The sequence below is a fragment of the Sphingobacterium siyangense genome (assembly GCF_023277505.1).
Lineage (GTDB): Bacteria > Bacteroidota > Bacteroidia > Sphingobacteriales > Sphingobacteriaceae > Sphingobacterium > Sphingobacterium siyangense.
In genome coordinates, this window is record NZ_CP080574.1 from 980,233 (window position 1) to 1,037,903 (window position 57,671).

Consider the following 57,671-nt stretch of genomic DNA (forward strand, 5'->3'; position numbering starts at 1 on the left):
TTGTTAGAATTGCTCAGGCTTGTTGTATTTTTAGTGGAATGACGAAGTTCTTAATCGGAGGAGATCACGTGCCTGCTGGAAAATTTGTGGATTGCTCTAGAATGAATGCAATTTTCCCGAGCTTATTTGAGATCTCTTGGGATGAAATATTGGTCAATTATGGAAAGAAAGAAGAGGAATTGGTAACTTTGAGCGATTAATGATATTTTAACTATGGAAATGAAAGAACCTTTTGATATAGAATTGGGGGATGTAGTTTATTCTGTTTTCCCTGAGGAAGAAGATACGTATGTTATTTTTAAGGATGGTGTGGAATACGTAAAGATTATTAAAGATAATGATACAAACTGGTTGAAACTTAATCCAGAAACGGACCTTCCTATGTTCGGTATGGATGAAGAAATCAATCTAATTGGCGTAGAAATTAAAAAGGAATTGGGTCTTTAGTCTCTTAATTTAAAGATAGTTAAATACTTTTTAATTTTATTTATAGTTGGTTATTTTGGTTTGTCAATTATAAATATGGTACGTATCGGATTTCTATCTTTATTGTTTTTCTGTGTCTACTTTTCATTTTATCGGCCGGGAGTTTTTGCTCATCCAGCGGAATTTTATTGTCAGGATACCATTGGAAAAAAAGGAAGTCAAAAAGATACTTTGCGTTTGGATACTGTTTCGATCAAACGTAAATCAGCAGCGGATAAATGGGAAGAAAAAAAGGAGGAGTATAAGTCGATCTTTTTCTGGGGTGATACGAAAAATATGGTGACCTTGCCTCATCAGGGCGGAATTGCTGTCAATCTGAACAAGCTTTACAATAAATTCAGTCGAAAGGGACGAAATTCGAGAAAACTTCAACGTCAGTTTGAAAAAGAATACCAACAGGATCTGATTCGCGAGGAATGGTATCCGCTGACACAGGAATACAGCAAGTTGTCGGGAGATTCGTTGCGCAAATTTAGGATATACTATGAGCCTTCGTTAAAATGGCTTCGTGAGAATGATCGCTATGAGAAGATCGCTTATATCCATAAGTGTTTAACGAACTACCTCGATTCTGTAGACATTATCCATAGGCGACTTCAGTTTCCTATGGGTAATGCCAAACTTTAACTACATAGGTACGTATACCAGATATTTTGTATCAAAGAAATCTTCTTTAAAGTAATCTGAAAGTGGGTGTAATTCTGCTTTGAGTTTAGATTCTTTGATCTCTTCGGTGAGATCTCCGCCTTTTAAGTAAAGAATTCCATTAGGGATCCCATTTTTATCTTTTTTTGCGAATTTATTCTGTATCCAAGGCGTAAATTCTCCAAGTCTTGTCACCGCACGTGATATGACAAAATCATATTTGTCGTCGAGTTGTTCTGCGCGAATATGATCTGCTTCAACATTCTGGAGACCGAGTCCAGCTGCAACTTCACGTACGACCTTAATTTTTTTGCCGATAGAATCGACCAAATGGAATTTGACTTCAGGAAACATAATGGCCATTGGGATACCTGGAAAGCCTCCTCCGGTTCCCACATCCAAAATTTGTGTTCCTGGCGTGAGCTCTTGGACAAATTTAGCGATACCTAGCGAGTGTAACACATGGTGAAGGTAGAGGCTATCAATGTCTTTACGCGAAATAACATTGATTTGGCTATTCCAAAATGTATAGAGGTCGGCAAGTTTTGCAAACTGTTCTTTTTGAATATCCGTTAATTTTGGAAAATAGTTATAGATGATATCAACTGTTGGATTCAAAGCTTCGTGTTTTAAAAGTGAATTATTTCCAGCTTATTTTTTTCTTTTTTCTGCTGAAGATGCCATTGATGCAAATATAGAAATAGTAGATGAAGTCTACCAAAGGCAGCCACCAAATGAGTTCCTTTACTTCTAGTTTTTTATAGATGTTGGCAAATATTATCCATTGTGCGATCAGCCTTAGGAGGTAGGCTGTAACAGGAACATACCAGTACATTGGAAAGGCGATCGCTGTTGCGATAAGTGCTATGTAAAAGAAGACTGCCGATACCAGCTGGGTGCCCAGCATGCGCTGATGTCGCTTTTTGTAAATGGTAGAGGCGCCTGAGTGTCTTGCTTTTTGCTTGTAATAGCTCCTCCAGGTCGCTTTGGGTTCCGAATAGACAATGGCTTCGGCTGCCAGTGCAATGTTAACGTTGGTCGGATTTGCATTTTGGTTGACAAAAAGATCATCATCGCCGGATTTAATATGCATATGTGCTGCAAATCCTTTGTTACGAAAGAAAAGGTCTTTTTTGTAAGCCATGTTACGCCCTACTCCCATATAGGCATCGCCCTTTAGTGCATAGGAGAAGTAACTCATGGCAGTATGGCTGGTTTCAAATCGAATCAATAGATTTAGCAAGCTTTTTTTCTTGAAATAAGGAGAATAGCCTAGTACAATTTCTGTTTCCGGTCTGAAAGCTGCGGCAATTTCTTTGAGCCATTGATCGGATTGTGGCGCACAATCCGCATCGGTAAACACCAGTGTCTGGTGCTTTGATGCTTTGATCCCCATACTAACGGCAAACTTTTTACCATGTTTCAAGCGAATATGCTCTTTGATATCCACAATTTTTAAATTGGGATATTTTGCTTCGAAATCATGCAATATCCAAGGCGTATTGTCTGTTGAGAAGTCATTGACAACAATTACTTCAAAATTGGGATAGTCTTGATTCAGTACACTCGGAAGGAATTCAGGAATATTATCCTGCTCATTGTGCGCACAAATAATAACGGATAGCGGTGGGAATTCAGTTCCTTCTTGTACAGGTTCAATTTGATAACTACTCAATTTACTATATACAAATAAGATGTAGTACAATTGTATCAATAGGAAAAGACCCAATACTCCGAAAGCAATATATGGAAGATTGGCCAAAAATACGTGAAGGTCAAGCATAGCTCACAAAGATAAGTGCTTTCCGCAACTTTTTTATAGGGGAAAAATGATAATTTATTTTTGAAACATCCTGTTTGCAAATCTTTTTATAGTATTTTTGCAACGTATTCTAGGGATGAATCCGAGCTTGGGTGGAAATTAGGGAAGCTATAACGACTTTTTAAGTTGCAACTAGTTGAAAATGAGTTTTTAATTTTTCACTCCAAATGCCGATATCGCCATTTCCATGGCAAATCATTCTTTAAAATAGAAATAGTCTCAGAGGAAAAATATTAATGAAATTTACGCTACAAGCACAAGATAAGTTGTCAAAAGCACGTGCAGGTGTTGTCGAAACTGCACACGGTCCCATTCAAACACCTATTTTTATGCCTGTTGGTACGGCAGGTACAGTGAAAGCAATTCATCAACATGAATTGAAGAACGATATTGAAGCGCAGATTATTCTGGGTAATACGTACCACCTCTATTTACGTCCAGGGTTGAATGTGTTGAATAAAGCCGGCGGATTGCATAAATTCAATGGTTGGGATCGACCTATTTTAACAGATTCTGGTGGTTATCAAGTGTATTCGTTGACAGAAGTACGTAAGATCAAAGAAGAAGGGGTTACCTTTCGTTCCCATATCGATGGATCAAAACATCTATTTACACCAGAAAATGTAATGGATACACAGCGTATTATCGGTGCAGACATCATTATGGCATTTGATGAGTGTACGCCTTATCCATGTGATTATGGGTATGCACGTCGTTCTTTGGATATGACCCATCGTTGGTTGAAACGCTGTGTGGATCGTTTTGATAGCACAGATCCGCTATATGGATATGATCAGACTTTGTTTCCGATTGTTCAAGGATCTGTTTACAAAGATTTAAGAATAAAATCTGCGGAGACTATCGCTTCGTTTAACCGCGAAGGAAATGCGATCGGTGGATTATCGGTAGGCGAACCTGCGGAAGAAATGTATGCTATGACCGAAGTTGTCTGTGATATCTTACCGCATGACAAACCACGTTATCTTATGGGAGTAGGAACACCGGTAAATATTCTTGAAAATATTGCCTTAGGGGTGGATATGTTCGATTGCGTTATGCCAACCCGTAATGCTAGAAATGGCATGCTTTTCACACAAAATGGTATTATCAATATCAAAAATGAAAAGTGGAAAGACGATTTTTCACCAATAGAAGCGGAGAGTGATTTGCATGCAGATCAATTTTATTCGAAAGCCTATCTAAGGCATTTGATTAAATCACAAGAAATTCTTGGGGCACAAATTGCTTCTTTACATAATTTACATTTTTACCTTTGGTTGGTTAATCAGGCTAGGGAGCGAATCATTGATGGAACTTTCTACGATTGGAAAAACAAAATGGTGAAAATATTGGATCAACGTTTGTAGAACTAAATAGCTCAAGTAAAAAAATGCTGTCGTTAATCGATCGTTACATTATCAAAAAGTATCTAAGTACTTTTTTATTCACTATGGCGATATTTACTGTTGTCATGGTGGTTTTTGACGTGTCCGAACGATTGGATGATTTTTTAAAATATCATGCACCCCTCGATAAGATTATTTTTGAGTATTATGCGGGGTTTATTCCCTTTTACTTAAATTTTCTTTGTCCGCTGATCAACTTTATTGCGGTTATTTTCTTTACCTCCAAGATGGCGGACCAAACTGAAATTGTCCCAATTCTAAGTGCCGGGTATAGCTTTAACCGTTTGCTTCGTCCTTACATGATCGCTGCAACCCTGATATTTGCCATTTCTTTGGTATTCAACATTTTTATTATTCCGAATACGAATAAAATGAAGGTTGATTTTGAAAATATCTACGTAAAGCCACCCAAGGATAACTCGAGGGTTTCTACTCACATGCAATTGGACAAAAATAGCTATGTTTATATAGACAATTTTGATAATACAACCAAAACAGGATACGGCTTTGTACTTGAAATTTTCAAAGGGGATACCCTCAAGGAAAAAATGATGGCTGACCGTATTACTTGGGACTCGGTGGCAACAAAATGGAAGATCGAAGGATATACCAATCGTATTATCAATGGACTGCATGAACGCATGGACAAAGGAGCCGTTAAAGACACGACTTTGGATATGAAACCTTCGGATTTTGAGGTACGTGATAACATGTTTACCGCCATGGATACACGCGAATTAAATATCCGTATCCGTAAGGAGGAGATCAGGGGAACCGGAGTCATGAACGATTTATTACTTGAGAAATACAAGCGTTATGTGTATCCATTTTCAGCTTTTGTACTGACCTTGATGGGCGTGGCACTGTCCTCCAAGAAAGTGCGTGGGGGGATAGGATTGAGTCTTGGTATTGGTATCGCGCTAAGTTTTACGTATATCGTCTTTATACAATTTGCAACGATGTTTTCTTTGAAAGGGGGACTGCCACCGTTGATAGCCGTATTAATTCCGAATGTTACCTTCTTTTTGGTAGCATTATACCTGGCGATAAAAGCGCCAAAATAATTTTTTGTTCAGTTTTCAATAACTTCAGTGAGCTTGCCTTATAAAGGGAAATAATAGGTATTGCTCATCATTTCTATACAAATGTATTCTAGAGAATATGACTAAAATTCAATTAAATCGGAATATTCTAATTCTGCATTTAACAATACTTATTTGGGGGTTTACCGGAATTTTGGGTAGTCTGATTTCCGTATCTGCCCTTCATTTAGTGTGGTATCGTGTTGCAATAGCGTCTATCGCGCTGTTGATCTATTTCTTGGTAACCAAACAATCGATTGTAGTTTCGCGGAAACAGTTTCTCCAATTTTTTATGGTGGGGGCCGTTGTTGGACTGCATTGGGTATTATTTTTTTATTCGATCAAAGTATCTACCGTATCAGTAACATTGGTTACGCTATCCTCTGTAACTTTATTTACGGCAATATTGGAGCCTATTGTGAATAAAAAGCGCATTGCGCTATTGGATATTGTAGTTGGTTTGGTAATTATCATCGGTATTTATACGATCTTTTCTTTTGAAACACATTACCTCGTTGGTCTATTGGCGGGGCTTGGTTGTGCGTTTTGCGCGAGTATATTTTCTATCGCCAATGCGCGCATGGTTAAAAAATCGAGCCCAACCCTGATTACGTTCTATGAGATGATGGGGGCATGCTTCTGGATCAGCATATTGATGTTGTTTACAGGAGATTTCAATGCTGAAATGAATTTGGGGCAGCAAGATTTAATTTATCTGCTGTTGTTAGGTGTGGTTTGTACGGCGGTGGCTTATGTTATGGGCGTTGCTGTTATGAAGGAATTATCTGCTTTTACTGTTGCGCTAACAACCAACCTGGAGCCTGTTTATGGTATTCTGTTAGCGATGTTGATATTTGGGCAAAAGGAGACCATGAGCGGCGGATTTTATCTTGGAGCCTGTATTGTTCTGGGGGCTGTATTCACTTACCCTTATGTAAAGACCAAATTGGAAAATAGACAAAAAGATCTTATCGTCCGGAAATTACATTAAACAAAATAGGCAAGTCAAATGACTGGCTTGCCTATTTTGTTGACTATAGGTTATTGAAATGAAAACTCGCCAATCCCTACACTGCGTTCTTTATTGCGGTCCAGATAGATCGTAACAATTTTTCGTTCCTGCTTTCCACTGCTATAGTAGGTATAGATTTCAGCCATGACCGCTGCTGGACCTGCTAGGGTCAGGGAACCATCGTTAAAGAAATCAACTTCAATTTTATATTTTCCTTTTAGTGCTTTTTTCAATAAAAATTGTTCAGGGCCATAGCCGCCAGTAAAGTCATTGCTGAGTCGACCCCCAATCGCTGTGGCTGGATTACTATAAAAGCATTTTTCTTGATTTGGATCAGTTACCCAAAGGTCTATATCGGTATTTTGTGAATTCCAATTGATAACAACACGAATGTCAACCGGTAGGTCCGCAATCAATTTTTTGTTCACGGTAACTGTGGAGCTTGCAGCTTTGTTTGCTTTAATGAGATTATTGATTTCCATAACCAATGTTTCTTCAATACCGTCATCGCGGTCGGCGGCTTCCGGGGAGTAGCTCTGGGTCAAAATCCCATATAATTGTTCTAGTGCTTCCTTGAACATACCTTTGTCTTGTAAGACAAGGGCATAATCGCGGTGGCTTTGTGGATCCATTGGCCGCCATTTTAATACCTTAGCTGTAATGAATAGTGCATTGTCGTAATCGCCCCATTCCCGTAACTTATAAGAGATGGTTTTGTAGAGATCTGCATTTTCAATTTGTAAGTCTGCGAGTGCACTTAAAATGAGTAAGGCTTTGTCTCGATCTCCTCTATTGAAAAAGAAGTTTGCGACATCAAAATAAAAAGTTGGCGTTCCCATATACTGATTCCGAAGTTGGAGATAGCTTTTGTAAGGATCTTTGGATTGAATAAGGTCCTGTAAATAGGCTTGGTCTTCTTTGATTTCGGGGATGCTGATTTTTCCACGTATGTTGTTCATGGTGCTTGGCATTTGTAGGCCAGCTACACGTCCTTCTAAGGATTGAACAACAGCGAATTCCTGAAGAACGTCCTCAGATGCGGCCGCCCTCGCCAGTTCGCTGGTTGTTGCATGGGCAGTGCTTGCATTGCCAGTTGCCGAGATGCTTTTCGCTGAGGTTCCGTCAGATGAACGCGATTCTAAGGCTAGTGTAGGAGCTGCAGGACTAGCTGCGGGACGCGACGGAATGGGTGTAACAGGAGCAGCACCGGTAGCCATCTCTTCAGCAACGGCAGGTTCTGGAATGCGAATTAATCTTTTACGCTCTGGATATTTCTTTTTTTGCTGAAAATCGGTGTTCCACCAGGACTGAAGCTGTTTGGTAATGTCTTGAGCCTGATCCAACAAGTCTGCTACACGTTCTTCCTTTGCTATACGTTCTTCTTTTATGAGCCGATTAAATTCGGAAAGCAATTCGGCAGGTGGAGTTATTGCATAACGTATGTAATCTTCTGCAGTTTCCAGCACAATTAAGCTGGTATTTCGGGTAACAATACCGAACTGTTTACCAAGGGTTTCAATTTCTTCACGATTGTCTTCGTACTGAAGATCCAGCGCTTCAATTTTCTTTTGTGCCCAGATTTGCTGTAGATCAATTTCACCATGGTCAGGTTGCAGCGCTATACTAATCTCTTGTGGTGCTTGCTGCCCATCTCCTACAAGTACTGTGAGCTGCTTCAGTCCTGGAAGTTTCCCTATGCCTGCGATAGAAAAATTGGTTTGTATCGGGGCGCCTTTTTGAGGATAAACTTCCTCAAAATCATTTTTTTCTTTTATCCCAAGGTAAATAAGGTCTATTGTATTTAGATTATGATACGCTTCAGTTATTGAGGTATTGACTAAATTGATCATCTTTCCAATATGTTTCTGGGCGATTTGTTTTAGGACACCATAGTCCGACCCACTGGATGAAGTAATGCAATAGACTGGATTGTCAAGGCTCATTTTACTTTGACCAAATGTAGAAAGGCCGTCGCTAAACAGCAGGTAATTGCTGGCCTGTATTACACCGGCCTTTATTTGGCTATAATCTGTACCGCCATCGTAATCAATTCCTTTGATGTAGTTTTTGAGATCATTCCAATTACCTTGACATACCTGAAACGTATGCCCTTTTATAAAGCGGATGTCCAATAAGCCCAGATCAACAGTCATATTGGGGTTTTCTTTAAAAAAGAGATCTAATAGCGCGAGTTCCTTTTCTATATCTCTATTTTTACTGCTGAGCGAACGGTCCCATATAATTCCAATGCTGTGTCCCCATTTTTTCTGAGCAGGTTTTACGGAGTTGACGCTTGCATTGGCAAGAAAATAAAAGGTATTGTCATTATTTGCCTGAAATAGACCTGATGTTTCCCTGTTGTCTGTCGGCAGTTGAATGACTAAATTTCGCTGGGATTTAAACTGTTGTTTATGTAAAGAAGCTGTGTAATTGCTGTTATGTTGTGAGAATGCCAACGAACCATCTGGTTTCTCTGTGAAATCTGGCTTATGTGTGTCTTGAAAGACATGAATATCCAAGGCGAAATTTTCAATGGGGGACGTATAGTTTAAGGGTAGATGGTAGTAACGAGCCTGATCGGATGCTGTTGTCAGATTTTCCGAATAGCTGATCTGAACGGTGCGCCTCCCATTCGCTGGTAATGGGTAAATCCGAGTTCGAAAATTATTTCCTTCGACTTTTTCCAATAGGCCCGGGTCGACCCTACGTGTTTCTATACTTTCAAATACTTCGATACCTTTATTTTTATCGACTGGAACTGCCTGGCGTAATTTACCGTTGATATCTAGGGCGTAGCCGCTCACGGAGACACCTTCCGGCATAGGGAATGTCAGTTCGCCCTCGAGATCGCGATTGGTCTTATTGTCGAAAATCATTGTCATCGTCGTTTTGGCAATATTTCCAAAGATGACGACATCTACTTTGAGGTCTGCCAACATCACCTTGTTTTGCTGGCCATTGTCATTTTTAATTTTTAAGCTGGGTATTTCGCGTGTAGTTCTGATCTGAGATTTCGTATCCACATGGGAAAATACCAAAATTATGAAAAGGGCAATTATGATCTTTTTCATCTTTCTATGTTTAGTAGGTGAGGTCCGTGAATACATCAATGGTTCGCGGCACAATTAGCTTTTATTTTTCTAGTGATGCAGGAAAATTCAAAATTCCATAACCGCGGGTATTTAATTTTTATAGGGTGCTTTTTGCGATAGATGTAGTTTATTTAAACTTATGTTAATGATTGGCTAATATCTGGCAATTATGTTTGCATCAGTATTCGGACAGCCGGCCAAGCATAGATCGTTTAGATTAACCGTACTGTTTTATTAGGCATGCAAGGTGAGAGGAATAAAATTTGGTTATTCGAATAAACCTGAACAGCAGTAAGCATTATTTAAAAATTTGAACAGATGAAAAAAATATACAGTGTACTGGGGATGGCCCTATTGTGTGCTTCATGTAGTAAAGATGATGTGTCGCAGATTATTGACCCGATTGTGGAATTGATCTATCCCCAAAAGGCAATAGCAACAGATCCAAAAGTATTAAGTGATATTAATGGTGTAAAAGTGTATAATGGAGGCTATGGGTCATCGATGGTTCAAGATCCTACTGATAAATCCATATTTTATCTTTTAACTGATCGGGGACCGAATATTGATGGAACTGAAAGTGATAGCAAAGTATTTGCTACTCCAGCATTTGCACCACAGATCGGTAAATTTAGGTTAAAGGATAATACGCTAACATTAGAGTCTGTTATCGAATTAAAAAATAAAGATGGCGTGAAATTGAATGGTCTGCCAAATCCTGAAGGAAAGGGTGGTTCTGGGGAAAAAGCATTGGGGGTTGATGGTAAAGATCTAGGGAAAAGTGAGGATGGAATCGATTCCGAGGGACTAGCAAGGGCGGCGGATGGTTCTTGGTGGGTCAGTGACGAATACGGACCACATATCGTTCATTTTGACGCTTCGGGAAAAGAAATCGAACGGATTAATCCTTGGTCTACGGGTAAAAAGTTACCGTTAGTATTTGCCAAACGTCGCCCTAATCGCGGAATGGAAGGATTGACGCTTACACCAGACGGTAAAACACTGGTCGGAATCATGCAATTTCCACTGTATAATCCCTCTAAAGATGCGATTAAAAATTCGTTGGCAATCCGTATTGTTACGCTGGATATTGCGAGCGGCGCCACGAAACAATATGTCTATATGATGGAGCGTACCGATTTGCAGGCTGTGAGTGAAATCGCTGCCGTGAGCAATTCAACATTTATTGTCTTGGAACGTGATGGGGAATACGCGACAGAAGCAACTCGTTCTACTGTATTTAAGAGAATTTATAAAATAGATCTTTCTGGCGCAACAGATATCTCGGATGCGAATAATACCGCAACTGGGAAATTATTTGACGGTAAAACTGTCGAGGAACTCAAAGACGCGGCTACATTGGCTAAATATAATATTAAACCAGTCAATAAAACGTTGGTTGCCGATTTAATGACTGACATCAAGGAATTGTATCCGCATGATAAAGCAGAAGGCTTGGCTGTTATTAATCCATCCCTGATTGCGGTATGTAATGATGATGATTTTGGGGTAACCGGAAAAGGTTTCTATGAGTCGAAAATATTACCTTACATAAAGACTGTAGATAAAAACAGCATTTATTTCGTTAACCTTAAGGACCCACTGAAATAGGGACTAATGACTGATTATAAAAAGGTCCGTTGAATTCTCAACGGACCTTTTTATAATTTTATACTGTTCACGCTTTTGCTCTTATCGCTAAAGATTATACGATGGCTTGGTGTACCACTTGTATGAACTCTCTGTTGAGCGCGGCCTACTTTTAAGCATTTATTGTGGTCAGGAAGTCTTTGCTTTCAAGCTCTGAATAACCCATTAGGTATTCATCGACTTTTCGAGCACATTCGCGTCCTTCGGAGATGGCCCAAACAACAAGTGATTGGCCTTTACGGCAGTCTCCGGCTGTAAAGATATTATCAATTGTCGTTTGGTAGTCTTTGTCATTTGCAAGGATATTTCCTTTTTCATCTACACGAACACCTAACTGTTCTAAGAGCGTATGTTCAGTATGTTGATAACCAATAGCCAGTAATACGAGGTCTGCCGGTATTTCACGGATCTCGGATTCTCCTAAGCGGGTTCTTTTTCCAAATTCATCAACTTCGTATTGAACTTCCTTGATTTTTACTCCCTTAATATGACCATTTTCGTCTTGGACAAATTCCTGGGTTTCTGTAGCCCAAAGTCTTTCACAGCCTTCTTCTTGGGAAGAGGAGGTTCCGAATGTGAGCTTGTCCATCGGCCAAGGATTGTTCTTTAGGCGATGTTTAGATGGTGTAGGTTTGCGGGCAATCTGTGTAATACTTTTTGCACGATGACGATTGGATGTACCAATACAGTCTGATCCGGTATCACCGTCACCGATGACAACAACATGTTTGTCTGTTGCCAAGATGCGGTCTTGTTCGATAGCTATTCCGCTTACTTCTTTATTCTGTTGGGTCAAAAAGTCCATAGCGAAATGTATGCCTTTAGCTTCATGTCCCGGCAATTGCATATGCCAAGGAACGGTTGAGCCGGTGGCCAATATAACTGCATCATAAGCTTTTAATTCATAAAAGCTGATATCTTTGCCAACTTCTGTGTTAACCTTGAATTCTATTCCCGATTCTTTCATGAGATTGACACGGCGATCGATCACCGATTTTTCTAATTTAAAATCCGGAATACCGTAACGGAGTAAACCTCCAACCTGGTCATCACGTTCGAAGACGATAACATCGTGCCCAGCCTTATTGAGCTGAGCGGCAGCCGCTAGTCCTGCTGGACCAGAGCCCACGACAGCGACGCGTTTGCCTGTTTTTAAATAGCTTTTATGTGCTTTGACATAACCCTTTTTAAAAGCAATCTCAATAATATGTTTTTCGATTTCCTCAATAGTGATCGGAGTACTATGTATGCCCAGTACACAGGCTGATTCGCATGGTGCCGGACATATTCTACCTGTAAATTCAGGAAAGTTATTGGTGGAGGACAAAATCTGATAGGCCTCTTCCCATTTTCCATCGTATACGGCATCGTTAAATTCAGGGATGACATTGCCCAGTGGGCAACCTGAATGGCAAAATGGAATGCCGCAATCCATACAGCGTGCAGCTTGCTTATTGAGCTCATTCTCTGAATATCCTTTATTGAATTCCTTAAAGTGCTTTATGCGACCTTCCACAGCTTCTTTTGTCGGAAGCACGCGCTCAAATTCTTTAAAACCTGTAATTTTTCCCATGATCTGTGCTTCCTATATTATGCTTCCACTAATTTTTGACGAATGACATTTTTGTATTCTCTAGGGAATACCTTAATGAATTTATTTTTTTCTCTTGACCAGTTTTGCAGGATGAAATCTGCTCTACGGCTATTGGTAAGCAAAATATGACGTTTCAGCAAAGCGATAATTGCGGTTTCGTCTTCACTTTCCAATGGATCCAGATCAACCATTTCCTGATTACAGTTTTCGCGGAAATCTTCGTTAATGTCGTAGATCCATGCGATACCACCGCTCATTCCGGCAGCAAAGTTACGACCCGTTGCCCCTAAGATCAGTGCACGACCTCCAGTCATGTACTCACAGCCATGGTCACCAACACCCTCAACGACAGCTGTTGCACCTGAGTTACGTACAGCGAAGCGTTCGCCGGCCTGTCCGTTGACGAATAGATGTCCGGATGTTGCTCCAAATAGTGCAACGTTGCCGATAATGATATTATCTTCCGGTACGAGAGCACTTTCTGCAACTGGATAGATTGCTAGCTGAGCTCCTGATAGCCCTTTTCCAACATAATCATTGGCTTCACCTTGTAATTCAAATGAAAGACCCTTTGTTGAAAATGCACCGAAACTTTGTCCGGCCGAACCTTCAAATTTGAAATTGATGGTATTATCAGGCAGGCCTTCAGAACCGTAGAGTTTTGAAATTTCATTGGATAACATTGTTCCGATCGTACGGTCTGTATTTTTGACCTTAAAGGTGCCAAACACAGGAGTTTTGCTCTCAAGAGCTAATTTAGACTGTTTTAATAAGCCCCAATCCAAGATCATGGCCATACCGTGATCCTGCTCTTCGGTATTGTATAACGATTGTCCAGGCTCGTTACGTTCCACGTGCAAGATGTCGGTAAAGTCAATTTTCTTTGCTTTCCAATGATCGATATTTTCACGTTTTTTTAAGAACTGGGCTCTTCCCACCATTTCGTTGATGGTACGGAAGCCTAGATAAGCCATTGTTTCACGGACCTCCTCTGCAAGGAAGGTAAATAAGTTGACAATATCTTCTGGTTTTCCAGAGAATAATTTACGCAGTTCTGGATCTTGGGTTGCAACACCTACAGGACATGTATTAAGATGGCATTTACGCATCATGATACAGCCGCCGGCAACCAATGCTGCTGTCGATACGCCCCATTCCTCAGCGCCCAATAGTGTAGCGATGATGATGTCGCGACCTGTTTTCACCTGGCCGTCCGCTTGTAATACGACGCGACTGCGCAATTTGTTTTTAACAAGTGTCTGATGCGCTTCTGCAAGGCCTAATTCCCAAGGTAGTCCAGCATGCTTGATTGAACTGATTGGAGATGCACCTGTACCACCATCAAATCCTGCAATAAGAATGACGTCGGCATGGGCTTTTGCAACTCCGGCAGCAATGGTACCAACACCAGCTTTAGAGACCAATTTTACGTTGATTCTTGCTTGACGGTTAGCATTCTTTAGATCAAAGATCAGCTGCGCTAAATCTTCGATAGAGTAAATATCGTGATGGGGTGGTGGTGAAATCAGACCGACACCCGGTGTCGAGTGTCTGGTTTTTGCAATCCAGGCATCCACTTTGGGGCCAGGTAATTGACCTCCTTCTCCCGGTTTTGCACCTTGGGCCATTTTGATTTGTAGTTCGTCCGCTTGTGTCAGATAATTGGACGTGACACCAAAACGAGCCGAGGCAACCTGTTTAATTGCCGAGCGCATAGAATCTCCATTGGGAAGCGGTTGATAACGCAATTCATCTTCTCCACCTTCACCGGTGTTCGATTTTGCACCGATGCGGTTCATGGCGATGGCAAGGGTACTATGCGCTTCGTGGGAAATTGACCCAAAGGACATCGCCCCGGTTGCGAAACGTTTTAGAATTTCACTAGCAGGTTCTACTTGCTCCAACGGAATAGAGTTGCGATGTTTTGCAAAGTCCAACAATCCACGAAGGGTAAACATATGTTCCTTCTGCTCATTGATTTTCTGTGCATATTTTTTATAGGTTGCGTAGTCTCCGGTGCGACAGGCCTGTTGCAATAGGTGAATCGTGTCGGGATTCCAAAGGTGGCCTTCACCGCGGCGTTTCCATTGGTAAATACCGCCTTCTGGCAATAGATTTTGCGGTGTACGGCTTTTTTCAAATCCACGCCAGTGTTTCGAGAGGGCTTCTTTGGCAAGATCATCTAATGTCATGCCACCGATACGTGAGACTGCTCCGCAGAAAAATTTATCAACGACAGATTTGTCGATGCCGAGTACCTCGAAGATCTGTGCTCCGTGGTAGGATTGCAATGTGGAGATCCCCATTTTGGAGAAAATTTTCAACAGACCATTATTGACGGCCTTGACGTAGTTTTTTGATAATTCTGGCCAAGTGAGCTCTGTATCTAAGGTATTTTGTTCCTTCATCGTACGGATGCTCGCCAATGCCATATAAGGGTTGATCGCAGTGGCACCGAAAGCTAATAGGCAGGCAAAATGGTGCACTTCCCAAGCATCACCGGCTTCGACCACGAGACCTACAGCGCCACGGTTACCTGTTTTGATCAAGTGGTGATGGACGGCCGAAACAGCTAGTAACGATGGTATCGCCGCGTGTTTGGAATCGATCGCACGATCTGAGAGAATTAAGACTTCAAAACCATCACGTACGGCATCATCCGCATAGCGGCACAAGCGTTCCAGACCTGCTTCCAATGATCCAGGTTTACCATCAGAGCGGAAATAAGACTGAATGGTTTTTGCTTGGAACAATCCTGTATCGATCGAACGCAATTTCTCCAGTTCTTTGGAGGTCAAGATTGGATGCGGCAAAGTCACACAGTGACAGAATTTCTTGTCTTCGATCAGGATATTGCCTGCATTACCGATGAATGTTGCTAAACTCATGACCAAGCGTTCGCGAATCGGATCGATTGGCGGGTTGGTTACTTGGGCAAAAAATTGCTTAAAATAACTTGAAATATGCTGTGGTTGATCGGAAAGAATGGCCAGCGGAACATCGGACCCCATTGAGCCTGTCGGTTCGTACCCTGTCAATGCCATTGGAGTCAGGATGGTTTCCAGATCCTCGCGGGAGAAACCAAATGTCTTTTGATATTTGAAAACGGAATCTTTGGAAAGATAGGTGTAGGTTACACGAGGTTCTTCCAGTTCTTCCAGTTTGATTTTGTAATTGTCCAACCAATCGCTATAGGGCTGCTGGTTGATCAGCTGGTCTTTTACTTCGTTATCGGTGAGGATACGGCCCTGTTCCATGTCGACAAGAAAAATCTTGCCTGCTTGTTGACGGCCTTTTTTGATGATGGTAGACTCCTCGATCGGAAGAGCTCCCGCTTCAGAAGCAACAACGACGCGGTCGTCTGAGGTTACGGCATAACGTAGTGGACGTAAGCCGTTGCGGTCTAATGTAGCGCCAATATGCTTACCATCGGTGAAGCAGAGTGCTGCAGGACCGTCCCAAGGCTCCATCAACGTCGCATGGTATTCGTAGAAAGCACGTTTTAGAGGATCCATTTGTGTATTGCCATCCCAAGCTTCAGGGACTAACATCAACATGACATGGGTGAGGCTACGACCACTGTGTAAAAGAAGTTCCGCTACATTGTCAAGGCAGGCCGAATCGGACTGACCACGGTCAACGATTGGAAGTAAGATTTCCATCTCTTCTTCTGTAAAATAGGGCGATGATAAAGCGCGCATACCTGCATAAAACCAATTCAGGTTACCTGTCAACGTGTTGATCTCGCCATTGTGTGCCAGCATACGGAATGGCTGTGCGAGGGACCATGAAGGGAAGGTATTGGTGGAAAAGCGCGAGTGAACTAAGCCAAAAGCAGATACCACACGAGGATCGCGTAAATCAAGATAATAAGTTCCGACCTGGTATGTTGTTAATTGACCTTTGTAAATAATTGTTTTGCAAGAAAGCGATGCAAAGTAAAGCGGGAGAGGGTATTCTTGTTGTTGTTTAACTTTTTGAATGATCAGGCGACGTAGTACAAAAAGTTTGCGTTCAAATTCTTCAGTGTTTGAAACGCCGTCCGGTCTGCTGACAAAAAATTGGACAATTTCAGGTTCTGCACTGAGCGCTGTTGGTCCAATACCTTCACGATTGACTGGTACTGGACGGTAGCCAAGGAATTTCATACCCCTTTCTGCTGCCGCTTCCTCAATCAAGTCCCGACATATTTTGTTCATGTCTTCTTCTTTAGGAAGAAAGACCATACCTGTGCCATAATAACCTGGCTCCTCCAGTTGTATACCCAAGTTGATACATTCTTCCCATAAAAATTCATGGGGAAGCTGGATCATGATACCTGCTCCATCACCGCTTTCTGGGTCACAGCCACAAGCACCGCGGTGTTCCATATTTTCCAACATGGTCAATGCATCCTTGACTTGTGCGTGTGATTTATTTCCTTTGATATGGGCGACAAAGCCTACCCCACAGGCGTCATGCTCAAAATTAGGGTCGTAAAGGCCCTCCGTTTTCGGTCTCTGTTCGATCATCTTTCCTTTTCAAATAATTATGATTGCTAATATAGGAATAAAAATCGTAAATATTATAAATATTATAATGAAAATGTATTTAATTTGATTTTATCATTTCTTTTAACAGGTTTTGTTGCTGATATTGTATTTGGTATTCGTGGCTGTTAATACAGTTTGATGCGTAGCTGAATAATGCAACATTTGGCAATATTTTTTTGTGGGATATGGAAAAAGCATCCCAAGATTGCGAGAATATATATAAATTAGGCAAAGTATTGCATATCCTTTTATGCTGTATCGACATGGCTTAACTAAAGAGAATGAGATGAAAATAACTGAAATTGAAATTTATCGATTAAGCATTCCTATGGAACCTTTTGTCATTGCGACAGGGACAATGGACTATGCGCAAAATACTTTTATACGTATATATACCGATGCCAATATATATGGTGTGGGCGAATGTTCTGCCTTTCCGATGATCGTAGGAGAAACACAAGATACTTGCTTAGTTCTGGCAAGAGATTTTGCAAAGATCTGGAAGGGGCGCGATCCCTTGGCCATAGAGGAGCGTTTGGCTGAATTGGATTTGTATATTGCCGGTAACAAAACGATCAAATCGGCTTTTGATATGGCCTTGTATGATTTGGCCGCCAAGCATGCTGGTCTACCGCTTTATCAGTTTCTAAAGGGAACGAAACGAGAGATTACGACAGATATCACTTTAGGAATTGCATCTCCGGAAGAGATGGCGCTGAAGGCAAAGCGTTTACAGGACGAAGGTGCGGTCATGTTTAAAGTTAAACTGGGGAAGGAGCCAAAAACGGATATTGCCCGTATTCGTGAAATACGTAAGGCTGTTGGATTCGAAATGCCTATTCGAGTTGATGCAAATCAAGGCTGGTCTTATGCGGGGGCAATAGAAGCTTTGCAGGGGCTGGAACCTTTTAAGATACAATTTTGTGAGCAACCAATGCGTACCTGGGATGACGAATATTTACCGCAATTGCGCACAGAAACTATTGTTCCCGTGATGGCGGATGAATCTGTTTATTCTCACCATGACGCAGAGCGCCTCTGTAAAGCTGATGCTTGCGATTATATCAATATTAAATTTTCGAAATCAGGAGGTATTCAAGAAGCCTTAAAAATTAATCATATTGCCGCGGAATACGGCATTACGTGTATGATCGGAGGGATGCTGGAATCTCGCTTGGCTTTGGCTGCTAAAGTACATTTCGCGTATGCTGCCCCGAATGTCAAGTTTTTTGATCTAGACACTTGTATGGTTGGCCATCTGGAGGATCCTGTTATCGGCGGTATTCAATATGACGGATACAAAATACATATCTCAGACCAAATTGGAATCGGCGCAGATATAGACCAAACTTTTTTAGATCAATGCGAGAAATGGATCATTTAAATTGGAAAAAAATTATGAATAGTATGAACTGGGGAATAGGGACACAAGAGATTATCGTCCTGATTATTATCGTTATCTTTTTGGTGGCGGCCTATTTGTTTTTCTCTAAGCTGTTGAAAAAGTAGGTTTTAATAGCTTTTTTTTGATTGAATATCTTCTGTAAACTTATTTTTCAGTTTTATAACTTATTTTGAAGTTGTAAAACTGAAAAATAAGTTATAGCTTTATGTTAGTATAAACAACGTATCAAATTATGGAAGAATTAACAAAAAGAGAAGAGGAAGTTATGCAGGTGATCTGGAAGCTCAACGAGGTCTTTGTCAAAGATATTATTGAGTATCTGGATCCAAGTAGTTCCATACCCTATAATACAATCTCCTCGATTGTAAGAATATTGGAAAAGAAAGGGTATGTAGGTTATAGGGCCTTCGGAAAGACTTATCAATATTATCCTTTGATTTCGAAGATGCAATACCGAAAGTTATCATTCTCAAGAGTGCTCGATCATTATTTTGATGATTCGGTCGAGAATTTACTGTCTTTTATGGTAAAAGAAAAGAAGCTTTCGGCAGAGGATATTCAGAAAATAGAACAACTCATCAAAAAACACGAAGATCATGAATAGCTTACTTTATTATTTATTAGAAGTTAACTGCAGTCTGGTAATTGGGGGAGTTCTTTATTTTCTGGTATTCAGACAGCTTTCATTTTTTCAATGGAACCGTTATTTTATCCTGGGTTTATGTTTGTTGAGTTTGCTTCTGCCGTTTGGAACGGTACGTTTGGGCGAACTATTTCTTTCGCCGACAAGTCCAGTGCTCGCTTTTGAACAATCGAACACAGTTGCTCATTCGATAGGAGCTTCGGGTGATCTCGTATCTGAAACAGAAATGGTCGATTCTTTCTGGCATTCCTTTTCGATTGGATATGGCATTGCTTATGGTTATCTGCTTGTATCTTTTATTTTGTTATGCCGATTTGCGTTACGCTATATCCGCTTAGGTCGTCGTATTGGACGCCTGAGTCAGTATCAATTTGAAGGATTTACGATGGTTGCTCCCTTTGGAAATTATGCAAATTGTTCAGTTCAGCATGTAATTGTTATGGAAGAAGATCAGCTTGATACGCCAGATGGAAAATTGATTTTTGAACATGAGAGCCAGCATATTGTTTTTAACCATCGCCGGGATAAATTGTTTATAGAAATTTTTCGTTGCCTTTTTTGGCTAAATCCATTTGTTTATCGGATGCGTAGACAGCTGTATTTGGTGCATGAGTATCAGGTTGACGAGGTGTTGGCCAATCGATATGGTAACGGCGGCTATGCTCGTTTTCTACTGACTTTAACACAGCAGTCCTGTCCTGCTGGATTGCAGAGCAGTTTATTTAACAATAGGCATGAGCTGGTTGAACGGGTTCAGGCCATGATGGCAAAACCTTCCTCCAAAAAGAAAAGATGGCAATACGTATTGACGGTTCCTTTGTTAGGCCTTTTACTGCTATTTTACTCTTTTATTAATCCACCGAAGAGCGTTTGGTTTTTCGCATCTTTAAATGGGAAAAAGAATCCGTCTAAAACGATCATCCTTGACCCTGGACACGGTGGGAAAGACACGGGGGGGATTTCATCTTTCGGATTGGAAGAAAAATCATTGACCTGGGAAACCTGTTTACTCTTGAAACAAGAGCTGGAGCGCACGGGGTACAAAGTAGTGATGTCAAGGGCTGCTGATGAATATAAATTACTTAGAGACCGATCGAACTTTGAGGGGGATTTATTGCTATCGATCCATTTCGACAATGTAAAGGACAAACAATCTCTTCCTATTCGAATATTATATCAATCGGGGGTTAATCATACGATGCTAGAAGAGCTTAACCGCAAATTTGCATTTAGTTTGGGACTAAGGTTGCAACAGAATGGACTGGCTGCGAGTGCTCCAGCGATAAATACAAAGCTAGCGATTTTACGTGGTGCTAAAATACCGGCGCTTCTCCTTGAGCTAGATAATATCAATGCCATTGATAAAAATGTGAAACCTGACTTTGTCAATAAACTAGCCCACGCTATAGATCAAAGTTTCGAACACTAAGCACTAATTTTTGTGTATATCATGAAGTTTAGGATACTCTTATGGTTATCCATGGCATTGCCATGTCTGTTATCGGCACAAATGGTTCCCAAAACTAAACAACAATTAACTGACAGTATGATGCTGGGAAAGGCTGGATCCGATTCAAGACGGATAGATACAGTGCTTGTAGAGGGGGCAAGGCCTCTCGAGCAGCAGCTTTTGGATCGGGTCCGTATTCGACCAGGCAGCAATCCCATTTTATTGAATGGAAATACTTTCGCTGTTTTAAATACCATTCCGAGTATAGAGGTAGACGAATTAGGCAATTTGTCGTTACAGGGAAAAACGGGCGTATTGATTACCATCAATGGCAAGCAGACCTATCTAACCGGAACTTCCTTGATCAGCTTTTTAAAATCTATACCAGCAAGCTCTTTAGAGAGCATTGATCTCATGACTATACCACCTGCGAAATGGAGTGCGGAAGGGGCTGGTGGAGTAATTGATATTCGTATAAAAAAGGATGTACTGAAAGGTCTAAAAGGAAATGTTTTTTTAGGAGCATCAAAAGGTAGGCTTTGGAAGTATAATAATGGTTTGAGCCTGCAGTATGGAATGAAGAGATGGACCTTAAACTCCAGTTTTTCCGTTTCACGCTCTTCGAATTATTTTGATGTTTACCGTAAGCGTGAACTTGCGTATAGTGAAAATGTTCATTATGTGATCGGACAGCTGAATAAGGAAACGAATAGCACGCATGAATTAAATGGTCGTCTGGGCATGAATTATCGGATCGACAAGCAGTCGTCTGTTGAACTGAGCTGGAATTATCTCCGCAATAATTATGAGGAGATAGGCGTCTATCAAAATGATTTTTCAGCCAATGGAACATTGAAGCAATCCACTGCTTCAACGAGTAACCTGAGAAATCCGCTGCATAGAAATAGTATAAATCTTCACTATGATTTTGCTGGGGAAAATAAGAATAAAGCGCTTCAGTTCGATTTTGATTATTTGCGTTACAGCAGTATTAGGAAACAGGACTTGAAGACAAGGACAGTACCTTTTTTTTCTGACCAGCAAGAGCAGCAGCAATTTTTGCGCTCAAATAACCCGTTCTCTGTCGATCTTTTTGGTATCAGGGGTGATTTTCAACGGAAACTTAGCGGATCCTTTTCTATGGAAGCAGGCTTTCAGGCGAGTCGGTCCCAACGTCAATCGTATGGACATTATCAAAAAGGGGAAAAAGAGTATGTAATGGTCGACGATGATAGCCTAGAAAATACTTTTAAACAAACCGAATACCTGGAAGCGATTTATACGGATTTTCAACTAAAACTTGCGCAATGGGAGATTAAATTAGGTGTACGGGCTGAATACGCACAATTTCAGACGAAAATTGACTACATAGATCGAAACACGAATGGGAGGAAGCAAATGTGCAATCTATTCCCGACAGTGTTTGGTATTTATCGAATAGCTGAAAATAGTGGTCAAGCGGTACAGTTCGCGTATGGGCGAAGAATATCACGGCCTAATTATCAAGATCTGAACCCTTCCATTTTCTTTTTCGATCCAAGCACAAGCTATCAGGGTAATGCACAGCTTTCCGCTCAATTGTCAGATAATATGGATCTTAAATATGTTCATGGTCAAAAATGGAATATTGGACTTTCTTTGATCAATCATCGGAATTATATCTCCATGGTCCATCAGCTTAGTGCGCAAAATTATACGCAAACCTATCAGAATATTGCCGGTGTTAAGAGTGCTGCTATCTCGATGAATATGGGAAAAGCCATTGTTAAAAATTTGATGCTCTATGGTTTTGGTCAGATTCAATATATACATTATAAAAATATACCAACAGATTTGAATGATCTTCTGATCAATCGGGGGATTTGGTCCTTTCAGGGTAATTTTATGATGCAGTTAAATTTACCTTATCAAATGACTGTAAATTGGACAAACTCATACCGAACTAATGTGCTTTATGCACAGACAGTCATAAAACCTTTATATGGAATGCATCTGGCGGTCAATAAGCAATTTTCGAATGCGTTAAGTCTTGCGCTGACAGCACGGGATCTGTTTCATAGCCGTGTTTTGAAACGAGAGATTTTGGGACAGGGATTCAACATTTATTCTAAAACAGTGGTCGATTCAAGAATTATTGGACTAAATTTTAACTATACATTTGGCCTTTATAAAAAGCAAAAGATCAAACAGACTTCGATTGAAGGAGAAGTGTCACGTTTATAATCGCAGCCTTGGAATACCATTTTTTTACATTTGTTAAAAAAATGTGGTCTATACGCGTTTTGAATCTCTATTGGGACGAAAATAGATTATATTCAGTACATTTGCGGTACTTATTATTTTATAAAAGTTAGAAAATATCATGAGTACTCAAAAAGGACCTATTTCTCAATTTATTGAGCATAATTACCGTCACTTTAACGCAGCTGCATTAGTAGATGCTGCAAAAGGTTACGAGGAACATCTATTGGATGGTGGAAAAATGTTGATCTCTTTGGGAGGTGCAATGTCTACTGCTGAATTGGGTGTTTCTTTGGCAGAAATGATCCGTCAAGATAAAGTACACTTTATTTCTTGTACTGGTGCTAATTTGGAAGAGGATGTGATGAACCTTGTGGCACACTCACACTACAAAAGAATCCCGAATTATAGAGATTTGACAGCTGAGCAAGAAAGAGAGTTATTGGATAATCACTATAATCGTGTTACAGATACTTGTATTCCGGAAGAGGAAGCTTTCCGTCGTTTGCAGAAACATCTTGAAGATGTTTGGCATGCTGCTGAGGCTAAAGGTGAGCGTTACTTACCACATGAGTTTCTTTATCAGGTTGTTAACTCTGGTGTGTTGGAGCAATATTATGAAATCGACCCAAAAGATTCTTGGATTGTTGCTGCTGCTGAGAAAAATTTACCAATTGTATGTCCAGGATGGGAAGATTCAACGACAGGTAATATCTTCGCTTCCAATGTGATCAAAGGTAAATTGAAAGCGAGTACTGTTAAATCTGGTATTGAGTACATGATTTATTTGACAGAGTGGTACCGTAACAACTCAGCAGGTAAAGGTGTTGGATTTTTCCAAATCGCAGGTGGTATTTCTGGTGACTTCCCAATCTGTGTAGTTCCGATGATGTATCAAGATCTTGAATGGGAAGAAGTACCTTTCTGGGCTTATTTCTGTCAAATTTCAGATTCAACAACTTCGTATGGTTCTTACTCTGGTGCTGTTCCAAACGAGAAAATCACTTGGGGCAAATTAGATATTGATACACCTAAATTTATCGTAGAATCTGACGCGACGATCGTTGCACCATTAATCTTCTCGTATATCTTAGGTCATTAATCTTTTTGACATATAGAAAGGAGCGATTCTTCGCTCCTTTTTCTTTTCTCTTTTTCTTCTTTATCTTTACTGTCTAATATTTCTTTTCCCGATGAGCAATCTTACAACAGATAATCCCGTTGCACTTCAGACCTTAATGGATGAAACAATCTTTGGAAATGGTTTTGATTTTCAAGCCAATCTGTCTGCACATCCTTTACAGGAGGAGAACAGTGTTCATGCACAAACAGCTGTTGTACAAGCATCATCGACAACGAAGGATACTTCGTATGTGGCAGTGGGGGTAGGTGCGGAGCAGGCCGCTGTGGCTATTGAGACCGGCAGGGACGGCGATACTGTTAACCATCTGGAGGTATTGGGTGGTGAATTTATATATCAAGGAAATAAGGATCAGGGAATACTTTTTATTTTACGCTACGAGCAATATCCCTACTTTTCTCCAGCTGCATTGGACGCTTTTGAAAAAACAATTGGTGCCTTGAAATTGACCAAAGAGACTGTTGCGGTTCTCAATTTGGCAAATTCCCATAACCCGAATGATTTTAAGCGCATTATGCAGTTTTTCCAACCGACTAAGATTATATTGTTGGGTGTGGAACCTGCATCTTTGAAACTTCCATTTATTGAACATAATTCCTATATGAAAGGCCGTATTGCAACGGTTTTTAATACGTTCAGTTTTGAAGAGATGTTTGTTGATGTGAATAAAAAGAAGCTGTTCTGGAATGAATTTAAAACTTTTATCGTATCATAATTTGTAAATGGGATTAACTTCCAACTTTTGCGACGGTTCTTGAATCTTTCTGCAGGTTAAGCCGAATAGGTAACATGTATGCAACACGAACGGATTCGCCTTTATATACCCTTGGGATCCATTTCTTCGATTTTTTGATGACAGCTATTCCCGCATCTCCAGTGCCAAATCCGAGGTCCTGAAAGATCCTAAAATCAGATAAACTACCATCCTTTTCAATAAAAAAGCCAATAAGGATTATGCCACTTGCACCAGCTTTTAAAGCTTTTGATGGACAATTATAATTATTTGAGATAAATTGCATTAACTTCCCTATTCCTTCAGAATAGGTCGGATCAATATTATAATTCGTAGAATCGTAACGTGATATAGTTCCATCGTTTTTGGTCATTTCGCCATATAACAGATTATCATCTTTATAGTATTCTTTGAATGTATGTGGGATAATATCAGTACTCTTTCCTTGCCATTCACCTTCACGCTTGTTATTAACTAAAGGGCCTTCCTCAAAATCATTTTTAAATCCGGTTTTAAAATGTATAATCCCATTCCCATTTTCAATTTTTCTTATTCCTAAAGAATCAAAATAGGCTAGATATTGTGTGGTACTATTATATTGCCAAGTTATGTTATTGGTTCCATTATTAAGTGTTATTAAGTGGATTTTTCCAGATGGATAATAATAGTAAGCCGTATCGATCAAATATCCTTTAGCATTAAATGTTTCTTTGCTTTTAGGCATGCCATCTGGGTAGTAGGTCTCTTTATGCCCGATATAATTATAGGGTGCCTTACCGGACAACGATATTCCGCTTGTTTTGACTTTATCATTGCTAACAAATTTTTCCAAAACAATATATTGCTGTTTACCATCTTTAAATTCGGGAGTAACTTTCCTTGAATAATAGGCTTTGTTCATATCTGTTGTATGATTTCCGGTTTCGTCCAAATAATATTGGGCGTTGGCCCTGCTAATTCCAAACAGCAATAAACATAATAATTGTAATAAGACTCTTTTCATAAATAAGATATTTAATATCCAGAAGTTATTTTAAAACTAAGCAAATCAAACGGGGGCAAGCCGTAGCTCACGCCCGCATGTAACATGTACTATTTAATCTTCTTTGCGATTAATTTTCCTAGCGATTTACCTGTCTTGGCATAACCTTCTGCCATTCTATCGTTGTTGTTTGCAACACCACCATAAGCACTTCCAGGAGCTTTTTCACTATTTATTTCCAGCAATACATGCGATGGATTTTCTGTTTCAACAAATTTAAGAACTGTACTCACTTTGGCTGCCTGTGCCATTACGCCAGCATACCAGCCTGGGTAAATCCATATGGATTGCACAATAAGTGTATATTTCGCATTTGGATTTTTGCTGCTTTCGATATTCACATTTCTGTTCAGTAAAGAGATGAATTTATTCTGAAAATCATTTGCTTTTGATTGTTCCCAATCGGATTTCCAGATTTCTCCTTCCATTTTTCCTTTGCTGTCGGAAATCTCCTTTACCCTTCTTTTGACATATTCTTCCTCTGTGATTTTCTCATTGTAAAACGTTAATGGGGTATAATCAAATTGAACATTTAGCTCTTTCTGATCTTGTAAAAAATTAAAATTTCCGGATAGAACTTTTAAGCTTTGTGCGATAGAAACCGCAGGGATAGCCATCAATACAAGTAGCATTAATTTAATTGCAACATTTAAACTTTTCATTTTTGTTAGTGGGTTAATAATGCGTAAATATAAATTAAAAATTCTTTTCTTACCAAATGTGTATTACGAAGTAATTTGAAGCCGGATCTGAATACGTGTTGTAATTTTTTATTAAGGAGTTGATGGAGTTTTTCGGGAGGGAGGTATAAATAGCATAGTGTCGTAAGTATTTCTTACTTTTGGATTTTACTTTATTTTCAAGAAGATGCTAGAACTAGTGTTTGCAACCAATAATGCCCATAAACTAGAAGAGGTCCAAGCGATCGTGGGGGATGCTTTTGTCATTAAAAGTTTAAACGATATTGACTGTCAGGATGATATTCCAGAGACGGGAGCGACCTTTGAAGAAAATGCCCAGCAGAAAACGGACTATTTGGTGAACAAATATGGTCTTTACTGTTTTGGAGATGATTCAGGCTTGGAAATTGATGCATTAAATGGCGAGCCTGGAGTTTATTCAGCACGTTATTCCGGATCGAGGGATATGGAAAAGAATATTGATCTTGTCCTGGAAAATTTAGGCGATAACCCCAATCGTACAGCGCGATTCAAAACAGTTATTTCATTATATTTGAATGAGCAACAGCACTTTTTTGAAGGAAGTATCGAGGGGAAAATTATTGAAGAACGTAAGGGTATTGATGGTTTTGGTTATGATCCCATTTTTATTCCGAATGGCTATGATAAAACTTTTGCGGAGATGACTGCCCTGGAAAAAAACAGCATAAGCCATCGCGCGATTGCTGTCGGTAAACTTGCTGAATACCTAAAAACAAAATAGGTTATATTAAGGAACTCATTTGAGTTGTAAAATAGAAATTTCCATTTATCTGAGGTAGGGAATGAGCACATCTGATAGGATCAGCAGATAGCCTTAAATACAAAAAAGCAGCGCAAAACAATTTGTTTTGCGCTGCTTTTTTATGCGACTCAGTATTGGCCGGTTATTTGGCTTTTACTTTTGTCTGTGTACTATCTTGTGCAGGTATTATCGTCGATTTATTAGTTGTTGAGTCGGACTTTGCAGCAACTTTGTCGGTTGCGGTCTTTACATTTGTTTTTGTAGCGTTGGCTTTAGTCGTTGTTTCAGATGGCTTGGCTGTTTTGGTGACAGCGCTTGATTTATTGTTTGTAGCGTCTACCTCTTTTTCTTTCTCGAGCGTTTCGTTAGCACCAGCTTTCTTGGTGACACCTTTTTGGGGGGTAGTTGTTTTATCGCCTTTCTTAATAGACTTCATTGTTCCAGATTCTTCACCTTCTGGTGCCGCTGGAACCGTAAATGACGCTTTTGAAAGATCCCTTTTTCGATTTAATAAATCATCTTTTGATTTAGGTCGATCTTCGGGGCGCCAAGTGAAATTCGGAAGAAACTCCTTGTCGGCCGTGACTTCAGCAATAGGATAGACTTTGCCATCCACTTTCCGAATAGATACATATTCCTTCAGCTTATTATCTTCCATCAAGATCTTGAAACGACTGCTTCGATCATGGATAAGCTCAGTAGTTACATTGGTCTTTTCATCAATATTGTAGAATATATTTTCAGCGTTGCCATCAACAAACAGACGTTCCATACGGTTATTGGTGAAAAAGCTGGTAATCTTCCGACCTTTAATCTGATTGAATTTCAATGAGTCACTTGTTGCGTTTACCATGAAAGCGTTACCGACAAGTAGTGAATTGTCCAATTTTTGATTCTTTACCTGTAGGAATATGGTATCTCCGGATATTTGTGAGTTTTCAGCCCACATCATTGGTTTCCCCATCAGTCTGAACATGGAATCTTGCATACCATAATACATAGAATCCGCTACTGCTTGCAAGTCCGATTTAAATAATCGGGCATTATAGTATGCCTTTATAATCCGTGTTTTGGCCGTATCCTGGGCGAGAGAATCCCGTTTACCCTGTTGGGCATTTTTTAAAGCTGCTCCCATCAGTTTATCGGATTCACCGCCTTTCGGGATGATCGCTTTTTTACGCAATACACTATCAGCCTTGAGATTTTTTTCAATTTCTATCTTGTTTTGATCACCGACAATAGCTGGTGTTTTCTTTGCTGCAATCGGTTTCTTATTTGTAAGTGTATCTTGTACTTTTTTAATGCTCTTTTCAAGAACCGGTTTGCTGCTGTCTTTTTTAGGCAAACTGTCTATTCCCTTGTGAAGGTCATCTTTTATGTTTTCTAATGTACCCGTGGAATCAACTGTTGTTGAGCTGGAATCCTGATCACCATAATCGACCTCATTGTCATCCTCAATAGCCCCACCTTCACGATTCAATTTAAAATCTCTTGCAATATAATCCCGGCGAAATATCATCTGTGAGAAGAGCGTGTCGGCTGTCATAAAAACAGAATCTACCTGTGAATCATCCTTAAGTGGCTTATTATTGCCGCTTTTGATATTTTTACCTGGATGTTCCTTTTCTTCTAGAGCAACTTGCGATGTAGTTTTATTTGATCTGAGGTCATCTTTGTGTTGTTCTTTTTCAATCTTCTTCAATTCTTTAGCTTCATTTTTTAGCTCTTTCTCCGATTTTTGTTGGACAGGAGACAAAGAAGATACAGAATCTTTTTGTGTTGAATCTTTTTTGACAACCGAAATGATCAGGGGTTTGTCTGTCATCGTAATGGATTCGTTTTTCCCGTTGTACAAACCAAATCCACCATAGGCGTAAAATTTGTCTAAGGTATCAACAAAGACCACATTTTTTACGGCTTTACCGATTCCCACTTGTCTATCGTAGAATAGGCTGTCTCCCTTAAGAAACTTTGTCCCTTCTGTGTAGAGGTTGTTTTTAGAGAAATAAGCCTGGCCCGTTGCCATATGGTATCGGCCTTTTTCAGTATACAGGTTTTCCCCTTTATTTCCCTTGATATTGGTAGGCCCATAGAAATCAGTAATGCGAGTATTACCATTATATTTCATGGAGTCCGTGTAGACTTTTACATTGGTTGATCGGACCACAACTTTTTGATTGAAATAAGATTCCCCTGTATTTTCGAAATAAGTAGCTCGCTGGCTTGTAATTGTATCACTTCCTGATAGAATACGCCCACCACTGTAATAATTACCGATTTTACTTCGCATATTATAGACAAGGTGATCGGTTGTCAGTATAGAGCCATTGGTGCTGACCATTCGTACAGCGCCCGTAAGTGTAGCGAGCTGCATGGCGGCTTCATAATGCAATTTATTGGAAAAAATCTGCGTACCGTCGGGTTGAGTAATGATTACATTTCCAAAGGCTTCAAAAAATTGTCTCCCAATGTTGTCTTTGTGTAAATAGCCACTATCTGATGATAGCGTTGAGCCTACATGTTCATAGACTGGGCGGTAAAAGAGGATATTGCCGTCTTTTCCAGTAATAATATGGGATGATGAAAGAAGCTTTAGTTCATCCTGTTTCTGCGCTTGGACCGACAAGCCAGTTAAAATAAATACAAAAAGTGTATAAATGTATTGTTTCACAAGGGCAAAAATATGGATTTTAATTGCTACTTCACTGGATTTCACAAATTTTAAGACTTGAATTTATCATTCGGACAAAATATACCGTAACTTTGTTATATGAATGTGCTGGAAAGACTAATGGGCTATATTGAAAAGGAGCATTTGTTGATGCCTCATGATAAAATATTGCTTACGGTAAGTGGAGGAAAGGACTCGATGTTAATGGCACATTTATTTGCAAAAGCAGGGTATACGATTGCTCTTGCACATTGCAATTTTCAATTAAGGGGAGCGGAATCAGAAGAGGATGAAGCTCTAGTCAGAAAATTTGCAGCGGAAAATAATGTGCCAATATACGTGAAGCACTTTGATACACAAGCTTACGCAAAGGACCATCAGATTTCGATTCAAATGGCGGCACGCGAACTTCGTTATGCTTGGTTTGAGAAATTGCGACATGAGCTGCAGTTCGACCGAATTGCAGTAGCTCAGCATCTGAACGATCATATCGAAACGGTACTCCTGAACCTTTCACGTGGAACCGGTCTCCAAGGCCTCCAGGGTATTTTCCCTATCAGAGAGCGCATCATCCGACCACTACTTTTTCTGAAGGCTAGCGAAATTGAACATTTCGTGAATATGTATGGGATTGCTTATCGAGACGATCAATCCAACTTTTCAACAAAATATGCACGTAATAAAATAAGGATTGATATCATCCCACATTTTAAAAAACTTCAGCCAGATTTTGAGATGGTCTTCGAGCAGAATATCAATCATTTTAAGGAATCTTACCAGCTGTTGCAGCAATTTGTGGAGCCCATTCGGAGAAAGCTGTTTTACCCTATTGACGAAGGATGGGGAGTTCGGAAGGAAGATCTGGAACCCTATATAGATAATCTGCCTTTGCTCTATGAGTTGTTTTCGGCTTTTAATTTCTCAAAGCCGGTACTAAGTGATCTTCAACAAGCTTGGTCAAGAGAGTCTGGACGTATTTTTCAATCCGATGCCTACCATATGCTCCTGGATAGAAATGAACTTTTTATTCGTGAAAAGGAATTTATTTCACCCGATGAGGCTTTAATCACTTCCGAAACTTCAACTGTGGAGTGGAAACACTATTGTTTTCATGCCAATGTTTCTGCGGATCTAGCTATTGTCAAAGCGAGTGAGGTTGCAAAGCTGGATTATGATGTATTAGTTTTCCCGCTCACGATTCGATCATGGAAAGTTGGCGATAGCTTCTATCCTTTAGGTATGGAAGGGCGCAAGAAGTTGAGTGATTTTTTTATCAATAAGAAGATCAGCTTATTTGAAAAGGAAAATATCCCGATCGTGGTGAATGGAAATGGAGATATCCTTTGGGTAGCCAATTATCGCATGGACAATCGTTATAAAATTACCGCCAATACAAAAAAAGTCCTTACTTTAGTTTGCAGAACTGATTAGCAAGAAAAATTGTTGCTGCTAAAAATCATGGAAGGATCCTGAATGATACAAAATCCATAGAAGCAAAAATGATACTAATGAGGAGTTCAAATAGTAAGAGACAATGGTGCGAAGTCTCCAAATTAATAGCTAAATCTTAAGTAAATGAAAGAAGGTGTACTCTATTCGGAAAATCAATATCTAGGTCGTGACCGTGTTTGGATCAGCGTGCGTTTAGTGCTCGTACTTTTTTGTTTTACGGCATTTTATTTGAATTTAGACCATTTGATATCGAGCCAATTGTTCTTTATTGTAGGAGTGGGGATTATCATCACATCTATTGTCATGATGTATATGGTATTATTTCGTACGGAAGTATTTCAAGACCATATACTTATTAGTGGACTATGGTCTACTCGAGTCGTCAAGATCGATCTTGCCTCCATTACAAAAATAGAAAAGGCGCCTTACAGTACATTCTTTTTCAATAATCCTGTTTATAATCTGCACACTAAAGGAAAGATTAAATTTTTCGCTGGAGGCAAAAATGCTGTTTTTTTAACGGATAAAGATGGTCTTACCTACGTGTTGGGTACACAGCGCCAGGAAGAGCTCTATCGAATTATTATGGAAACAAAAGCGCGATTAGGAAAGTCTTAAAATTTGTTAATAAATTCTTATCTGACATTTTAAAGACAACAGTTTATCGAGTTATTGGTTAAATTTGATAAAATAGCAACGGATTAACTATGGCATTTTTAAAATTTATACTTATTACATTCGCTGTTTACTTTGTAGTAAGATTTTTATTTAGATTATTTTTACCATTTGCAATGCGTAAAGCAGCTGAAAAGTTGATGAAAAAAGCGCAGCAGCAGGGTGGAGCATACGGTAGCCAAGGATCAGGCGGTACCTTTTATTATGAATTTAATGGTCAAGGGCAACAGGAAAATAAAAGGTCTCAGCCCGAAGGTAAGGTACATGTCGATTACATTCCACCGAAAGAAAGCCCTGAACGCAAAGGGACTGAAACCGCTGGTGAGTTTGTGGATTTTGAGGAAATAAAATAATTTTTAGCAATCCAAATAGCGTATCTTTGTGCTATGTGGCTGAAGCAACTTTCTGTTCTAAATTTCAAGAATTACTCGGAATCATCTTTGGAATTTCTCCCCGAGGTAAATGCGTTTACAGGGAATAATGGTGTTGGTAAAACCAATCTTTTGGATGCGATTCACTATTTATCACTCTGTAAAAGTTATTTCAATCCAATTGATTCGCAGCATATCAAATCAGGCAATGACTGGTTTATGGTACAGGGTGAATTTGATAAAGAATCCATTAGTGATTTCATTTCTTGTAGCCTTAAAAAGAATCAGAAAAAGCAATTTAAAAAAAATAAGAAGGATTACCCGCGACTGGCTGATCATATTGGCTTATTTCCTTTGGTCATGGTATCCCCAAACGATAGCATCATCGTCACAGATGGGAGTGAAGAGCGTAGAAAGTTTGTGGATAATGTGATTTCCCAAACAGATAATAAATATTTAGATACCCTGATTATTTATAATAAGTTTTTAGCCCAACGTAACAGTCTCCTTAAACAAGCACGTCAAACCAGTGTATTGGATCTTGGCCTAATCGAAATTCTCAATTTTCAACTTGAAGAAGTTGGAAATATTATTTTTCAAAAAAGAAGGTCTTTTATGGAGGAGTTTCAGCCGGAGTTTGACCGACACTATCAGTTCCTCACCGAGGATGCAGAGTCTGTTCAATTACACTATGAATCGCCTTTAATGACAGATTCTTTTCTAAATATTTTGGAGAAGAATTTGGAACGTGACCGTATGCTGGAACGCACAACGCAAGGAATACATAAAGATGATCTGATCTTTACCATTCACGGTGGAATGCCCTTAAAGAAGTTTGGTTCTCAGGGCCAACAAAAATCTTTTCTAATTGCCCTGAAGCTTGCACAATATTCTTATCTCCAGCAGAAAAAGGGTTTTAAGCCCCTACTTCTTTTGGATGACATCTTTGATAAACTTGATGATCGCCGTACACATAAATTGATGCAGATGGTTTCAGAAGATGATTTTGGACAGATTTTCCTGACAGATACGGATTCCGTGAGAATTCAGCGAATCTTTGACGAAATCAGCCGACCTGTTCGTATATTTGATATTGAAGGAGGACAAGTCAATGTATAAGAAGCAAACTAAAAAAAGCCTGGAATTCATTCGGTCAAGCGACGATATGACAATTAAGGAGGGGGTTGAGCGTCTTCTTGAGGCTTATAAACTACGAAGAAAATTTGATGAGACTTCGATCGCATCTGTTTGGCCTCAATTGATTGGTAAAGCTATCGCTAATCGCACACAGCAACTATATGTTCGTGATAAAAAATTGTTCGTACGTGTGGAGTCTGCTGTGATTAAGAATGAATTGGCGCTTATGCGAAGACAAATTTTAGGAAGGGTAAATGAATATGTAGGTCACGTCATTATTGAAGAAGTCGTGATTTTATAAAACCTCCTTTCATGTTAGATCAACTCTTTCAAGATTTTTTTCCTATTTCTGAGGCTAGTGCCTTAAAACTTTTCTCAAACTTCGAGCGTATTGAATTAAAACGAGGTGAATATCTGATCAAGGCGGGCGATTATTCTTCCAATCTGTTTGTGATAGAATCCGGATTAATCCGTCAATATGCTTGGTCAAAAAAAGGGGAGTTTACGCAATGGATAGGTACAAGGAATCATTTTGTGACAGATCTTGCTTCTTTCATTTTTGACAGGGCTTCCATATGGAATTTCCAATGCGTTAGCGATTGTACGGTATACCGTTTGTCAAAGTCCGATTACCAGCGAATGGAATCCGAAATTGTGGAATGGAATAAATTTGAGAAGGCTTTTTGGGCAAAATGCTTTTGTACCATGGAGCATCGAATCTCGGATTTTATTTGTCTAACAGCGGAAGAAAGATATGTCCAATACTTTGAACAACATAAATTATTATTCCAACAAGTTCCCCTTCAATATATCGCCTCCGTGTTGGGTATGAGCCCAGAAACCTTGAGTCGTATTCGAACAAAAATAAGTTCTTGATAAAAGTCAAGAGCGAGCTGCCTGTCTTTTTCTAGTTTTGTCCTGTAGCTGTTAACGAACAGCTTGCTTAATCGAACACGTAACCAAAATTTTGTGTATTTATACGGTTCATAATAAGCTTGGAATAGTTTGTTTGCAGTTGTAATAATTTTGAAATTAAGACGAAACTAGAATAGCATCACATACGCTTTATCGTTATTTGAACACAGGTGAAGAAGCCTGAGCTATTTTGTCGTTTCAGCGATAAAAAGTACAAAATGAAAAAGATTGAAACGAGTATTCTCATTGATGCGACAGCAGAAGAGGTTTGGCAGGTATTAAGTGAATTTAAGGCTTATTCCCAATGGAGCCCAACAATCAAGCAGTTTGAAAAACAACCGCTAGTCGGAAAACGCTGCAAAGTCCTTTTAGAACAACCAAACGGATTCAAGATCAAGATGAATCCAAAATTCCTGTCTATTGAACAGCATATCGAGCTGCGCTGGAAAGGAGATTTATTCTTTCCAGGTATTTTTGATGGCGAGCATTATTTTAGGTTGGAACAAGTGGGAGCTTCACAAGTTAGGTTTGTCCAAGGCGAATTTTTTTCTGGATTGTTGGTTCCTTTTCTGGGAAAACTACTGATAGAAACAAAGCGCGGATTTGAACTTTTCAACATAGCGATAAAAAGGCGAGTGGAGTATCGTTCTTAACTTTCCACAGCGATCTGTTAGTATAGTTTATTTATAAACACGATATTTAACGAATTTGTCGATGAATGTTATCTTATACACATTTTTATGTGTATAACCCCCTAGTTTTGCACATTTTGTTACTTTTTTGAATCTTTTCGGTTTGCATTATTAACAATTCGATGTTGATAAATGGCTACTTATGCACATTTTATGTTAATACCTATAGGTTGGCAATCTACTTATTAACATTTATTGTGTTAATAAGTGGATTGTTTTGTTGATAAGTATGGTGGTGGGAGTAGTTTATGCACAAATTACCAACAATGCTGCTGGCGGGAATTTTGCAAATAGGTTAATAAGGGGAGTTTCTATTGAAAGTTGGTTTTTATAGGAATTGCTCCAAATCACCTTTTCCTTCACGAATAACATCAAAAGTTCCTTCGGTAACATCGACCACGGTAGATGCGACATTATCGCCATAACCGCCATCTATAACAGCATCAACTAGATCTTCGTATTTTTCATGAATTAATTCGGGATCAGTAGAATATTCAATAATTTCATCTTCATCGTGAATGGAGGCTGTCACAATAGGGTTGCCTAATTGTTTGACAATTTCACGAACAATATTATTGTCTGGAACACGGATACCCACAGTCTTCTTTTTGGAACTTAGGAGCTTAGGTACTTTAGTTGTTGCATTAAAAATAAAAGTAAAAGGTCCGGGTAATGCTTTTTTTAATACCCGAAAAACGGAGGTATCGAAGGATTTTGTGTATTGCGAAATATCTGTTAAATCATAGCATATAAATGATAGATTAGCCTTTTCTGGTTTTAGCCCTCTAATTTCACATACTCGTTCTATGGCTTTTTGTTGCGTGATATCACAGCCAATACCATATACGGTGTCGGTAGGGTAGATGATTACACCACCACGTCGAAGAATATCAACCGCCTGTTCTATTGCCTTGGGGTTGGGATTGTCGTTATATATCTTAATTAGCATTTTCTATTTTTGTTAAGTACCTGAATTGGGTTTAATCTTAGTCCCTGTTTTAGGATGTCAATAGGGCGATGGTTATTATCTGCATTCAGATACGCTATATCTAAAAGAACAACAGCCAAAATATTTTGTTTTGGCTGTTGTTCTTTATATTAAAATTCTGCGTTTTTCGGCGTACGTGGGAATGGAATGACGTCGCGGATATTGGTCATTCCTGTCGTGAATAAAACGAGGCGTTCAAAACCTACGCCAAATCCAGAATGCGGTACCGATCCAAAACGGCGTGTATCCAAGAACCACTCCATTTCTTCTGCGGGAATACCAACTTCAGCCATACGATCAAGTAAACGATCAAGATTTTCTTCACGTTGCGAACCACCGACCATTTCACCAATACCTGGGAAAAGAATATCCATGGCACGTACGGTGTTTCTTCCTTGCGCATCCGGCTCATTTTGCTTCATATAGAAGGACTTGATTTCGCGTGGATAGTCTGTTAAGATAACAGGTTTCTTGAAGTGTTTTTCAACCAAATAGCGTTCGTGTTCCGATTGTAAATCAGCACCCCAATCATCAATTAAATATTTGAATTGTTTCTTTTGGTTTGGTTTGCTACGCTTTAATATTTCAACAGCATCGGTATAGGTAACGCGTTCAAAATCGTTTGTTAATACGAAGTTTAATTTCTCTATAAGATTTAATTCTGAGCGTTCTGCAGCAGGCTTAGATTTCTCTTCCTCCAACAAACGATTGGTTAAGAACTCAATTTCTTCTGGGCAGGTTTCCAAGGCATATTTAATCACATATTTCAGCAAAGCTTCGGCCAAGTCCATATTGTCCTCTAATTCATAGAAAGCCATTTCGGGTTCGATCATCCAAAATTCGGCTAAGTGGCGTGTTGTATTTGAGTTTTCCGCTCTAAATGTCGGACCGAACGTATAGATGTTTCCAAATGCCATGGCACCAAGCTCACCTTCCAATTGGCCCGATACCGTAAGGTTCGTCGATTTTCCAAAGAAGTCTTCCTTGAAATCGATATCTCCATTTTCTTTGCGTGGCGGGTTTTTTAAATCTAGGGTTGTAACCTGAAACATTTCTCCAGCACCTTCCGCATCCGAACCTGTGATAATTGGTGTATGCATGTAGACAAAGTCGTTTTCCTGAAAAAACTTGTGTACCGCAAATGCTAAAGCATTACGCACTTTGAATACAGCATTGAATGTTCCGGTACGGAAACGCAAATGCGCAATTTCACGTAAAAATTCTAAGCTATGCTTTTTGGGTTGTAATGGATATTTTTCGGGGTCAGAGTCGCCAATAATACTTACTTCAGTAGCTTTTACCTCAACTTTTTGCCCTTTACCCAATGATTCTATCAATTGACCTTTTACGCGAACTGCGGCTCCAGTGGTGATACGTTTTAAGATATCTTCAGGTGTATTTTCAAAATCGACAACTGCTTGAATATTATTGATTGACGAACCGTCATTGATTGCTATAAACTGATTGTTGCGGAAAGTTCTTACCCAACCTTTAACAACGACCTCTTTGCCAAATTCTGTGGCATTCAATAGTTCCTTTATTCTTGTGTGTTCCATCTTAATTTTTGGAGATTGACTTGTAAAAGATGCTTTGTTAAAAAAGCAATACAAAAATAAGCTATTCTGTTGGTTTATTGGTTATAAATGTTGATTTAATTCACTTAAAGATGGTTCGTTAACCTGCATAAGGAAAATATATTTTGAAATAAAGACAGGTGAAAACTCAAACATTGGGAAATGGCACACAGCTCGTTTTGCTATGGAATATAGGTTTGCTAAGAAGAGAACTTTTTGTTTGTGTGGCGAACGATACGAAGATTAGAAACAAAAAACGCGGACTAGTTATAGTCCGCGTTTTTGTTATGATGATTAAAGGAATTATCCTTTCAATACTTTCGTTACTAATTCAGCAGCTTCTTTCAATAAGATTGCAGAATAAACTTGTAAACCGGACTCATCAATTAATTTTTTCGCTTCTTCAGCATTCGTACCTTGAAGGCGAACGATGATTGGAACAGGGATGTTACCGATTTCGCTGTAAGCGTCAATTACACCTTGAGCAACACGGTCACAACGAACAATACCACCGAAGATATTAATTAAGATCGCTTTTACGTTAGGGTCCTTTAAAATGATATTGAAACCAGCTTTTACAGTTTCAGCATTTGCAGTACCACCTACGTCCAAGAAATTTGCAGGTTCACCACCAGCTAATTTGATGATATCCATTGTAGCCATTGCTAAACCAGCACCATTTACCATACAACCTACGTTACCATCTAATTTAACGTAGTTTAGGTTTGATTCACCAGCTTCAACTTCCGTTGGATCTTCCTCAGTTACGTCACGCATAGCAGCGTAATCTGGGTGACGATATAAAGCATTCTCATCAAGATTTACTTTCGCATCAACTGCTAAGATCTTGTCGTCTGAAGTTTTTAATACCGGATTGATCTCAAACATAGAAGAGTCTGTAGAATCGTATGCTTTGTAAAGAGCGGCAACAAATTTCACCATTTCTTTGTGTGCAGCACCAGAAAGACCAAGATTGAAAGCAATTTTACGTGCTTGGAATCCTTGTAAGCCTACTTTTGGATCGATTTCTTCTTTGAAAATCAAGTGTGGTGTTTTTTCCGCAACTTCTTCGATGTCCATACCACCTTCTGTAGAGTACATAACGATGTTACGTCCCTTAGCACGGTCTAATAATACAGACATGTAGAATTCTTTTGTTTCGCTCTCGCCAGGATAATAAACGTCTTGAGCTACCAAAACTTTGTTTACTTTTTTACCTTCAGGTCCAGTTTGAGGCGTTACTAATTGCATGCCAATGATGTCAGTTGCTCTTTGTTTGACTTCATCTAAGTTCTTAGCTAACTTGACACCACCACCTTTACCACGGCCACCAGCGTGAATTTGAGCTTTAACAACAACCCAATCAGAGTTGTAGTCTTCTTTCATTTTTTTGGCCGCTTCCACAGCTTGCTCTGGAGTATCTGCTACGATACCTTCCTGTACGCGCACACCAAAGCTCTTTAGTATTTGCTTTCCTTGATATTCGTGAATGTTCATTTGCAAAAATATTTGGCGTAAAAATATAATTTTTTGGGGGATAAGACAAGGGATAAGTTGCTCTTTTATCTATTTTTTGACATTTAGACAAAATAAAATGGCTGGAATAGAGAAATAACAGCTTATTTATTCAAACTCGTGGTATCGTAAATTTATTTATCTTTGTCCTATGATGTTACATGCCAAAGGAATTCACAAAGCTTATGGGTCATTACCAATTTTGAAAGGTGTTGATATCGCTGTTGAAAAAGGGGAAATCGTCAGTATTGTTGGTGCTTCAGGAGCTGGTAAAAGTACACTGTTGCACATCATTGGTACCTTGGATAAGCCTGATCAGGGTGCGGTTTTCATCAATGGTGTTGATGTTCAGAAATTGAATGCTAAAAAGCTCAGTGCTTTCCGAAATGAACATATTGGTTTTGTTTTTCAATTTCACCATTTGCTGCCTGAATTTACAGCCTTGGAAAACGTGTGTATTCCAGCTTTTATTCAAGGAAAGGGGAGGTCCGAGGCGGAAGCTAAAGCAAGAGAATTGCTTGAACTATTAGGGGTTTCTCATCGTATTGATCACAAGCCTGCTGAAATGTCCGGCGGAGAACAACAGCGTGTTTCTGTGGCTCGTGCTCTGATCAATGATCCTTCCATTATTTTGGCAGATGAACCTTCGGGTAATCTTGACTCAGAGAATGCAGCAGCTTTGCATCAGTTGTTTTTTGATCTTAGACATAAATTTCAGCAGACATTTATTATCGTTACCCATAATGAGGAACTTGCCCGAATTTCGGACCGAACAATACATATGCGCGATGGGTTAGTCGTGTAACAGTAATCCGGATTATAATTATATTTTTAATGAAGAAAATACTCATAACTTTCGGGACCAGACCTTTGGCGATGCGTATCGCTAAAAGACTTGGGGCTGATTTCGAAATATTATATGCAAGTTCAGAAGATATTCCCGAATTGCTTTTAGCCTCAGGGAAATATGCCAAAATTCCAAAAGGTCTTCTTCCTACTTTTGCACATGAGATACTCAAATTAAGTTTAGACCAACAGGTTGATTATGTGCTGCCTTTAGGTGGTTTTGAGCTGGAACCATTGGCTGCAGCCAAAGTTTTATTTGAGGAATATCAGATTTCAGTTCTTGCCCCTGATAAAGATCTGCTTGAAACTATTCCTGTTATGGAAAATCCGCCAGCTGATTTGCCTTATAGACTTCTGTCAAAGGGCAACGATTTATTGGACTCAGCGACTTTCGAAAGATCACTGGATGGATTGTTTGTCGCTTCGGATTCCGGGGAGGATTTAGCATTAATCTGTCTATCCAAATAGAATCTTATTTTTGTGGTTAGTGTCATTAAGGTTTTAACCCCGTTGACACAGCCCTTAAATTTTAAGCTTTTACATATCATTACATATCATGATGTTCCCAGAAGAAAAAAAGGTATATGTTTTTGAATTAGATGATGTTGTTTTTCCTAAAAAGGATTACTTACTTCAAGTATATTATCTTTTTGCTAATTTTATAGAATTTACAGAGACTGTTCCTGCTCAAGCTGATTTGGTTCAATTTATGAAAAATCACCTCGAGCATCAAGGTGAGAATTTATTGTTTGAACATGCGCAGCAAACCTTTGGATTTGATCAAAAATATAAGGAGAATTTTGAGCGGCTTCATGTCAATGCAATTTTGCCGCTACGGTTACATTTGTTTGATCATATTACTACGCTGTTTAGGCAGTTAAAAGCCGCAGATAAACATGTTTGTATTTTGACGAAAGGAAATCCGCTAGAACAACTCAATAAAGTCAAATTTGTGGATTGGGGTGAATATGGGGATGCTGTAAAAGTTTACTTTAAGGATGAACTTGTTTTTAGGGGAATTGATCCATTGGAGTTCCTCGCCAATGAGTTTACGGTGGACACGACCGCAATTCAATTTGTAGACTAAGTTTACAGTCAGTATCTTTGTTGAATCTACCAACAATAATTGTTATTAAAGTCGTTGTCGATATTGTTGAGAAAAAATTATGATTAGGGATATAAAAGCCCTATTTTTATATAAAGCCCTTGGATTTATGAATAAAGTGAACAAGCCTGCCACGATTAAAGAAATTGCCAAGAAGCTGAAAATCAGTCCTTCGACAGTTTCTAGAGCATTGAATGATCATCCTAGTATTGGATTGGTGACAACAATGCGCGTAAAAAAAATGGCCGAAGAATTGAATTATGAACCCAATCAAACGGCTATATTCTTCAAGCAGCGTAAAACATTTACGATTGCTGTTATCTTACCGAGTTTGTCTGAACCGTTTTTTTCTTTCGCCATCAGCGAAATTGAAAATGTTGCATCAGAACACCGATATACTGTGCTGATGGGACAATCACTGGATGACCCCGAGCGTGAAGAGCAGATCTTAAAAACATTTAAAAACCATCGTGTCGATGGGATTTTGATGTCTATAGGTAAAAAGACGACCAATTTAGAATTCATTGAGAAATTGGAAGCGTCTGGTATCCCGATTGTCTTCTTTGACTGTGTGCCTAGTTTACCCAATATCAATAAAGTACAAAGCGATCTTTCTACGGGTATGAACGAAGCTGTGGATGCTTTCGTAGCGCGTGGACATAAAATTATTGCCCTTGTAAATGGGCCGAAAACCTTGCCGGCTAGTGAAGATCGAAAAGTAGCTTATCTATCCGCCATGAAAAGGAATGGTATGGATATTCTAGAAAAGAATATCATCGAAACAGACCTGAGTACGGAAGGAAATGAAAAGGCTATGGATAGTATATTTGCGATGTCTGAGCGACCTTCTGCAATTATATCTTTTAATGACTTTGTTACACTTGATTTGATGAAAGCGGCCAGACAGAAGGGGCTTGTCTTAAATCAAGATATTTTCTTTATTAGTTATGCCAACTATCCGTTATGGCAATATATGGAAAATCCGCCAATGGGACGCATAGAGCAATTTCCGGGAATGCAAGCGCGTAAAGCGGCTGAAATTTTATTTGAACGCATTGACAACACCGAAATTGTCGATCAACAGATCGTCTTTAAGTCGCGATTGGTTATGTAATCGCTATTAACCATTCGATCATAAAACTAAAAAGGGGAAAATCGTTAGATTTTCCCCTTTTTAGTTTTTTTGTTTTACTACTACAAGTGGATCACTTCACCGTAAGCATCAGCACAAGCTTCCATAATCGCTTCACTCATTGTTGGGTGAGGATGGATGGTTTTAATCATTTCATGACCTGTCGTTTCCAGTTTGCGGGCAACAACAACTTCTGCAATCATTTCTGTAACATTGGCTCCGATAAGGTGTGCGCCTAGGAACTCACCATATTTAGCATCAAAGATAACTTTAACAAAGCCATCTTTCGCACCAGCAGCTGAAGCTTTTCCTGAAGCTGAGAATGGGAATTTACCAACTTTAATTTCATACCCGGCTTCTTTTGCCGCTTTTTCGGTATAACCTACAGAAGCAATTTCTGGGGAACAATATGTACAGCCAGGGATATTATTGTAGTCAATAGGTTCAACATGTAGACCTTTGATTTTTTCAACACAAGTGATTCCTTCTGCTGAGGCAACGTGAGCCAAGGCTTGGCCTTTAACAATGTCACCGATCGCATATACACCTTCGATGTTTGTTTTGTAGAAATCATCTACAACAACACGGCCGCGATCAGTTTTTACACCAACCTCTTCCAAGCCAATATTTTCGATATTTGGAGCGATACCAACAGCCGATAATACAATCTCTGCTTCGATAACTTCAATACCTTTTTCTGTTTTGATAGAAACTTTGCTCAACTCACCTGTTGTGTCAACGGATTGAACTTCAGATTTCGTTAAGATGGTGATACCTTGTTTCTTTAAGCTTTTCTCTAATTGTTTTGAAATTTCTTCATCTTCAACAGGAACGATTCTATCCATAAATTCTACGATAGTTACTTTTGTTCCGATTGCATTATAGAAATAAGCGAACTCAACACCGATAGCACCTGAGCCAACAACAACTAAAGATTTTGGTTGTTTAGGAAGTGTCATTGCTTGACGGTAGCCGATGATTTTTTTACCATCTTGAGGTAAATTAGGCAATTCACGTGAACGTGCACCAGTCGCTAGGATGGTATGTTTTGCCGAATATTCTTTAGTAGAACCGTCTGCTCCTTTTACATCGATTTTACCACCTTTTTTAATTTTTGCAGTTCCATTGATGACGTCGATTTTATTCTTTTTCATCAAGAACTGAATACCTTTACTCATTCCTTCAGCAACCCCGCGACTTCTTTTGACAATAGCGTCAAAATCAGCCTCACCACCTTGAACATTGATGCCGTAATCAGCGGCATGGTTTAAATATTCAAATACCTGAGCACTTTTCAATAATGCTTTTGTAGGGATACAGCCCCAGTTTAGACAGATTCCGCCTAATGATTCGCGTTCAATAATCGCTGTTTTGAACCCTAACTGAGCGGCTCTAATGGCAGCAACATACCCGCCTGGACCACTACCGATTACAATGATGTCGTAATTCATATAAATAAATATTCTGTAGTTGAGTGTTATAGCTTCAAATGACAAAATCTGTGAAGCATATATTCATTCAAAAGTACGCATTTTTTCTGATGAATATGAACTATTTATTGTAAAATTGGCGGTTTCTGATAAAACACTGTCGCTGTTTCTAGCAGAATGTCACATCCTGGTCAAAGGGGGAAAAATAATAGTTAAAGCGTTTTTAGAGTCTTATTTTTGAAGTTCACAATACACAGTTTATCATTATGTTAAGAATATTCAGACAGATCGCCCTGTGGGAAGCAATCTCCACCATTTGCTTGTTTTTTATTGCCATGCCGTTGAAATATTTCGCGGGAATCCCCGAAGCAGTCAAAATAGCCGGTTCCATTCATGGCTTCTTTGTCGTTATCTTCGTCGTTATGCTGATCATGTCAACTGTAGAATACAAGTGGCCTATATTAAAGGCGGTGAAATATTTCTTGGCTTCTTTAATCCCTATTTTTGGCTTTTGGGTGGAATTGGATCTTAAAAAAGAAATTGAAGGAAAGAGACAGAAATCATAGTTTGTTTAAAAAATACAAATGCATAAATTTTTACAAAGGGTTAGGTAGGGGGGAGATACCAAATTAATAAAGACAGGGGAGATGTTTAATCATCTCTACCTGTCTTCTCAATCCCCATATACGCATAGGTAATGCTATCTTTTCCATGAGGAGCTGGATTACCATCTTCATCCAAGTTTACAAAGACCAATTTATCGATCGATAGAATTGTTTTCCTGGATATTTTATTGCGTACCTCGCAGCGCATCGTTAAAGATGTTGTTCCAAAATTGATCGCTTCAATACCCAGTTCGAGAATATCGCCTTGCTTGGCTGAGCTTACAAAGTTTATTTCTGAAATAAATTTCGTAACCACTTTGGGATTTCCTAATTGAACGATAGCATAGATGACTGCTTCTTCATCAATCCATCGCAGTAGTGTTCCTCCAAATAATGTTCCATTGGGATTTAGGTCTTCGGGTTTGACCCATTTTCTTGTATAAAAATTCATCGTGTATAGGTATTTATGACAAAGGGGAAAAGTTTCCTTTTCCCCTTGAGTATTCGATATTTATCGCCTAAGCGTGTATTGCTCTGTTTGCTGTAGCTGCTAGCGCCGCCTCTTTGATTGCTTCAGTATAGGTTGGGTGTGCATGGCAAATACGTGCGATATCCTCTGCAGATGCACGGTATTCCATAGCTACGGTTGCCTCACCAATCATATCTGCTGCACGAGGACCAATCATATGTACACCTAATACTTCGTCAGTTGTCGCGTCTGCCAGTACTTTTACAAAACCATCCGTGTCACCAGATGCTTTTGCACGACCAGAAGCTTTGAAAGAGAATGATCCAGCTTTGTATTTCACACCTGCCTCTTTAAGTTGCTCTTCAGTCTTTCCAACAGAAGCAACTTCAGGCCAAGTATAAACAACACCTGGAATCAAATTATAATCAATATGTGGTTTTTGACCTGCAATATATTCTGCAACATATACACCTTCGTCCTCAGCTTTGTGTGCCAACATTGCTCCAGTGATCACATCACCAATTGCAAATACACCTTGTACAGCTGTTTCCAAATGGGCATTAACAGGGATTTTCTTGCCTCTTTCTTCTACTGTGATGCCGATATTTTCTAATCCTAAGCCTTCAGAATATGCGGTACGACCAACCGCTACGATACAATAATCGCCTTCTAAAGTGACTTCTTGTCCTTTCGGATCTTCAGCGGTTACTTTTACAACTTTACCTTTCGCGGAAGCTCCAGTTACTTTATGACCTAAATAGAACTCCATGCCCAATGATTTTTTCAAAACACGTTGTAGTTCTTTTCCTAAGCCACCATCCATTGTACCGATGATAGATTTTGCAAATTCAACAACAGAAACTTTTGAACCCAAACGAGCATAAACAGAACCTAGTTCCAAACCTATAACACCACCACCAATGACAATAAGGTGTTTTGGAATCTCTTTTAGGTTAAGTGCTTCGGTTGAGGTAATGATTCTTTTTTTATCAACAGGTAGGAAAGGCAATGAAGTCGGTTTCGATCCCGTTGCGATAATTACATTTTTACCAGTGATCTGTTCTGTAGAACCATCTGCTTTCGTTATTTTGATGGTGTTTTTGTCCACAAATGAACCCACACCCTGAAAACTGTCAATTTTATTCTTCTTAAATAAGAAGGTAATACCTGCAGTATTTTGGGCAATGACATCGTCTTTACGAGCAATCATCTTTGCCATGTCTACTTTCAGATCTTTCAAGCTGATGCCAAATGCATCAAAATTGTGCGCAGCATTGTGGTAATGCTCCGAAGAATCTAAAAGCGCTTTTGAAGGAATACATCCAACGTTAAGACAAGTACCACCAAATGTGCTATATTTTTCAATAACAGCTGTTTTTAATCCTAATTGGGCACAACGGATAGCTCCTACATATCCGCCTGGACCACTTCCGATTACAATTACGTCGTATTGCATTGATTACGTTTTATTTTTTTGTACCACAAATTTAATGATTATTAATGGGATAGGAAATCAAAACTTACGATTTGTGACCAAAGATCCTTACTTTACATTTTTTTGATAAAAGAATGGAAATTATGCACCTCGGGGAACAATGAATCGGTGTTAGTGGGGGTATAAAATTGAAAAAAGGATATTCATAGTTTGAATATCCTTTTTTACTTATTAGTTATTCTGCAACAATTTTTCCTTGCATGACACCATAGTGACCAGGGAAGCTACAAATAAACGTATAAACTCCTTTTTCAAGAGTAAAAGTGATTTTATCAGTTTCTCCAGGTCCCAATAATTTTGTGTGGGAAACAATTGAAGATAAAGCTGATTTTGGAATATATTCGTCTGCAGCAGCTGCAGCAGCCTCAGCACCAAAAGTTGGAAGGTCAACACCTGGTTTTAGGATAACTACGTTATGTCCCATGGACTCTTTTGGCATAGTACCGGCATTTTTGAAAGATAATTCTACTGGCTCACCCGCTTTTACACGGAATAAATCCTTATTATATTTCATTTGATCGTTACCTTCTAAAGATAAGCTGTTGGAAATAGCCACGTTTTCAATTCCAGGCACTGTTTCTGTTGCTTGGCTTTCTGTTGAAGTTGTCGCTTCTGTACTAGTTGATTTTTCAGACTTGTCACTGTTTCCACCACAAGATGCAATTGATAAAGCAACTGCAACTGCTGGTATCATAAAAAGTTTTTTCATTTGAATGATTGTTTGTTTATCTTTTATTTATTGTAGGCATTTCCGCAGCCTTTAGCGGTTTAGTGATGAAGTTATGACGAACGTAATTCCTTTCTGGATGCGCGTTCATGAGAAATAACATCAAAACATCTTGATTATGTTCTAAAATTAATGATTTCATTGATAAATTGAAACTATCATTTCAATTTTGACAATAAAGTATCAATTGTTTTATATAATTTGATAGGATCGAATGGCTTTCCGACAACTTCATTGGCTCCGGCATCGAGCGCTTCCTGTTGTTCGGCTTGGAGCACAGAGGCTGAAATGGAAATAATCGGCATGTTTGCGATTGTCGGATTCGTGTTTCGACGTATTTCCTTGATCGCTTCAAAACCACTCATGAGCGGCATATGGGCATCCATAAACACCAGGTCGATTTTTTTCTTATTGATTTCTTCTAGTGCGATGAGTCCATTCGTTGCCAAAGTAATTTCGCAATTCCAGCTCTTCAGGATATTTGCCAGCATAAAGCTGTTTAATTCATTGTCCTCAGCAATGAGAACCATCGGGAAGTTGAACTTCGGCAATTCCGTATAGAGTACCTGCGTTTCTTTTTCTACGGGTTTATCTTTGATTTTGTCGAAAGTACATTCAAAAGAGAAAATACTCCCTTTACCATATTCACTCGATGCAAAAACCCGACCGTTGAGCAGCGCAGCAATACGTTTTACAATTGCGAGGCCCAATCCTGTACCGCCAAATTTTTTGGTGATACTATCTTCTCCCTGTTCAAACGCAATAAATATTTTTTCCAGGGCGTCTTCTACAATGCCGATCCCTGTGTCTATAACCTGAAACCGTAAACAGATACTATGGTTATCCTCTGTTAGAAGCTGAATTTTTAATACAACAGAACCTTCCAAGGTGAATTTGAAACTATTGGAGATAAAGTTGGTCAATATTTGTTTCAACCGTAGTGGATCTGTCAGAAAATAACTTGTGATCCGATCGTCTACATCAATTGAAAAATTCAACCCTTTGTAGTTGGCTTTATCAATAAAGAGATTGTTTAGATCATCTGTAATATCTTGCACTGATGTCGACTCCATATTAAGTTTCATCATGCCCGAGTCAACTTTTGAAAGATCCAATATGTCGTTGATAATGGTCAATAGATTTTGAGAGGCAGAGTCCAGTTTATTGATCCAGTTTTCTTGCTCTAAAGTGAGCTGGGAGTTTTTTAACATCTGTGTAATGCCCATGATACCATTAATAGGTGTACGAATCTCATGACTCATATTGGCTAAAAAGGTTTCTTTCGACTTTCTGGCAAGATCTGCCTCTTCTTTAGCTTTGAGAATGGCCTGTTTTGATTCTTCTAAGGCAATGTTTTTCTCTTTAATTTCCTGCTGTATCAGTAATTGCTGAACAAAAGATTTTACTTTTGCGATGGTCGCTTCGGGGTTCAGCGGTTTATATAGATAATCCACAGCTCCGCTATTAAGTCCCTGAATGAGGTATTTGTCTTCTTTTGAAATCGCTGTTACCATAATCGGGATAATATGGTTTGTTTTCGGATTCTTCTTTAGGAAGGAAACAAATTCAAAACCATTGATTTCTGGCATCTGTACATCAACGAGCGCTAAGTCAATATCCTCTTTCCAGCAGATTTTTAAAGCTTCGTTGGGATCTGTGCTCGTCACTATATTTATATTTTCGATATCCTCCAGCAGTGCTGTAAGACTGATAATATTTTCAATTTTATCATCGACAATCAATATATTTATCTTCTTCATTATAGCAAATCTAAATACAATTTTAAGTCAATTGCTTGATGTAATCTTTTATTTCTTGAATGCTCAAAATGCGTTCCTGTGCATCGAGTTGAATAGCTGCTTCGGGCATGATGGGAACTTCAGCCGTCGCAGGGTCTTGTACAAAAGTCGTCCCGCCGTACCGTTTTATCATTAATAATCCCTGTGCACCATCCTGATTTGCTCCAGAGAATAAGATAGCGGTACAATTTTCTTTATATATTTCGGCTACAGATTCGAAAGTTACATCAATTGATGGTCTTGAGTATTGAACAGGTTCCGAGATATCCAAAGAAAAGCTATAGTCTGGTTCAACTAAAAGATGATAGCCAGCAGGGGCAAAATAAATGGTCCCATTTTCTATCGCTTCCTTATCATCTGCAGTTTTTATTTTTTGAACAAGCGCTTTGGAAAGCGTGTCCTCAATACTAGAAGCATATTTAGGGTTTCTGTGTACAATGACAATAACGGGTATGCGGATTGGTCGTTCCAATGACTTTAATAGATTTAGAATGACACTAAACCCACCGGCAGACCCCGCTAACAAAAGAATTTTCCTTTCCATCACCTACTAACCAATTTTTTGGTAAATATTCTGTTTTTTGTTTACGACCTTAAATTTAGCAGCGTCTTTATAGTTGATTAAAGATTCTTTCGCTCCCAAACATAAGAAGCCCAGATGGCATAGTGAATGATAGAATAAATCCAGGACTTGATTTTGCAGTTCAGTATCAAAATAGATCAATACATTACGGCAGGTAATCAGTTGAAATTCATTAAAAACGCCATCGGACACCAAGCTATGCATAGAGAAAAGGACATTTTTTTTCAGACTATTATTAATGGTAGCTGCGTTGTACATCGCTGTATAATAATCCGACAGTGAGTTTTTTGGTTCTGTTTTAATAAAATTTTCCGAGTATTCTTTAACTTTCGCGAGGGAATAGATGCCGCGTTTTGCCTTTTCTAACACTTTGCCGTTAATGTCGGTACCATAAATAAATGCACGTTGGTAAAGATTTGCTTCTTCTAACAATATGGCCAGCGAATAAACTTCTTCGCCAGTAGAACAACCGGCACTCCACAGTTTTATATGTGGATAAGTTGCGAGATAGGGAAATACATCCGTTTTTACAGCTTTATAAAAATCAGGATCCCTAAACATTTCAGTTACATTCACTGTAATTTCCTGTAGGAAATAGGTGCTGAATCCGGGCTGATTAATCAAATTGGACTTTAGCTCCTGTAGATTGAGCTTGTTAAGTTCCATTATTCTAGTCACACGTCTTTTTAAGGAAGCTCTTGTATAACCGGATACATCATAGCCGTGGAGATTTTTGACTATATCAATAACTTCTTCCAACTCTTCAAAACTTATCATTGCTACTATTTTATCGGTTAACTCAGCCATACGCGCATCAGAGATATTAATTTGTCAACATCAACCGGTTTACTAATATAATCGTTTGCTCCAACAGCAATTGTTTTTTCTCTATCACCTTTCATTGCTTTCGCTGTCACAGCAATAATAGGAAGGTTTGCAAATTTCTTGTTTGCCCTTATTTTTTCAATAGCCTCATAACCATCCATGACGGGCATCATGATATCCATTAAAACAAGGTCAATCTGTTTATTTCGTTCAAGAATATCTAAAGCTTCCTGGCCATTGTTGGCAATTTCAATGTTCATATCATAGCTTTCAAATGCGGTACTAAGGGCAAAAATATTCCGCATATCGTCATCTGCGAGTAATACTGTTTTTGAAGCTAAATTGTTCTCAGCAATTACAGAGGATCCTGAGTGATTGAACATCGTGTATTCGTGCTTATTGCTGCGAATTTTATTTAAGAATAAATTAACTTCATCAATCAGACGATTATTTGATTTAGCAGATTTAAGGACCATCGCCTGGCTGTGATGCAAAATTTCGGAAGTCTGCTCTGTAGTGAGTTCCATTGCCGTATTGATGATAATGGGTAAATCCTTAAATTGAGTGTTTGATTTGATTTCATTCAGGAGTTCAATGCCTGATTTGTCAGGGAGATTCAGGTCCATAATGATGCAGTCAAACAATTTCTCTTGATCTAATAAATCGAGCGCCTGTCTCGCATTGAAAGCCTGAAATATCTGAATATGCTGTTCTTCTAAAGATTGTTTGATAAAATCGCTTTGGATTTCCTGATCTTCCACCAGCAGAATTTTTTTCAATGGATGACTAGTCGATGCTTTTATTTTTAAGAATGTTTCAGCCAAAGATTCTTCTGACACGGGTTTAGCCATAAATCCGATGGCTCCGGCAGAAATAGGTTCATCATGTAAAAATGTTCCTGCCGACATCATGTGTACGGGAATCTCCTTGGTGCTGTCAATTTTTTTGAGGTTACGAAGAACTTCCCAACCATCCATTTTAGGCAACATAATATCTAAGATAATTGCGGCAGGTCGTAAATTTTGTGCTTTTTGTAAACCATCTTGCCCATCATAGCTGATGTAAACATCGTAGCCGTTTTGTTCGGCGTAGTCTTTTAGAATATCTGCAAAAATAAAATCATCCTCAATAATCAGAAGTTTATTGTGTTTTCCATCGTTGTCGATCGACTTCGTTTTTTCGACTATAGGATTTTCCTTCGGAATTTGCGTTGGTGGATTACTTTCTTTTTCGACAGATGTTACTTTCGGGACTGAAATTTGAATCTCCTGTTCTAGCGGGATACTGAAGGTGAAAATACTACCTTCACCAACCTTACTGGATAAGGTTATTTTCCCTTTTAATAAGCTAGCAATTTCGCGGCATATCGATAAGCCTAAACCAGTGCCACCATATTTACGACTCGTTGAGCCATCTTCCTGTTTAAAAGCATCAAAAATTAGCTCTTGTTTTTCTGGAGCAATGCCAATACCGTTATCTTTTACCGTAAAAAGAAGATTTTCAGCTTCAGCTTCTATCGCTAAAGAGACTTCGCCCTTTTCACCTGTAAACTTGAAGGCATTCGATAATAAATTCTTGAGGACTTGTTGTATACGATGTTCATCACCGATGAATTCCTGCGGTGCATTTACATTGACATCGAGTAGGAAGTCAATATTTTTCGACGCTGCGGTATCATTGAAAAAATCTTTAATATAATTGACAAGATAGTTTGTGTTGATACGTTCTTTTTGGACTTCAACTTTACCGGATTCAATTTTTGCCAGATCCAACAATTCGTTAATTAAATGAAGGAGATCTGAGCCGGCACTGTGAATGACAGAAGCATATTTTATTTGATCCTCACTGAGGTTTTTCTTTTTGTTATCCTGAAGTAATTTGGCAAGAATGAGAATACTATTAAGTGGTGTCCGCAGTTCATGGCTCATATTGGCCATAAATTCAGATTTATATTTGCTGGACAGCTCTACTTCCTCTATTTTTTGGGCTATGGCCTGGCGGGCTTTTTCTAGATCTTCATTTTGTGCAAAGAGCAATTTAGCCTTCTCGTCCAGCTCGTTATTGGTTTGGATAAGTTCTTCCTGCTGTACTCTAAGCTCTTCCTCAGAAGCCTCCAACAAATGGGTCTTGTGGATTAACTCCTCATTGGTTGTTCTCAATTCCTCCTGTTGCGTCTCTAATTCCTCGGTTTGTTGTTGAAGTTCCTCATAAAGATCGGCAAGCTTTCCATGAGTTTGGGCTACTTTGATAATAACGGCAATGTTATCTTTTGCTTTATCCAGGAAGTTAAATCGTAGTTGCTCGTCTTTCTCATTGACAATGGGGCAACAGATTTCCATGACACCGACACAATGGCTTTCATAAGAGAAGGGAACAATATAAATCTCAGCGTCTAAGTGATCGGATAACGAGGTTTCTAAGATAAGATGCTTGTGGTCAATATCTTTTATTTTAACGACTTCATGATTGTTTGCAACTTCGCCCAAAATGCCATCGTTTTCCTTAAACGTTCGTTTGATATACTGTGTGGAGGAAATACCAATTTTGTGGCAAAGCTGATACTCCTGATAGTTATCATCGAAAATGTAAATCGTCCCACCTAATGCTTTTGTCGTGGAAGCAATAGCATGTAGGCTTATTTCGGCAATTTTCTTGTCTGTATAGTCACCGCGTAATTGTTCGTCGATGCCATTAATCGCATTCAAAATCCAGTTATCACTGTTGGTCTGTTCTTGCAATAGTTGGAGACTTTTATTGGATTCTTGTTGACTTTTCACTGTAGACCTCAGAAATCTAGAGATCGAGGAAATTTTAGCGAGAATATAGAAGAACCCACTTAAGCCAATGGCGATGAAAAGGTAAGTAATGTACTGGGCCAGTTGCAGTTCATTTCTAGATTTTTCTAAGAGTCTTGCCCGTTGGTCTAATAGATCTCTCGACATGAGATCGATCTGATTTAATATCGAGGCCTTTCGTTCGTGAATATTATGGGATATGGATTGAGTTTCCTTTGTGTGATCGATATCCTGCTCAAAGTCGTAAAATGCAACGATATCTTTGCGGATGTTTTCAGTGCTGTTTGGCTGAACATGATAGAAATCATCTTTCAAACTTAAAGATCGCAACAGTTCGTCCATTTTTTTAAATTCCATTTTATAAGGAATAAATAGTGAAGCGTCTTTCTTATTCAGGTAATCAAGTTTGATGTCATTTACTTCGTCTACACTTGATTTGATTTCATTAATAATATTGAATCTATTTTCGGCAACACGAACAATACTTCGCTCGTTATTTAAATTATGATGCAGCGATATGAAAAAATATAGGGCTGAAAGGAAGATAAGCGAAAAAGAAATTATCACTCCTATGGTAATTTGCTTTCTATAATTTTTTCGATTCATGTTAGAATGAGTTTATCGTTTACTTTTCTGTAGGTATTGTGTTTCGATGGTACCTGGGGAAAAAGATATATGTAAAATAACAAAAAAACTTGCTATTCCTAAAATAATCAAAAGTCAGCATAGAAGCAAACCTATAAACAGTCAAGGGGCATTCCAAAATAATCGATTACCGCGCAATAGCGATTTTTTGTTACGTAAGCGTAGCTCATACCATTTTTTGTCTTTTAATTCTGAGTTGCAGCAAGTAGGGATCAAGCAGTGATCAAATTAGGTCTTTTAACAGTACTTGTTCAGTGTTTGTTCAGTGCTCGTTCAGTGATTGTTCAGTGATCACTCAGTGTAGACTGAATAAGCAGTGACTGATCACTGTCTAAAAATTGATTGAAAATTGTTCTTAGCTATATGTTGGTAGGGAGATAGTTCAGTCAAGTTTATTAAATAGAAGAAGAAAAAATGCTTATAAAAACAAAACCCTGATGATGGGCACCAGGGTTCGTTACTAACCAATTATAAACCTAAATTATGAAAAGACTCTTTAAGGGCTTCTAAACTAAATTAGTTGCCGTGTTGTGCCGTGAAAACTAAAAATGATTGTTTTTTAAAATCTTATGCAAGCTTCAAGTAAATAACTCTTCTGACTGCTTGCTGTTAGTGTTTCATAGCGAGATAACCTTTAATTATCTTCTACAAAGATACGGTAAATATACAGTAGCATCCAAATATTTTTGAGAATAAGTTGCTAATACAACTATGTTGTGACACACAAATGATATTTTGGCTTAACTGAATAATTATCTGACAGCCCTGTCAATTAGATCAGTATCGCTACACGAATTATTACTCGAAATGCCTTACTTTTACAAAAATAAATTTTTATGGTATTGACCGAATTTAAATCGATAAGAGCATTTGTATTGGATGTAGATGGTGTATTGACTGATGGTACTGTACAAGTTAATGAAGAAGGGCATCAGTTACGTACATTTAATATAAAAGATGGCTATGCTATGCAGTTGGCGATCAAGAAAGGCTATCCTATTTTTATTATCACAGGAGGAGGTTCGAAGGGGGTCGAGCAGCGGATGAAAGGTTTGGGAATCAAAGAAGTGTATTCAAAAGTTAGTGACAAACTGTCTAAAATGAAAGAACTTGCTTATGATTACAAGCTTGAATTAAATCAGTTGATGTACATCGGTGACGATATCCCTGATTTTAGCTGCATGAAGTCTGTTGGCGTAGCTGTTTCTCCGGCAGATGCAGTAGAAGAGATCAAGAAAATTTCACATTATGTGTCTAGCTTTTGTGGCGGAAAGGGAGTTGTGCGTGAATTGATCGAAAAGGTCATGAAAGTACAAGGCAATTGGTATGAGGATGAAACAGTAAAAAGTATATAAGGATGTTGAAAAATCTAAAAAATAGAACAATTATATTAGGGTCTCAATCTCCACGGAGAAAACAGCTGTTAACAGGGCTTGGGCTGACATTTGAAGTCGACGTTCGGGAAACGGCAGAATACGTGGATCCGAATTTATCCGCTGCAGAGGTCGTTCGCCAAATCGCTATTTGTAAAGCGGAGGCATTTGGGGATAAAGACGATTGTTTGGTTATCTGTGCCGATACTATTGTCGTATCGGATAAGGGCGAAATATTAGGTAAACCCAAAGATGAACAGGAAGCCAGAGCAACACTAACAAACTTGTCTGGTAAGAAACATTTGGTGTTGACTGCCGTAGCGATCTCATGGGAGGGTAAGATTAGCACTTTCGTCGAAACGACAACTGTTTATTTTTACGAATTAGATGCGGATGAAATCGATCATTATGTTACTAAATTTTCACCATTAGATAAAGCGGGTTCTTATGGAATACAGGAATGGATCGGCTTAATCGCCGTAAAAAAAATAGAGGGAGAATATAATAATGTGGTCGGATTGCCAACGGCAAAGCTTTATCAAGAATTGAAAAAGTTAATGTAAAAAAAGCGGCAAAAGCCGCTTTTTTATTATTCATTGATTTTTTAGCTGAGCTATTATTTGATGAAATAACGAACCCCAGTGTAGAACATGCGTCCTGTTAATGGTCCCCAAAGCATTGAAGTGTCAAAATAGTTTCCAAAGGGTTGATCCGCTGCAAGTATTGGCATATTTTGGAAATAATTAGACAGATTTTCTCCGCCCACATATACAGTGAAGTTTTTCTCTTTCCCAAAAGTTTTGCTAATCTGCGCATTCATGGTCGCATAAGCTTTTGATGCTGTAGGCATTTGATATTCAACGGGGTTCTCTGCTGTTGACGGAATGCGTTTTTGTCCAACAACATTCAACGTATAGTCTACACTCCAGCCAGAATGGTGATTATAAGCTAGGTTTACAAAACCACGGTGTTTGGCCAATAGCGGTTTGGTCTTTCTGCCACTTTGAAAATCAGTTTGGACATCAAGTAAGCGATAGGCCAATCTCGTTTCAAAATGTGGTGCTGGCATAAAGCGAAATTCTGTTTGCAAGCTATTGGAGAAAGACTTCCCATTCAAATTGTAAAAATTGATCTCTCGGGGATTTTCGTAATCGACCACGACCTGATTAGAGAAGCTGTTGTGGAAAAATTCAACGGATGCCGAAGCCTCACGTCCAAAGATCCGCATACTTTGGTCTATCGCTATTCCGCTATTCCAGGAGACTTCAGGTTGTAGGCCATAAGCTTTATCGTATATATTAGGCGATTGAATAACCAATTTTCTACTACTTGCCAAGACGGCCGTATTTTCTGCAAATATATTTGCTGTACGTTGACCTCTTCCTGAGCTAGCTCGAACCGTTGTTCCCGAAATCGGTGCATAACGTAAATGGATGCGTGGTGTTGTAAACCAACCGTACAGGGAATTATAGTCTTGGCGGAGACCGATAATGGCATCAAATTTTTCTGATGGACTATAGGTATATTCTGCAAATGCTCCCGAAACCACTTCTTTCCTTTTGAAGTTTTGATCTTTTAAATACCACTCATTGTAATTGTCATAATTAATCGAGGCACCAACGCGATACTTGTGAGCGACAGTGCCGATAATATCTTGAAATAAGAGGTTAGCATATCCATTTTGTTGGTCTGAATTGTAGTTATTGAGCCCAAAATAGCTTTTTTGATTGTAATTCGACCCTGCAAGCTGGAGACCTATGCTGCGGTGCTTATTTTCGGGGAACACATAACCAATTTTAGCGAAACCTTCTACACGTTCAATATCAAACCCTAAACCATAGCGATTCGTTGTACCCTTATCTGTCTTTTCGTTAAAATCAATCTGCCCGCCTGTACGGTCGTCATTGAGATATTTTACCCCAAATTGTACCATAAGTCCTTTCCCATTTTCATAAAACCAACGGTTGACCCCAGAGAATAGATTGCCAACGGGTATATCTCTAAATCCGTTGTGACTAAAGTTCATGGATTTATTGTACATGAAATTGTCGTGCAATAGAACTGCAGTGGACCAATGCTGACCAATTTTTTGTGAAAGATTTAAGTTGACATCTGTGCGTCCCATGTTGTTCGCATAGGCATTAAAAAACAATCTTTCTGAATTTTGGGGTTTTTTCAATTCGACGTTGATCTGTCCGGCCATGTTTTCGAAACCGTTGGCTACGGAACCGATACCTTTCGCGATTTGAATTGATTCAATCCATGTTCCTGCAATAGAATTTAAACCTAAAGGAGAAGCGAGCCCACGAGGTCCGGGTAAATTTTCAACGGTTAATTGGGTATAAATACCACTAAGACCTAGCATTTGAATCTGTTTGCTGCCTGTTACAGCATCAGCACTGACGACATCGA

48 protein-coding genes (1 of these 48 running past the window's edge) are annotated in these 57,671 nt (G+C 39.0%); 28 read left to right on the forward strand and 20 right to left on the reverse strand.

Annotated features, from left to right (window positions below):
• Positions 1–38 precede the first annotated feature (38 nt).
• From K2F45_RS04015 to K2F45_RS04025, 3 genes are all read left to right on the forward strand, one after another.
• Positions 39–200 carry a hypothetical protein gene (locus tag K2F45_RS04015; protein WP_157625892.1) on the forward strand — a complete coding sequence of 54 codons (162 nt, stop codon included), beginning with the start codon at positions 39–41 and terminating at the stop codon, positions 198–200.
• A 13-nt stretch (positions 201–213) separates the two neighbouring features.
• Entirely contained in the window at positions 214–447 is a 234-nt protein-coding gene (locus K2F45_RS04020; RefSeq protein ID WP_075991059.1) for a hypothetical protein, read from the forward strand.
• Positions 448–522: 75 nt separating this feature from the next.
• Positions 523–1,113 (forward strand): hypothetical protein, encoded by a 591-nt coding sequence (locus K2F45_RS04025; protein ID WP_075991060.1) that lies wholly within the window; start codon positions 523–525, stop codon positions 1,111–1,113.
• Here the strand turns inward: K2F45_RS04025 and rsmG are convergent, their stop codons facing one another.
• Positions 1,114–1,749 carry a 16S rRNA (guanine(527)-N(7))-methyltransferase RsmG gene (gene rsmG / locus K2F45_RS04030; protein ID WP_075991061.1) on the reverse strand — a complete coding sequence of 212 codons (636 nt, stop codon included), beginning with the start codon at positions 1,747–1,749 and terminating at the stop codon, positions 1,114–1,116.
• 22 nt (positions 1,750–1,771) lie between these two features.
• Positions 1,772–2,914, reverse strand: a complete 1,143-nt coding sequence (locus K2F45_RS04035; protein ID WP_075991062.1) for a glycosyltransferase — start codon at positions 2,912–2,914, stop codon at positions 1,772–1,774.
• 275 nt (positions 2,915–3,189) lie between these two features.
• Between K2F45_RS04035 and tgt the strand changes: the two genes are divergently transcribed.
• The 3 genes from tgt (at position 3,190) to K2F45_RS04050 (ending at position 6,432) form a co-directional block, all read left to right on the forward strand.
• Positions 3,190–4,320, forward strand: coding sequence for a tRNA guanosine(34) transglycosylase Tgt (gene tgt, locus K2F45_RS04040; RefSeq protein ID WP_075991063.1), 1,131 nt, complete (start codon positions 3,190–3,192; stop codon positions 4,318–4,320).
• A gap of 26 nt (positions 4,321–4,346) precedes the next feature.
• The gene (locus tag K2F45_RS04045) at positions 4,347–5,423 is read left to right on the forward strand and encodes an LptF/LptG family permease (RefSeq protein ID WP_075994638.1); all 1,077 of its coding nucleotides are present in this window, start codon (positions 4,347–4,349) and stop codon (positions 5,421–5,423) included.
• 97 nt (positions 5,424–5,520) lie between these two features.
• A complete protein-coding gene (locus K2F45_RS04050) occupies positions 5,521–6,432 on the forward strand; it encodes a DMT family transporter (RefSeq protein WP_075991064.1) in 912 nt (303 codons plus the stop codon).
• Positions 6,433–6,482: 50 nt separating this feature from the next.
• On the opposite strand, the gene K2F45_RS04055 is transcribed toward K2F45_RS04050, so the two are convergent.
• Positions 6,483–9,524 (reverse strand): VIT domain-containing protein, encoded by a 3,042-nt coding sequence (locus K2F45_RS04055; protein ID WP_075991065.1) that lies wholly within the window; start codon positions 9,522–9,524, stop codon positions 6,483–6,485.
• 339 nt (positions 9,525–9,863) lie between these two features.
• Between K2F45_RS04055 and K2F45_RS04060 the strand changes: the two genes are divergently transcribed.
• Positions 9,864–11,156, forward strand: a complete 1,293-nt coding sequence (locus tag K2F45_RS04060; protein ID WP_216640434.1) for an esterase-like activity of phytase family protein — start codon at positions 9,864–9,866, stop codon at positions 11,154–11,156.
• Positions 11,157–11,307: 151 nt separating this feature from the next.
• Here the strand turns inward: K2F45_RS04060 and K2F45_RS04065 are convergent, their stop codons facing one another.
• Positions 11,308–12,768: a glutamate synthase subunit beta gene (locus K2F45_RS04065; protein ID WP_075991066.1), complete on the reverse strand. Its 1,461-nt coding sequence runs from the start codon at positions 12,766–12,768 to the stop codon at positions 11,308–11,310.
• 17 nt (positions 12,769–12,785) lie between these two features.
• Positions 12,786–17,300: a glutamate synthase large subunit gene (gene gltB / locus K2F45_RS04070; protein WP_075991067.1), complete on the reverse strand. Its 4,515-nt coding sequence runs from the start codon at positions 17,298–17,300 to the stop codon at positions 12,786–12,788.
• Between the two features lie 307 nt (positions 17,301–17,607).
• Between gltB and K2F45_RS04075 the strand changes: the two genes are divergently transcribed.
• The 6 genes from K2F45_RS04075 (at position 17,608) to K2F45_RS04100 (ending at position 24,916) form a co-directional block, all read left to right on the forward strand.
• Positions 17,608–18,705, forward strand: a complete 1,098-nt coding sequence (locus K2F45_RS04075; protein WP_075991068.1) for a mandelate racemase/muconate lactonizing enzyme family protein — start codon at positions 17,608–17,610, stop codon at positions 18,703–18,705.
• Between the two features lie 253 nt (positions 18,706–18,958).
• Positions 18,959–19,330, forward strand: coding sequence for a BlaI/MecI/CopY family transcriptional regulator (locus K2F45_RS04080; protein WP_075991069.1), 372 nt, complete (start codon positions 18,959–18,961; stop codon positions 19,328–19,330).
• Positions 19,323–20,798, forward strand: a complete 1,476-nt coding sequence (locus K2F45_RS04085; RefSeq protein WP_075991070.1) for an N-acetylmuramoyl-L-alanine amidase — start codon at positions 19,323–19,325, stop codon at positions 20,796–20,798. Before K2F45_RS04080 ends, K2F45_RS04085 begins: the two co-directional genes overlap by 8 nt.
• Positions 20,799–20,819: 21 nt before the next feature.
• Positions 20,820–23,042 carry an outer membrane beta-barrel protein gene (locus tag K2F45_RS04090; protein ID WP_083663484.1) on the forward strand — a complete coding sequence of 741 codons (2,223 nt, stop codon included), beginning with the start codon at positions 20,820–20,822 and terminating at the stop codon, positions 23,040–23,042.
• 139 nt (positions 23,043–23,181) lie between these two features.
• Positions 23,182–24,162: a deoxyhypusine synthase family protein gene (locus tag K2F45_RS04095; RefSeq protein WP_046674101.1), complete on the forward strand. Its 981-nt coding sequence runs from the start codon at positions 23,182–23,184 to the stop codon at positions 24,160–24,162.
• A 91-nt stretch (positions 24,163–24,253) separates the two neighbouring features.
• Complete coding sequence (locus K2F45_RS04100) at positions 24,254–24,916, forward strand: hypothetical protein (protein WP_237241975.1); 663 nt, start codon at positions 24,254–24,256, stop codon at positions 24,914–24,916.
• A 13-nt stretch (positions 24,917–24,929) separates the two neighbouring features.
• Here the strand turns inward: K2F45_RS04100 and K2F45_RS04105 are convergent, their stop codons facing one another.
• Both K2F45_RS04105 and K2F45_RS04110 read right to left on the reverse strand, forming a co-directional pair.
• Positions 24,930–25,937 carry an energy transducer TonB gene (locus K2F45_RS04105; RefSeq protein WP_248933026.1) on the reverse strand — a complete coding sequence of 336 codons (1,008 nt, stop codon included), beginning with the start codon at positions 25,935–25,937 and terminating at the stop codon, positions 24,930–24,932.
• Between the two features lie 89 nt (positions 25,938–26,026).
• Entirely contained in the window at positions 26,027–26,638 is a 612-nt protein-coding gene (locus K2F45_RS04110) for a hypothetical protein (protein ID WP_075991073.1), read from the reverse strand.
• A gap of 205 nt (positions 26,639–26,843) precedes the next feature.
• On the opposite strand from K2F45_RS04110, the gene K2F45_RS04115 reads away from it, so the two are divergent.
• Positions 26,844–27,419: a non-canonical purine NTP diphosphatase gene (locus tag K2F45_RS04115; RefSeq protein WP_075991074.1), complete on the forward strand. Its 576-nt coding sequence runs from the start codon at positions 26,844–26,846 to the stop codon at positions 27,417–27,419.
• A gap of 163 nt (positions 27,420–27,582) precedes the next feature.
• Here K2F45_RS04115 and K2F45_RS04120 read toward each other — a convergent pair whose 3' ends face one another.
• Positions 27,583–30,111, reverse strand: coding sequence for an OstA-like protein (locus K2F45_RS04120; protein WP_248933027.1), 2,529 nt, complete (start codon positions 30,109–30,111; stop codon positions 27,583–27,585).
• 99 nt (positions 30,112–30,210) lie between these two features.
• Between K2F45_RS04120 and tilS the strand changes: the two genes are divergently transcribed.
• The 7 genes from tilS to K2F45_RS04155 all read left to right on the forward strand — a co-directional run bounded on the left by tilS (position 30,211) and on the right by K2F45_RS04155 (position 35,314).
• A complete protein-coding gene (tilS, locus tag K2F45_RS04125) occupies positions 30,211–31,542 on the forward strand; it encodes a tRNA lysidine(34) synthetase TilS (protein WP_075991076.1) in 1,332 nt (443 codons plus the stop codon).
• A gap of 144 nt (positions 31,543–31,686) precedes the next feature.
• Positions 31,687–32,181, forward strand: coding sequence for a hypothetical protein (locus K2F45_RS04130; protein ID WP_120333501.1), 495 nt, complete (start codon positions 31,687–31,689; stop codon positions 32,179–32,181).
• An 89-nt stretch (positions 32,182–32,270) separates the two neighbouring features.
• The gene (locus K2F45_RS04135) at positions 32,271–32,591 is read left to right on the forward strand and encodes a DUF4834 family protein (protein WP_075991077.1); all 321 of its coding nucleotides are present in this window, start codon (positions 32,271–32,273) and stop codon (positions 32,589–32,591) included.
• A 33-nt stretch (positions 32,592–32,624) separates the two neighbouring features.
• Positions 32,625–33,728, forward strand: a complete 1,104-nt coding sequence (gene recF / locus K2F45_RS04140) for a DNA replication/repair protein RecF (protein WP_075991078.1) — start codon at positions 32,625–32,627, stop codon at positions 33,726–33,728.
• Positions 33,721–34,047: a DciA family protein gene (locus K2F45_RS04145; RefSeq protein ID WP_070560660.1), complete on the forward strand. Its 327-nt coding sequence runs from the start codon at positions 33,721–33,723 to the stop codon at positions 34,045–34,047. Before recF ends, K2F45_RS04145 begins: the two co-directional genes overlap by 8 nt.
• Before the next feature lie 11 nt (positions 34,048–34,058).
• Positions 34,059–34,622 carry a Crp/Fnr family transcriptional regulator gene (locus tag K2F45_RS04150; RefSeq protein WP_075991079.1) on the forward strand — a complete coding sequence of 188 codons (564 nt, stop codon included), beginning with the start codon at positions 34,059–34,061 and terminating at the stop codon, positions 34,620–34,622.
• A 257-nt stretch (positions 34,623–34,879) separates the two neighbouring features.
• Positions 34,880–35,314: an SRPBCC domain-containing protein gene (locus K2F45_RS04155; protein WP_075991080.1), complete on the forward strand. Its 435-nt coding sequence runs from the start codon at positions 34,880–34,882 to the stop codon at positions 35,312–35,314.
• A gap of 367 nt (positions 35,315–35,681) precedes the next feature.
• On the opposite strand, the gene K2F45_RS04160 is transcribed toward K2F45_RS04155, so the two are convergent.
• From K2F45_RS04160 to sucC, 3 genes are all read right to left on the reverse strand, one after another.
• Positions 35,682–36,302 (reverse strand): L-threonylcarbamoyladenylate synthase, encoded by a 621-nt coding sequence (locus tag K2F45_RS04160; protein WP_075991081.1) that lies wholly within the window; start codon positions 36,300–36,302, stop codon positions 35,682–35,684.
• A 149-nt stretch (positions 36,303–36,451) separates the two neighbouring features.
• The gene (gene asnS, locus K2F45_RS04165) at positions 36,452–37,897 is read right to left on the reverse strand and encodes an asparagine--tRNA ligase (protein ID WP_075991082.1); all 1,446 of its coding nucleotides are present in this window, start codon (positions 37,895–37,897) and stop codon (positions 36,452–36,454) included.
• A 321-nt stretch (positions 37,898–38,218) separates the two neighbouring features.
• Positions 38,219–39,412 carry an ADP-forming succinate--CoA ligase subunit beta gene (gene sucC, locus K2F45_RS04170; RefSeq protein ID WP_046674091.1) on the reverse strand — a complete coding sequence of 398 codons (1,194 nt, stop codon included), beginning with the start codon at positions 39,410–39,412 and terminating at the stop codon, positions 38,219–38,221.
• A gap of 172 nt (positions 39,413–39,584) precedes the next feature.
• Between sucC and K2F45_RS04175 the strand changes: the two genes are divergently transcribed.
• The 4 genes from K2F45_RS04175 (at position 39,585) to K2F45_RS04190 (ending at position 42,495) form a co-directional block, all read left to right on the forward strand.
• Positions 39,585–40,235 carry an ABC transporter ATP-binding protein gene (locus K2F45_RS04175; RefSeq protein ID WP_208734186.1) on the forward strand — a complete coding sequence of 217 codons (651 nt, stop codon included), beginning with the start codon at positions 39,585–39,587 and terminating at the stop codon, positions 40,233–40,235.
• A 29-nt stretch (positions 40,236–40,264) separates the two neighbouring features.
• Positions 40,265–40,744 (forward strand): ATP-grasp domain-containing protein, encoded by a 480-nt coding sequence (locus K2F45_RS04180; RefSeq protein ID WP_075991084.1) that lies wholly within the window; start codon positions 40,265–40,267, stop codon positions 40,742–40,744.
• Between the two features lie 88 nt (positions 40,745–40,832).
• Positions 40,833–41,363 carry an HAD family hydrolase gene (locus tag K2F45_RS04185; protein WP_075991085.1) on the forward strand — a complete coding sequence of 177 codons (531 nt, stop codon included), beginning with the start codon at positions 40,833–40,835 and terminating at the stop codon, positions 41,361–41,363.
• A 127-nt stretch (positions 41,364–41,490) separates the two neighbouring features.
• Complete coding sequence (locus K2F45_RS04190) at positions 41,491–42,495, forward strand: LacI family DNA-binding transcriptional regulator (protein WP_088163448.1); 1,005 nt, start codon at positions 41,491–41,493, stop codon at positions 42,493–42,495.
• An 80-nt stretch (positions 42,496–42,575) separates the two neighbouring features.
• Here the strand turns inward: K2F45_RS04190 and lpdA (K2F45_RS04195) are convergent, their stop codons facing one another.
• The gene (gene lpdA / locus K2F45_RS04195; protein WP_070560650.1) at positions 42,576–43,964 is read right to left on the reverse strand and encodes a dihydrolipoyl dehydrogenase; all 1,389 of its coding nucleotides are present in this window, start codon (positions 43,962–43,964) and stop codon (positions 42,576–42,578) included.
• A gap of 245 nt (positions 43,965–44,209) precedes the next feature.
• On the opposite strand from lpdA (K2F45_RS04195), the gene K2F45_RS04200 reads away from it, so the two are divergent.
• Positions 44,210–44,509 carry a DUF3817 domain-containing protein gene (locus K2F45_RS04200; RefSeq protein WP_046674086.1) on the forward strand — a complete coding sequence of 100 codons (300 nt, stop codon included), beginning with the start codon at positions 44,210–44,212 and terminating at the stop codon, positions 44,507–44,509.
• An 85-nt stretch (positions 44,510–44,594) separates the two neighbouring features.
• Here the strand turns inward: K2F45_RS04200 and K2F45_RS04205 are convergent, their stop codons facing one another.
• The 7 genes from K2F45_RS04205 to K2F45_RS04235 form a co-directional block, all read right to left on the reverse strand.
• Entirely contained in the window at positions 44,595–44,999 is a 405-nt protein-coding gene (locus K2F45_RS04205; protein WP_075991086.1) for an acyl-CoA thioesterase, read from the reverse strand.
• Between the two features lie 67 nt (positions 45,000–45,066).
• The gene (gene lpdA / locus K2F45_RS04210) at positions 45,067–46,473 is read right to left on the reverse strand and encodes a dihydrolipoyl dehydrogenase (protein ID WP_075991087.1); all 1,407 of its coding nucleotides are present in this window, start codon (positions 46,471–46,473) and stop codon (positions 45,067–45,069) included.
• A 214-nt stretch (positions 46,474–46,687) separates the two neighbouring features.
• Positions 46,688–47,221 carry a plastocyanin/azurin family copper-binding protein gene (locus K2F45_RS04215; RefSeq protein WP_075991088.1) on the reverse strand — a complete coding sequence of 178 codons (534 nt, stop codon included), beginning with the start codon at positions 47,219–47,221 and terminating at the stop codon, positions 46,688–46,690.
• A gap of 176 nt (positions 47,222–47,397) precedes the next feature.
• Positions 47,398–48,999 carry a response regulator gene (locus K2F45_RS04220; protein WP_075991089.1) on the reverse strand — a complete coding sequence of 534 codons (1,602 nt, stop codon included), beginning with the start codon at positions 48,997–48,999 and terminating at the stop codon, positions 47,398–47,400.
• A gap of 22 nt (positions 49,000–49,021) precedes the next feature.
• Positions 49,022–49,582, reverse strand: coding sequence for a chemotaxis protein CheB (locus tag K2F45_RS04225; protein WP_075991090.1), 561 nt, complete (start codon positions 49,580–49,582; stop codon positions 49,022–49,024).
• Between the two features lie 6 nt (positions 49,583–49,588).
• Positions 49,589–50,428: a CheR family methyltransferase gene (locus tag K2F45_RS04230; RefSeq protein ID WP_248933028.1), complete on the reverse strand. Its 840-nt coding sequence runs from the start codon at positions 50,426–50,428 to the stop codon at positions 49,589–49,591.
• Entirely contained in the window at positions 50,416–53,847 is a 3,432-nt protein-coding gene (locus K2F45_RS04235) for a hybrid sensor histidine kinase/response regulator (protein WP_075991091.1), read from the reverse strand. Before K2F45_RS04235 ends, K2F45_RS04230 begins: the two co-directional genes overlap by 13 nt.
• Positions 53,848–54,722: 875 nt before the next feature.
• Here K2F45_RS04235 and K2F45_RS04240 point away from each other — a divergent pair.
• Positions 54,723–55,241 carry a KdsC family phosphatase gene (locus K2F45_RS04240; RefSeq protein ID WP_075991093.1) on the forward strand — a complete coding sequence of 173 codons (519 nt, stop codon included), beginning with the start codon at positions 54,723–54,725 and terminating at the stop codon, positions 55,239–55,241.
• A gap of 2 nt (positions 55,242–55,243) precedes the next feature.
• A complete protein-coding gene (locus tag K2F45_RS04245; RefSeq protein WP_075991094.1) occupies positions 55,244–55,822 on the forward strand; it encodes a Maf family protein in 579 nt (192 codons plus the stop codon).
• Between the two features lie 53 nt (positions 55,823–55,875).
• Here K2F45_RS04245 and K2F45_RS04250 read toward each other — a convergent pair whose 3' ends face one another.
• A protein-coding gene (locus tag K2F45_RS04250; protein WP_083663486.1) for a TonB-dependent receptor domain-containing protein crosses the window boundary here: on the reverse strand, positions 55,876–57,671 show its 3' portion. The gene runs 790 nt beyond the window's last position; the window shows 1,796 of its 2,586 coding nt (coding positions 791–2,586); its start codon lies off the right edge, out of view; it ends in the stop codon at positions 55,876–55,878.

Coding starts and splice junctions, on each gene's coding strand:
- K2F45_RS04015 (WP_157625892.1), top strand. CDS start 39: ATGACGAAGTTCTTAATCGGAGGAGATCACGTGCCTGCTGGAAAATTT.
- K2F45_RS04020 (WP_075991059.1), top strand. CDS start 214: ATGGAAATGAAAGAACCTTTTGATATAGAATTGGGGGATGTAGTTTAT.
- K2F45_RS04025 (WP_075991060.1), top strand. CDS start 523: ATGGTACGTATCGGATTTCTATCTTTATTGTTTTTCTGTGTCTACTTT.
- K2F45_RS04035 (WP_075991062.1), bottom strand. CDS start 2,914: ATGCTTGACCTTCACGTATTTTTGGCCAATCTTCCATATATTGCTTTC.
- tgt (WP_075991063.1), top strand. CDS start 3,190: ATGAAATTTACGCTACAAGCACAAGATAAGTTGTCAAAAGCACGTGCA.
- K2F45_RS04050 (WP_075991064.1), top strand. CDS start 5,521: ATGACTAAAATTCAATTAAATCGGAATATTCTAATTCTGCATTTAACA.
- K2F45_RS04055 (WP_075991065.1), bottom strand. CDS start 9,524: ATGAAAAAGATCATAATTGCCCTTTTCATAATTTTGGTATTTTCCCAT.
- K2F45_RS04060 (WP_216640434.1), top strand. CDS start 9,864: ATGAAAAAAATATACAGTGTACTGGGGATGGCCCTATTGTGTGCTTCA.
- K2F45_RS04065 (WP_075991066.1), bottom strand. CDS start 12,768: ATGGGAAAAATTACAGGTTTTAAAGAATTTGAGCGCGTGCTTCCGACA.
- gltB (WP_075991067.1), bottom strand. CDS start 17,300: ATGATCGAACAGAGACCGAAAACGGAGGGCCTTTACGACCCTAATTTT.
- K2F45_RS04075 (WP_075991068.1), top strand. CDS start 17,608: ATGAAAATAACTGAAATTGAAATTTATCGATTAAGCATTCCTATGGAA.
- K2F45_RS04080 (WP_075991069.1), top strand. CDS start 18,959: ATGGAAGAATTAACAAAAAGAGAAGAGGAAGTTATGCAGGTGATCTGG.
- K2F45_RS04085 (WP_075991070.1), top strand. CDS start 19,323: ATGAATAGCTTACTTTATTATTTATTAGAAGTTAACTGCAGTCTGGTA.
- K2F45_RS04090 (WP_083663484.1), top strand. CDS start 20,820: ATGAAGTTTAGGATACTCTTATGGTTATCCATGGCATTGCCATGTCTG.
- K2F45_RS04095 (WP_046674101.1), top strand. CDS start 23,182: ATGAGTACTCAAAAAGGACCTATTTCTCAATTTATTGAGCATAATTAC.
- K2F45_RS04100 (WP_237241975.1), top strand. CDS start 24,254: ATGAGCAATCTTACAACAGATAATCCCGTTGCACTTCAGACCTTAATG.
- K2F45_RS04105 (WP_248933026.1), bottom strand. CDS start 25,937: ATGAAAAGAGTCTTATTACAATTATTATGTTTATTGCTGTTTGGAATT.
- K2F45_RS04110 (WP_075991073.1), bottom strand. CDS start 26,638: ATGAAAAGTTTAAATGTTGCAATTAAATTAATGCTACTTGTATTGATG.
- K2F45_RS04115 (WP_075991074.1), top strand. CDS start 26,844: ATGCTAGAACTAGTGTTTGCAACCAATAATGCCCATAAACTAGAAGAG.
- tilS (WP_075991076.1), top strand. CDS start 30,211: ATGAATGTGCTGGAAAGACTAATGGGCTATATTGAAAAGGAGCATTTG.
- K2F45_RS04130 (WP_120333501.1), top strand. CDS start 31,687: ATGAAAGAAGGTGTACTCTATTCGGAAAATCAATATCTAGGTCGTGAC.
- K2F45_RS04135 (WP_075991077.1), top strand. CDS start 32,271: ATGGCATTTTTAAAATTTATACTTATTACATTCGCTGTTTACTTTGTA.
- recF (WP_075991078.1), top strand. CDS start 32,625: ATGTGGCTGAAGCAACTTTCTGTTCTAAATTTCAAGAATTACTCGGAA.
- K2F45_RS04145 (WP_070560660.1), top strand. CDS start 33,721: ATGTATAAGAAGCAAACTAAAAAAAGCCTGGAATTCATTCGGTCAAGC.
- K2F45_RS04150 (WP_075991079.1), top strand. CDS start 34,059: ATGTTAGATCAACTCTTTCAAGATTTTTTTCCTATTTCTGAGGCTAGT.
- K2F45_RS04155 (WP_075991080.1), top strand. CDS start 34,880: ATGAAAAAGATTGAAACGAGTATTCTCATTGATGCGACAGCAGAAGAG.
- K2F45_RS04160 (WP_075991081.1), bottom strand. CDS start 36,302: ATGCTAATTAAGATATATAACGACAATCCCAACCCCAAGGCAATAGAA.
- asnS (WP_075991082.1), bottom strand. CDS start 37,897: ATGGAACACACAAGAATAAAGGAACTATTGAATGCCACAGAATTTGGC.
- sucC (WP_046674091.1), bottom strand. CDS start 39,412: ATGAACATTCACGAATATCAAGGAAAGCAAATACTAAAGAGCTTTGGT.
- K2F45_RS04175 (WP_208734186.1), top strand. CDS start 39,585: ATGTTACATGCCAAAGGAATTCACAAAGCTTATGGGTCATTACCAATT.
- K2F45_RS04180 (WP_075991084.1), top strand. CDS start 40,265: ATGAAGAAAATACTCATAACTTTCGGGACCAGACCTTTGGCGATGCGT.
- K2F45_RS04185 (WP_075991085.1), top strand. CDS start 40,833: ATGATGTTCCCAGAAGAAAAAAAGGTATATGTTTTTGAATTAGATGAT.
- K2F45_RS04190 (WP_088163448.1), top strand. CDS start 41,491: ATGAATAAAGTGAACAAGCCTGCCACGATTAAAGAAATTGCCAAGAAG.
- lpdA (WP_070560650.1), bottom strand. CDS start 43,964: ATGAATTACGACATCATTGTAATCGGTAGTGGTCCAGGCGGGTATGTT.
- K2F45_RS04200 (WP_046674086.1), top strand. CDS start 44,210: ATGTTAAGAATATTCAGACAGATCGCCCTGTGGGAAGCAATCTCCACC.
- K2F45_RS04205 (WP_075991086.1), bottom strand. CDS start 44,999: ATGAATTTTTATACAAGAAAATGGGTCAAACCCGAAGACCTAAATCCC.
- lpdA (WP_075991087.1), bottom strand. CDS start 46,473: ATGCAATACGACGTAATTGTAATCGGAAGTGGTCCAGGCGGATATGTA.
- K2F45_RS04215 (WP_075991088.1), bottom strand. CDS start 47,221: ATGAAAAAACTTTTTATGATACCAGCAGTTGCAGTTGCTTTATCAATT.
- K2F45_RS04220 (WP_075991089.1), bottom strand. CDS start 48,999: ATGAAGAAGATAAATATATTGATTGTCGATGATAAAATTGAAAATATT.
- K2F45_RS04225 (WP_075991090.1), bottom strand. CDS start 49,582: ATGGAAAGGAAAATTCTTTTGTTAGCGGGGTCTGCCGGTGGGTTTAGT.
- K2F45_RS04230 (WP_248933028.1), bottom strand. CDS start 50,428: ATGGCTGAGTTAACCGATAAAATAGTAGCAATGATAAGTTTTGAAGAG.
- K2F45_RS04235 (WP_075991091.1), bottom strand. CDS start 53,847: ATGAATCGAAAAAATTATAGAAAGCAAATTACCATAGGAGTGATAATT.
- K2F45_RS04240 (WP_075991093.1), top strand. CDS start 54,723: ATGGTATTGACCGAATTTAAATCGATAAGAGCATTTGTATTGGATGTA.
- K2F45_RS04245 (WP_075991094.1), top strand. CDS start 55,244: ATGTTGAAAAATCTAAAAAATAGAACAATTATATTAGGGTCTCAATCT.